Genomic DNA, 48964 nt, shown 5'->3' with positions numbered 1-48964 from the left:
GAGACGCGGCCTTCGAGGCCGACGGTTTCGGCGACGGTGATCTGGACACGTGGGGTGTCTCGACTTCGCTCGACACGAACGGGTAAGGGGAAATTTATGAAACGTCTTGCCGTCTATTGCGGGTCCGCGACCCCAGCCGATCCGATCTATATCGAAACCGCGCGTCACGTCGGGCGCACGCTGGCCCAGCGCGGCATCGGCGTTGTCTATGGCGGCGGGCGTCTCGGGCTGATGGGCGCGGTCGCCGACAGCGCACTCGAAGCTGGGGGTGAGGTGATCGGGGTGATTCCCGATGCGCTGGTCGGGACCGAGGTCGCGCATCGTGGCTGCACCGAATTGCACGTCGTCAGCGGCATGCACGAACGCAAGAAGATGTTTACCGACCTTTCCGACGGTTTCCTCACCATCCCCGGCGGCGTTGGCACCATGGACGAGCTGTGGGAAGCGATCAGCTGGGCGCAGCTCGGCTATCACAGCAAGCCGGTGGGACTGCTCAACGCCGCGGGTTTCTACAACGACCTGATCGCGTTCAACCGGAACATGATCGAGGTTGGCTTCATCCGCCCCGCGCATGCGGGCATCATGATCGTCGATGCCGGGCTCGACGATCTGCTCGACAAGATGGCGACCTACGAACCGCACGCCCCGATCTTCGCAATGAAGGCCGACGATCTGTAATGCAGGGGACGGGCGTCTATGATGCGCACGCCCTCCACGGTTTCGCGCATGACAGCATATTGCGCGGATCGAAGAGCTTTGCGCTCGCCAGCCAGTTGTTCGATCGTGAAACGCGCGAACGCGTCTGGCTGCTCTACGCTTGGTGCCGCGCCGCCGACGACCTGACCGACGGCCAGGATCATGGCGGCGCGATGGCGCCGGGCCATGATGCGCAGGCCGCGCTCGCCCGCATCCGTGCCCTCACTGACGACGCCTTTGCCGGCCAGCCGACAGGCGATCCGGCATTCGACGCGCTTGGCTTTCTGCTCACCGAGGTCGCGATCCCGCGCGGCGTGATCGACGACATCATTGCCGGTTTTGCGCTCGATGCCGACGACTGGCGCCCGCGCAGCGAGGCCGACCTGCTGCGCTATTGCTATCATGTCGCGGGCGCGGTCGGCGTTGCGATGGCTTTGGTGATGGGGATCGACCCCGCCGATGAGGCGACGCTTGATCGCGCCTGCGACCTCGGCATCGCTTTCCAGCTCGCCAATATCGCGCGCGATGTGGCCGAGGATGCCGCCGCGGACCGTTGCTACCTGCCCGTCGAATGGCTGGTCGAACTCGACATTCCGCCGGGCCAGCACATGCACCCCGCCTTTCGGTCGCGCCTGGCGGTGATGGCGAAATGGCTCGCCGAAATGGCCGGGGAATATGAGGCCTCGGCGCGCTGGGGCGCGCGCAAGCTGCCCCCACGCAGCCGCTGGGCGGTGCTTGCCGCCGCGGGCATCTATGGCGATATCGCGCGCGAGGTTCGCGCGCGCGGCGACCATGCGTGGGACCACCGCGCGAGCACGACGCGGCTCGCCAAGCTCGGCTGGATCGCGCGCGCCGGCTGGTCGGTACTGCGCCGCCCGCCGCAGCGGCGGATCAGCCGCGACGGCCTGTGGACGCGGCCGCGTAGCGGGGCGAGCGGATGACCCAGATCGAGTGGCTGGCCGCGGCGCTGGTGCTGATCAATGTCGCGCTCGTCGCGCTGCGCAGCGTGTGGAATTATCCGTTCGCGCTGGTCGCGGTCAGCCTTTACGCCGTCGTTTTCTATGACGCGCGGTTGTACAGCGACATGGTTTTGCAGGGCTTCTTCTTCGCGCTCAATCTCTATGGTTGGGCGAGCTGGCTGCGCGCCCGCAATGAGAGCGGGGTTCCCGTCGGCTGGATGGACCAGCGCGCGCGACAGCAATGGGCGCTGGTCACCATCGCCGCCTGGGCCGCGTGGAGCTTCGCGATGGATCGCTATACCAATGCCGTGGCGCCATGGATCGACGGCGCGATCGCGATACTCAGCATCACCGCGCAATGGCTGCTCGCGCGGCGCCGCGTCGAAAGCTGGTATCTGTGGATCGTCGTCGATCTGATCGCGATCCCGCTGTTCGCATGGCGCGGCCTGTACGCGACCAGCGCGGTCTATGTCGTGTTGCTCGGCCTCTCGATCGACGGGCTGATCCAGTGGCGCCGCGCCGCAGCGTCGGATAGGGTTGCCGCATGACCCGCCACATCTGTTTTCACGGTGCCGAGAGCACCGGCAAATCGACGCTGGCGCCGCGCCTCGCACTGCGGCTCGGCGGGCTCGTCGTCCCCGAATATGGCCGCACCTACGCCGAGGCGAACGGCACCGATCTGGACGAGATTGACCTGCTGGCAATTTTCGACGGACATGTCGCGGCGACCCGCGAAGCCTTGGCGCAAAACCCCGAATGGCTGATTTCGGACACCGATGCGCTGATGACGCAGGCGTGGGCGATCATGCTGCTCGGCCGCCGCCTGCCCGAAATCGACCTGTGGGACGATGTCGCCGACCTCTATCTGGTGCCGGCGATGGACCTCGAATGGCAGGAGGACGGCACGCGCCTGTTCGGCAGCGACTTGGCACGGCGGCAATTCATGGACGTTGCGATCGGCGAGCTTGAGCGGCGCCAGCTGAAATGGGCGTGGGTCGAAGGCGACGGCGATGCGCGGCTGCAAAGCGCGCTGGCGGCGATAGAGGCGGCGGGATTGGGGTAAGCCGAACTTCCACGTAGCAACTGACGGATTCGGGATGGATTCCAGGCCATCCTTTATTCGTCATCCCGGCGCAGGCCGGGATCTCACCCTATCGGTTTACCGCACCGGCGAGATCCCGGCCTTCGCCGGGATGACGATTGAACAAAGGTCCTTCCGTCGAAACCGACCGCACAAGACCTACCCCGCGTAAGCGTCCCTCAATTCGCGCTTCAACACCTTGCCGATCGGGCTGCGCGGTAGTTCTTCGACGACCGTAATCGCGCTCAGCCGCTGCGTTTTCCCGACCTTGGCGTTGCAGTCCGCGCGTACGCCTTCCGCATCGGCGCCATCCTTGAGCACCACGAACGCCACCGGCGTTTCGCCCCATTCCTCGCTTGGCATGCCGACCACCGCGGCCTCGACGACGCGATCGTCGGCGAGCAGGATCGCCTCCAGATCGCTGGGAAAGATATTGAAGCCGCCGGAGATGATCATGTCCTTGGCGCGGTCCATCAGGGTCAGGAACCCGTCCTCGTCGATCCGCCCGATGTCGCCGTGGCGATAGAAGAGATTTCCCTCGGCATCATACCAGTGCATCGCCTTGGTCGCGTCAGGGCGGTTATTGTAACCGGTCATCATCGCAGGACTGCGGCCGACGACTTCGCCGACCGATCCTTGCGGCAGTTCGTTGCCGTCCTCGTCGATCACCTTCGCGATATGTCCCGGCGCGGGCTTGCCGACCGTGTGGAGCTTGTCGGGGAATTGATGTGCCTCGAGGATGAATGCCGCGCCGCCTTCGGTCATCCCATATATTTCGACCAGCCCGCCGGGCCAGCGCGCCAGCACATCGGCCTTGAGCGTCGCCGGAAAGGGCGCCGAGGTGCAATATTTCATCACGAAACTGGAAAGATCGAAACGGTCGAAATCCTCGAGCGCCATGATCCGGCGATATTGCACCGGCACGAGCATCGTGTTGGTCGCGCGCTCGCGCTCGGCGAGCTCGAGGAAACCGCGCGCGTCGAACTTCTTCATCAGTACGACCTGCCCGCCCGACCCGACGGTCGGCATGAAGCTTGCCATCGTGGTGTTCGAATAGAGCGGGGTCGAGAGGATCGTCACCGCATTCGGACCATAAGCAGGCGCGCCGCGGACGATATGCTGCCAGCGCATCGCATGGCTGTGGACGATGCCCTTGGGCGTGCCCGTCGTCCCCGACGAATAGATGATGTTGAACCCGTCCTCGGGAAGGATGTCGACCGGCGCGGGCTGCGCGCTTGCCGACGATAACCACGCGTCGAGCGGTACCCCGGCGTCGCCGCCCTCCATTGCGATCAGGTCGCTCGCGGCGATGACCTGCCCCTGAAGGCTCGCCTTGGCGGCGCTGTCCAGGAACAGGTGCCGCGCGCCGGTGTCGGCGATCATCGCCGCCATCTGTTCACCGGTGGCGCTGTTGGTAACCAGCCCCGCCACGCCGCCCGCGCGTAGCGTACCCAATATGACCGCCATCTGTTCGACGCTGTTGAGGCCCGCAATCGCGGTGCGATCGCCTTTCGCAAATCCGTCCTGCTGCAACCGCGCCGCGATTCGGTCGGTCAATTGGTCCAGTTCGGACCAGCTCAGTCGCCGTTCGGGATCGGCAGCCGCTACGGCATCGGGACGTTCCGCGGCATGGGCACGGACAAGGTCGGGCAGGGTGGCGAAGTCGCCGTCAAGCATTTCGATACTGGTCATGGTTCAGGGTTAGCACAGCCGAAAGGCGGTGCAATGCCGGTGGGGCGGCGGGGCGACAAGACGTTGCGTCGACGACGGGGGATGCGGATGGCATCATCGGATTTGGCCGGGATAGGCGACAGGAAGTTACGGATCGCGATCCATCATCCCCATGCGCATCGGGCTGCGGTGTTGCGCACGGCGGTCGAGGCCGCGGGGTTCGTCGTGCGGATACTGCCCCGTCATATCGACGGCCTGCGCGCTTGGATCGACGCCTGCTTCGACCTGTTGCTGATCAATCCGTTTCTCGACTGGCAGGAGCCGTCCGAATTTGTCCGGCTCGCGCGCTCGATCGCGGGGCGGCGGCCGCTGCTCGTGGTGTCGGACCGCGACAGCCTTGACGATCGGATGACCGCGCTCGAATCGGGCGCCGACGATGCCATCGACTGTACCGGCAATCTCCCCGAATTATTGGCGCGTATCGCCAGCTTGCTCCGCAGGCACCATATTGCCGCGGGTCAGCTTGGCGGGGGCGAACTTCGGATCGACCTGATCGACCGGCGCGTCGAGCGCGCCGGTCGGCTGATTCACTTGCCGCTGCGCGAATTCGACCTGCTCGCCAACCTCGCGCGCGTTCCGGGGCGCCCGCTGTCGCGCGACGCGCTGCTCCGCGCCGTGTGGCGGCTCGACTTCGACCCCGGTACGAACCGCGTCGAGGTGCATATGTCGCGGCTGCGCGCCAAGGTCGATCGCGGCTTCGACTGGCCGATGCTGCACACGGTGAAGGGGCAGGGCTATGCGCTGCGCATGCGTCCCGATTAATCCTCCCTGTCGCGCAGCGATGGGGAGGTGGCAGCGCGAAGCGCTGACGGAGGGGCAGCAACGTCGCGCCTCGCCCCTCCGTCAGCCTCTTCGAGGCTGCCACCTCCACATGCCTCCGGCACAGGGAGGATCGACGATTTGATCGCAGTACCGCACGGACATGCCGTTTCTTGATCGCCATCCTGTCACCAAACCCAGCTTGCTTGACCAAAAGTTTCAGGTTGCTACTCATCTCCGACATAAACAAAGCAACGATTCCCGGAGAAGATACCCGATGCACCCCTCAGTCCACGCCCGTGCCAACCCCGACAAAGCCGCGATCATCGTCGCCGAGACGGGCGAGGAAATCAGCTATGGCGAACTCGACGCCGCCTCGAACCGCGCTGCGCAGCTTTTTCGTGCGCATGGGCTGGGGCATGAGGATGTCGTCGCGTTCATGCTCGACAACACCCCGCATTATTACGGCCTCACCTGGGGCGCGCAGCGGGCCGGGCTGCGTTATGTCTGCATTTCGTCGCGGCTCACGCAGGACGAAACCGATTATATTCTCGAAAATTCGGGGGCGCAGATCCTGGTTGTCTCGGCCAGTCTTGCGGACGCCGCGCAGCGGCTGACGACCGGCGTCAAGCGTTTCGCGATGGGCGGCGACATTGCGGGTTATGAAAGCTGGGAGGATGCCGTCGCTGCGATGCCCGCGACCCCCGTCGCCGACGAGCGCGCCGGGGTCGACATGCTCTATTCGTCGGGCACCACCGGTCGACCCAAGGGTGTGCGCGTGCCGCTGCCCGAGGAGCCCGCGATCGACGCAATGAACAGCCTCGTCATGCTCGCCTCGGCGGTGTTCCAGATCAATGCCGACAGCATCTACCTGTCGCCCGCACCGCTCTATCACGCCGCGCCGCTGCGCTGGTCGATGACGATCCACCGGCTGGGCGGCACCGTCGTGCTGATGAAGAAATTCGATCCTGAAGCGGCGCTGGCGCATATGGAGCGCTATCGGGTGAACAGCAGCCAGTGGGTGCCGACGCATTTCGTGCGGATGCTGAAATTGCCCGAAGAGGTCCGGACCCGTTACGATACTTCGTCGCTCAAAGTCGCGATCCACGCCGCCGCGCCATGCCCGGTGCCGGTGAAGCAGGCGATGATCGACTGGTGGGGGCCGGTGCTGTTCGAATATTATGCCGGATCTGAAGGCAATGGCATGACCTTCATCTCCAGCGCCGACTGGCTGACGCACCGGGGCAGCGTTGGTCGCCCGATCCTCGGCACCGTCCACATCATGGGCGAGGACAATGAGACCGAGCTCGGCCCGAACGAGGAAGGCACGGTGTTCTTCGAGAGCGAGAATGTCTTCGAATATCATGGCGACGACGAAAAAACCGCGTCGAGCCGCAATTCGAAGGGCTGGTCGACCCTGGGCGATGTCGGCAAGCTCGACGAGGAGGGCTTTCTCTACCTCACCGACCGCAAGAGCTTCATGATCATCTCGGGCGGCGTGAACATCTATCCGCAGGAAATCGAAAATCATCTCGTCACCCATCCCAAGGTCGCCGACGTTGCCGTCGTGGGCGGGCCACATGAGGAAATGGGCGAAGAGGTGATCGCGGTCGTCCAGCCCGCCGACATGGCCGACGCGGGCGATGCGCTGCGCGACGAGCTGGTCGCCTATGCGCGCGAAAAATTGTCGGGGGTGAAGGTTCCGCGCCGCATCGACTTCCTCGAAGCCTTGCCGCGCCACGACACGGGCAAGCTCTACAAGCGGCTACTGCGCGACCAATATTGGGAGAAGGCAAAGGCGGAGGCCTGATCCGATGGCCGCGCGCGTCGAATTTTTCTTCGATCTGTCGAGTCCGTGGACCTGCCTCGCGTTCCACAACCTGCCGGGGGTGCTCGAACGCACGGGCGCGGCGGCGGTGTACCGGCCGATCCTCGTCGGCGGGGTATTCAACGCGGTCAATCCCGCCGTCTATGCGGCGCGCGAGCAGGCGGACAACCGGCGGCTCCAGCACAGCTGGAAAGTGCTGCAGGATTGGGCGCGCCTTGCCGGGGTGCCGATGAATTTCCCGTCGCAATGGCACCCGGCGAAAAGCATCGCGGCGATGCGGTTCTGCTGCGCGATCGAAGATGATCAGGCGGCGCTCGTCTGCTTCGCGCGCGGCGCTTTTGCGAGCTATTTCGACCGGCAGGAAAATCTCGACGACCCTGCGGTGCTGGCGGCGGTCGCCGATGCCGAAGGCCTTGATGGCGCAGCGCTCGCGGCGGCCGCGGGCAGCGATGCGGTGAAGGCGCGGCTGCGCGCCAACACCGATGAACTCATCGCGCGCGGCGGCTATGGCTCGCCGACGATCTTCGTCGACAAACAGGATATGTATTTCGGCAACGACCAGCTTCCGCTGGTTGAAGCCGCGCTGAAACGCTGAACAAGGACTCTCCCATGAAAGACCGGATTTCAATCACCATGCTGGAGGGCGGCATCGCCGACGTCCGGCTGATCCGCGCGGACAAGATGAACGCGCTCGACACCGCGATGTGGGAAGCGCTCGCCGAAGCGGTCGATCAGCTGAAGGCGACCACCGGACTTCGCGTCGTTGTTCTGTCGGGCGAGGGCCGTGCGTTCTGCGCCGGGCTCGACCTGTCGAGCCTTGGCGGCGATCGCGATCCCGGTGCGAGCAGCGCGGGCGGCGGACTCGCCGACCGGACCAAGGGGATCGCGAATAACGCGCAATATGCCGCGTGGGGCTGGCGCGAGCTGCCGGTGCCGGTGATCGCGGCGGTCCACGGCGTCGCCTTTGGCGCGGGCAGCCAGATCATGGCCGCCGCCGACATCCGCATCGTCCACCCCGATACGCGCATCGCGATCATGGAAATGCGCTGGGGGCTGGTTCCCGACGTCGCCGGCATGGCGCTGTGGCGCACGCAGGTCGCCGACGATGTGCTGCGCGAGATGATCTATACCAACCGCGAATTCACGGGGTCGGAGGCGAAGCTGCTCGGTTTTGCGACACATGTGTCGGACGACCCGCTGGCGAAGGCGATGGAGCTGGCCGCAGTCATTGCCGACAAGAACCCGCACGCGATCCGTGGCGCCAAGCGGCTGTGCAATATGCTGGGTGATGCGAGCGATGCGGAGATTTTGCAGGCCGAGAGCGACGAGCAGGTCAAGGTCATCCGCACCCCGAACCAGATCGAGGCGGTGATGGCGCATATGCAGAAGCGCAAGCCGAGTTTTGTGGATTAAGCGAGCCGCAAGGCAACCTTCTACTTCTCCGTTCGCATCGAGCGCAGTCGAGATGCGTCTAGGGCTGCGCTAGCGTGTCTCGACTTCGCTCGACACGAACGGGTTGAAGGTCAGGTTCTTTCTATCAGAGCGAGAAACCGCGCCGCATTGTCCCACGCGCGCTGGTTGCCCGCGCGCGCTTTCTGCGCTTCGCTGTCGGCGCCCCAGCGGCGTTCCTGGTAAAGCTCGTCAAGGCTGACCGCCTGCCACAAGGCATCGGTGTCGAAGGCGTTTTCGAGCAGCGCGAGCCCGGCGACGAGCGAGCCGCCGATCGTGACCAGCGGCGTCAGCGCCGTGATCTGCCACGGGTCCTGTGCGAACACGGCATCGCGTAGGGCCGCGATGGTTGCTGCGGGTTGGTCGACCGGCAGCACGCCCTGCGTCGGCGCGAACTCGACGCCATAGCGTCCCTCGGCCCAAGCCAGCAGCGGGTTCCACGCCGCCGCCTGCTCGGCCTGCAACGCTGCGTCGCGCGCGTCGCGATAGCAGAAAAGGTCGCTCTCCGCATAAGCCGCGACCGGCGCGGCAAAGGCCGCGACGTCGGGCGCCGCCAGGTCGATCGCGGCATTGGCCAGCCCGGTCATCGGCATTGCGCCGGGGTCGATTGTTTCGCCCACCGCGCGCCATTCGGCGGCAATCGCTTCGGCCAGCGCCGCGCTCGGCGCCGCCAGCGAAGCGCGCTGCGGCGTGCGCACCGGGCGCCCGTCGAGCGCGATGCCCCAGCCGCCATCGTCATCGATGACGGCGACCTCTTTCCAGAAGCGCTTCACAGGTCTTTGGGAGAGCGCCAGCGGCGCGCGAGCAGCAGGGGCATCACCGCGAAATCGAACGCGCCGACCAGCACGATCGCGGCGCCGATCCAGCGGTCGGTCGGCTGGCCCGCGAGCGTGAAGCCGCCGCTGATCAGGATAAAGCCGATCGCGATGAAGGCGACGCCCATCAGGCGCATGATCGTCATCGCAAAGAAGCGCTTTTTGGCGAGGGTATCGTCGGGCCGGGTCATGCGCTGTCCCTATCGCCGCCGAGGCGGCGCATCAACTGGGCAAGCGCGCCGTGGCCGGTCGCTTCGACCCCCGCGGCGACGCGCTCGCGTTCGTCGGCGGACTTGTTCTGCGACAGTTTGATCGTCGGGCGCCAAGCGGTGATCCGCATTTCAAAGCCGACGATGGCGCCGGTCATCTTGCTGAACAGCGCCGGGTTCATCTTGCCGCGCGTCCATGGCGGGTTTGCCCCGACGCGCGCTTCATGGATCGCCGAGAGCGTGTCGAGCTGCGCGATGAGTGCGGCGTCGTCCAGCTTGCTGACGGTACCCTCCATTTCGACCGCGACATAGTTCCACGTTGGCACCTGATCGGGCGTTTCGTACCAGCTGGCGCTGACATAGGCGTCGGGCCCCTGCACGACGGCGAGCGCCGTTGCGCCGTCGAGATGCCGCGTCAACGCATTGCCGCGCGCGAGGTGGAATTGCAGCGTCGCGGCGTCGTCAGAGAACACCAACGGCGCATGCGCGACGCGCGGCCCGTCGGGCGTGGCGGCGAAGATCGCGGCAAAGCCGATCTCGCGCACGAGCAGTTCGGCCAGATCGTCCTGCTTTGGCCGAAAGGCGCTGTTCGGATGCATCAGCGGGGCCGGGCGGGGCGCGGGGGCGGCTTTTTCGCGCCGGGCTTGCGGCTCGCGGGTTTGCCGGGCTTGGCCTTGGGCTTCGGCTTGCCGACATGGTCGGTCGGCTTGCTCGTCGCGGTCCGTCCGCGGCGCTCGCCGCGCCGCGCCTTGCGGATCTGTTTGCTATGCGCCTTGGCGGCGGCCTTTGCCGCGGCTTTCGGCGGCGGCCCTTTGGCGACATCGTCGGTCCCGATCTCGCCGAGCAGCGGATCGAAGCCGAGCGCGTCGAGGCTGGCGGCGAAATGATCGGGCACCTCGGCGCTAACGTCGATCGCGCCGCCGTCGGGATGGTCGATGCGCAGCCGACGACTATGCAGGTGCATCTTGCGGCTGATCGTCCCGGTCAGGAACGCCCCCTTGCCCCCATATTTGCCGTCGCCGACAATCGGGTGACCGATCGCCGCCATATGGACGCGCAGCTGGTGGGTGCGCCCGGTCAGCGGCTGGAGTTCGACCCACGCCGCGCTGTTGCCCGCGCGCTCAATCACGCGGTAGCGCGTCTTCGACGGCAGGCCATCGTCGTGGACGTGCATTTTTTCGCCGCCCGACCCCGGCTGCTTGGCCAGCGGCAGGTCGATTTCGCCCTGCTGGATGTCGGGAACCCCGACGATGATCGCCCAATAGGTCTTGCGCGCGCTGCGGTTGGAAAAGCTTTTGGCGAAATAGGCCGCGGCGCGCGGAGTGCGCGCGATCAGCAGCGCGCCCGACGTGTCCTTGTCGAGCCGGTGGACGAGCTTGGGACGCGTCGGGCCGTCGAATTTCAACGCGTCGAGCAGGCCATCGACATGTTGCTCGGTCTTGGTGCCGCCCTGCGTCGCGAGGCCGGGCAATTTGTTGATCACGATCGCGCTTGCGTCGCGGTGGATCATCATGCCGGTCGCCAGTTCGACGTCGGCGTCGGTCAGCGGGCGACCCTTGCGCGCCGGGCGCGCCGCGGTTTCGACCGGCGGCGTCGGCATGACCAGCTTTTGCCCTGCGGCGATGCGATCGGACACATCGGCTTTTTTGCCGTCGAGGGTCAGCTGGCCCGAACGCGCCCAGCGCGCGAGCAGCGCGTGCGGCGTGCCTTCGCGGTGGCGCTTGAACCAGCGGTCGAGCCGGATGCCGTCGTCCTCCTCGGCGATCGTCGCGCCGTCGAGCTTGGTCTTCGGCTCGCTCATGCCGGCACCTGCCGCATCAGGAAGAGGCCGAGCCCGCAGGCGAAGATCGCGCCGACCGCCGACGCAAGGACATAGGCAAAGGCCTGCGCGGTCTGGCCGCGTTCGAAGAGCATCCAGAATTCCATGCTGAAAGAGGAAAAGGTGGTGAAGCCGCCGAGTACCCCAACGCCGACGAAGAGTCGTAGCGTATCGTTGACTCCGTCGCCGCGCGCCAGCGCGCCGATGAGCAGGCCCATCAGCAGGCTGCCCGCGATATTGATCGCCAGCGTCCACCAGGGGAAGCCGGGACCAAGCCGCGCAAGCATCGCCTGTCCCACCAGATGGCGGGCACCGGCGCCGATCGCGCCGCCGATCATGACGGGAAACAGGCTGTTCATGCTGCTCGCCCTAGCCGGAAACGGCGGCGAGGCATAGCGGGTGCGTTGCGGCTAGGCGTCGGGCGCCGTCAGCAAAGTTGCAGGGCGCTCGTGCGCGGCGCGCCACGCGGCGGGGCGCACAAAATCGCCCTGCCAAATGCCGCGGCGCTGCGCCTGCGCTTCGGCTTCTTCGGGCAGATAATCATCGCTGGTCGCCACTGCCCAGCCCAGCCGCACCATCTCGGCCCCAAGGTCGATACCGTCGGGGGAGGGACGGGTGCGGCATGTGGCGAGGGTGCGGTCGTAACGGTCCTTCGCGGCGAGCTCGCAATGCAGCGGAGCGCGGCCTGCCAATTTCTCCAGCGCGGTTCGCGCGTCGCGCCCGCACGGCCAGCGGCGCGCGTCGCGGCGCGCGCAATCCTGACGATATTCGGCGGCATCGATCCCGGTCAGGCGGATCGTCACCGGCCCGTCGCCTTGCCGCACGGTCAGGCTGTCGCCGTCGATGACATGGACGAGCGGCACCACATGCACCGGCGATGGCAGCCAGGTCCACGCGATCATCGCCATTGCCGCGATCAGCAGCAGCGCCAGCAGCGAACGAAGGCGCCGCCGCCAGTGTAGCCGGGTAGGGAGAAAGCGGGGACGGACCATTGCACGCGCCTGACCGCGTGGTCACCGCTTGGCAAGGGTGAAATATCGGTTGACGATGAGAACAAACCGTGTCCAAAATGGATCAACTTCCCGGCGCTCGATCCCCGCCGACTCGCGAAGTGGCGATCGGACGGGTCCATATCGGCGGCAAAGAGGAGCGAACAAAAGGTGAATGGCGCCGAAATGACGACATAGTTACGCCAAGGTGGAGCGATGAAATGGGGACTATGAGCATGATCGACCATGAAGCACCGCAGCGATCGGGGCTGTCGACGGTTCCGTTCGGCGGTATCGACACGGCCGCCGCCTGGCCGCCGCAAATTGGCGGGCGAATGCGCAGCGGCGCGGCGTCACCCTTGTTGTTCGTCGGCCCGCCTTCGGCATTGCCCGCGATGGCGGAGCTCGGCGACATACGGCTTGCCAATATGCTGCCCGCGGCGCGCGCGGCAGGCTATATCCGGCACAGCGGGTTGCTCGACATCATATGGCTCGCGGCGGCGGATACGGTGGACGGTGCGACGCTCGCGGACATTTGCGCGGCGGCGGGCGAGCAGGAATGCCGCCTGATTTGCGAAACGTCGCTCACCGCGCTTGACCGCGTCGTGGCGGCCATTCCGGCGGCGCTCAATGCCCAGTTCCTGGTCGATGCCGACCCGACGGACAAGCTGGTCGCGCTGGCAGCGGCGCGGCGGACCCGGCACGGGGTGTTGCACGACATCGCTCGCGACGATGCCATGGAGCGGATCGACCGGTTGCAGGACGAGGTGGCGCGCATCTCGCGATTGCTCGGCGATCTGGCGGGGCAACGCGGCGGCTTGTCCGGTGCGCCGACGGGGTTTGTCCCGCGCGGCGAAGATATGGACGACTATCCGGGGCAACTGCGTTCGCCCTCGCGCGATTTTGCCGCGATGCCGCGCAGCTTTGTTCCCGAAGAACGGACGCTCGACCGGCAACGCGCCAAGGCGGTGCGGCGGATGCTGCGCCAGCGGCGGATGCGCGAACAATATTTTCCCGCTGACCTGTTCGCCGATCCCGCGTGGGACATGCTGCTCGACCTGTACGCGGCGCGGCTGGAGCGCCAGCCGGTGTCGGTGTCGAGCCTGTGCATCGCCGCGGCGGTTCCTGCAACGACCGCGCTGCGCTGGATCAAGACGATGACCGACGCCGGGCTGTTCGTGCGCGATGCTGATCCGCACGACGGGCGCCGCATCTTCATCGCGCTGGCCGAAGGGGCGTACGACGCGCTCGCGCGCTATTTCGAGGCGCTGGAGGAATAAGGGCGCACGCGCTTGCCACCGCGCGCCGCTTGTGGCAGGGGCGCGCTTCCCGGCACATGGCGACATTCCCGGGGGCGCTTAGCTCAGTTGGTAGAGCATCTCGTTTACACCGAGAGGGTCGGCGGTTCGAGCCCGTCAGCGCCCACCAGCCGGTCCCCATTTGACTGCAATCGTTGAAACCGGGATCCCCTAACCCGCTCCGCGGCCTTGCGAAGCCGCTTGTGAAAGCCACCGGTCAATGGTTAGGGGGTGCGCATGCTTGCGTGCACCGATCCTTCGCTATCCATCGCCTCGCGGAACTGCGGATGAGCAGGGACAAGCCCGGCGACGGCGCGCGGCCGACCATGGCGGATGTCGCGCGCGAACTGGGGGTTGCGAAGATCACCGTTTCGCGGGCGCTGTCGAACCATTCGACGGTGAAAGAGAGCACACGCGCTCTGATCCGCGAGACCGCCGAGCGGATGGGGTACCGGCTCAACGTGTCGGCGCGCAATTTGCGGCAACAGCGCACGCGCACGATCGCGGTGGTCATTGAAATGACGCCGTCGCACGAACGGTTGATGAGCGAGCCTTATCCGCTGCTGTTGCTGGGCGGCATCCTGCAACAGCTGACCGCGGCGGGGCAGAATATGGTGCTGACGACGATCGACCTGTTTTCCGAGGCGCCGCCGTCGGCCGACGGGGTGATCCTGCTGGGGCAGGGTGTGCATGACGACGCGGCGGCGGTGATCGCGGCGACGGGCCTGCCCTATGTGGTCTGGGGCGCCGCGCATGGCCCGCCGGAGCGTATCGTCGTTGGCAGCGACAATCGCGAAGGCGGGCGGCTGGCGGCCGAATATCTGGTGGGTCGCGGGCGGCGGCGGCTGTTGTTCCTGGGCGACGCTGAGCATGGCGAGGCCGAGGACCGGCTGAACGGCTTTCGCGACGGACTCGCTGGGACCGATGCCGCGATCGTCGCCAATATTCCCTGCGCCTTCACGGTCGCGGCGGGGCGCGAGGCGGTGGCGCCGTTGCTGGACGGCGCGGCGCCGGGCTTCGACGGCATTTTTGCGAGCAGCGACGCGATTGCGATGGGGGCGATCGAGGCGCTGCGGGCGCGGGGGCATGATGTTCCCGGTGCGGTGTCGGTCGTCGGGTTCGATGATTCGCCGGGGGCGGGACTGTTCTCGCCGCCGCTGACCAGCATCCGCCAGGATTGGGGCGTGGGCGGCGAATTGCTGGCCGAGAAGGTGCTCGATCTGGTGGCTGGAAAAGCCGTGGATTCGCGGGCGATGCCGGTCGAATTGATCGTTCGCGAGAGTTAGCCGGAAGGTTGCGAAAGTGCCGCACAGCGTGACCTGAAAGGCAAAATGGTATCGATACCTTGACATCGATACCATTTTGCGGGACACCCCGTTCCAGAGCAGGGGCCGAGCAGCCCGTGCCGGGATGAGGATGCGGTGGCGATTTCCGAACACAGTCTGGGCGTAGTGGCGTCAGCGCAGTCTGGCGCAGGCGCGATACCGGCGGCGCCGAATGGCGCCGGGGTGACGACGCTCGTCCGCCGCGGCGCCGATGCCACCGGGGCGCAGGCGGCGGCGCTGTTTGCGCTGGCGAACGGGCTGGTCGGCGTCGAAGGGGTGGTCGACGAGCTGGCGACAGCGCCCGCGGCCTATCTGCCCGACGCCTATGTCCGCCGCCCGATCGATTATCACGAAAGCTTCCCCGGCTATGCGAGCGCGACCGATACGCGGATCGCGTGCCCCAGCCCGGTGCTGCTGCGACTGGCGATCGACGGCGCGCCGGTCGATTTTGCCGCCGCCGAAGTTGCCGACACCGAAACCACGCTCAATCTTGCCAAAGGCACATTGAACCGTGTGACGCGGTGGCGGCTGGCCGATGGGCGCCGGATCGAGATTGCCGCCGCGCGGATCGTGCCGCTGGCGGGTGCGGCGTGCGTCGCGTCGCGCATCGATATTCGCCCCCTCGATTTCGGCGGTGCCTTGACCGCGACGCTGACCTTTGGCGCCGACAGCGCCGCCCCGACCGGCGCCGACGCCGATGATCCGCGCATTTCGGCGCGGCTGCGCCCGGCGTGGGCGATGCTTTCCCCCCTGCCGGGCGACCCGTCATCGGTCACCCGGTTCGCGCAGGACGCCGTCGAGCTTGCCTATGCGCAGCATGTCACTTGCCCCGCCGCGCCGGTCGCCGCGGTGGTGGGCGGGCATGTCGTGCAGGGCGAGCTGGTCGCCGGCGGCGTCCTGACGATCGACCGGGTGGTCGTGCTGGCTGCCGCGCGCGGCCACCCGGTCGATCTTGCCGTGCTGGACGATGCACCGACCGATTTCGACACGATTGCCGAGGCGCAGCGCGCGGCGTTGGCGCAGCTGTGGGGCAATGCCGACCTCGCGATCGATGGTGACGACGAACTTGCCGGCGCGCTGCGCTTCAACCTGTTCCAGCTCCACCAGTCGGCGAGCCGCGATCCCAGGCACAGCATCGGCGCCAAGGGGCTGACCGGCGAGGGGTATGAGGGTCATTATTTCTGGGACGCCGAAACCTTCATGCTGCCGGTGCTGGCGTTGCAGGCGCCCGCGAAAGCGCGCACCTTGCTGGCCTATCGCATCGGCAAGCTCGACCGCGCGCGGGCACATGCCAAGGCGCTCGGCCACAGCCGGGGCGCGCTCTATCCGTGGCGGACGATCGGCGGCGACGAATGTTCGTCGCACTATCCGACGGGGTCGGCGCAATATCATATCAATGGCGACATCGCCTATGCGCTGGCGCTGTATGTCGCGGCGACCGGCGATGATGATTTCCTTAGCCAGGCGGCGCCGATGCTGTTCGACACCGCGCGCATCTGGATGGAGATCGGCGCATTCGATCCGCGGCGCGGCGGCGCCTTTTGCATCCACGGCGTGACCGGACCCGACGAATATTCGGCGCTGGTCGACAATGATTTTTACACCAACGCGATCGCGCGTCGCCATCTGGCCTATGCCGCCGACACCGCGGACTGGCTGCGCAGCAGCGGCCGCGGCCAAGCGGGCGCGGTGGATGTGAGCGACGCCGAAGCGACCGAATGGCGCCGCGCGGCGGCGGCGATGTGGCTGCCGGTCGATGCCGAGCTTGGCATCAATCCGCAGGACGATGCGTTTCTGGGCCGCCCCAAACTGCCGGGATGGGCGGCGGGTGATGGCCATGGGCCGCTGTTGATGCGCTATCACCCGATGATCCTGTTCCGCCACCAGGTCGCGAAGCAGGGCAATGTCGTGCAGGCGATGGCGATGGACCTGACCGCGATGCCACTGGCGCGGCAGCGGCGCAATTTCGATTTTTATGCCGGGGTCACCACGCATGATTCGACGCTGTCGTCGGTATCGTTCGCGATCGCGGCGGCGCGGCTGGGCGACGAGGCCGCGGCGCTCGCTTTCCTCGGCGAATGCGCCTTTGTCGATCTGGAGGATCGCCACGGCAACACGTCGCACGGGCTGCATATGGCGGCGCTGGCGGGCAGCTGGCTGGTGCTGGCGCAGGGGTGGGGCGGACTGCGCCTCGACGGCGCGGTGCCGTCGTTTCGCCCGCAGCTGCCCACCGCTTGGACCGGTTATCGCTTTCGCCTGCAATGGCGCGGCAGCACGATCGAGCTGGCGGTCGATGCCGCGGGCTCTACCTATCGCCTGCTGGCGGGGGCGCCGGTCGATATTCTGGACCATGGCCGCCCGCTGGCGGTGGGCAGCGAGCCGGTGACGATGGTCCGCCCGGCGCTGAAGGGCGTGATCTTTGACCTCGACGGGGTGCTGACGGACACCGCCGAGGATCATTACCACGCGTGGCAGGCGCTTGCCGACGCGCACGGGCTGACGTTCGACCGCGACGCCAACCATGCGCTGAAGGGCGTCGATCGCGCCGGATCGCTGCGGCTGATTCTCGACCAGTCGGGCAAGGCGGTCGCGCAGCCGAAGTTCGAGGCGATGCTCGCCGAAAAAAACGCCAGCTATGTTGCGCGGCTCAGGGGCTATTCGCCCGCCAATCTGTTCGATGGCGTGGAAGGGCTGTTCGCCGACCTGCGTGCCGCCGGGCTGAAGATCGGACTTGCCTCGGCCAGCCGCAACGCGCGCGACGTCGTGCGCCTGCTGGGTATCGCCGACGCGTTCGATTTCATTGCCGACGCGGGGGCGGTGGCGAACGCCAAGCCCGCGCCCGACATTTTCCTGGCCTGTGCCGCGGGCATGGGCCTGTCCCCCCGGGACTGCGTGGGCGTCGAGGACGCCCGCGCCGGAATTTCGGCCATCCATGCGGCGGGCATGGTGGCCATTGGCATCGGGTCAGAAGAGGCGCTGCCCGATGCCGACATCAACGTCCCCGCCATCGGCGATCTTTCGCTCGGTCAGATCCTGTCGGCAGAACAGGCCGCGGCGGAGCGAAAAAACCGATCAATCAGAACAGGTAAAGTGGAGGATATGCCATGTTGAAGAAAAGCTATCTGCTGTCGTCGATCGCGCTCGCCGCGCTGCCGACCGCGGCGTTCGCGCAGGAATCGCCTCAGGTCGACGATGCGGCGGCGGCGAATGAGGAAATCATTGTCACCGGCACCGCGGGTGGCGGGGTCAATCGCCAGGACGCGGCGTTCGCGATCACCAGCATCAATTCCGACGCGATCGAGCGCGCGGCGCCGAACAGCACCGCCGACCTGTTCAAGGTCATCCCCGGCGTGTCTGCGGAAAGCTCGGGCGGCCAGAATGGCGCCAACATCTTTGTGCGCGGCTATCCGTCGGGCGGCGACGCCGAATTCGTCACGCTGACCGTGCAGGGCGTCCCCTTTTTCTCGCCGCCGACGCTGTCGTTCCTCGAGAACACCCAGTTGATCCGCATCGACGAGACGATCGAGCGGGTCGAGGCGGTGCGCGGCGGCACCGGCGCGCTGTTCGGCAACGGCCAGCCGGGCCTGACCGTCAACTTCGTCCAGAAGGAAGGCGGGCGCGATTTCGAAGGGTTGGTGAAGGCCAGCGTCACCGATTATGGCGACCTGCGCGGCGACCTGCTGCTGTCGGGGCCGCTGGGCGAGAACACCAGCTTCATGGTCGGCGGCTATTATGCCAGCGGCAACGGCATCCGCGACCCGCGCTTCACCGCCGAAAAGGGCGGCCAGATCACCGGCAATATCCGCCACGACCTGGACAAGGGTTCGATCCTCGTCTTTGCCCGCTACCTCAACGATCGCGGCCAGTGGCTGCTGCCGATCCCGGTGATCCGCGACGGCGACAAGGTGCGCCAGTTCGGCAATATCGACCTGGGTTCGGGGGCGCTGGCCGGGCCTGAAACGCGGCTGAGCACGCTGCCCGACGGCACCCGCGCCAATCTGGCCGACGGCCGCGGCGCCAAGCTGGTCAACCTTGGCACCAATTTCGACTATGAGGTCGGCGACGGGGTGCAGCTGCGCTACCGCGCGAGCTACCTGAAGGGCGACGCCGACACGACGGGGCTCGTCCCCGCGAGCACCGCGACGACCGCCAACGCCTATGCCGCCTCGCTGGGCAGCACGGTGGGCAGCCTGACCTATGTCGACGGCGGGCAGGCCGTGGCGGGGACGCAGCAGGTGATCCGCGCCGGGACGTGGATCGTCCGCAAGCAGATCGAAAATTTCGCCAACGACCTGGCGGTCGAATGGGAAAGCGGCAGCAACAAGCTGACCGTCGGTGCCTATTTCGCCGATTTTTCATCGAACGATCAGTGGAACCTGGGCAATGTCCATCTGCTGACCGCCGAAAATAATGCGCGGCTGCTCAATTTGACGCTGGCGAACGGCCAGGTCGCGACCGACCGCGGCTTTACCCAGGGTTCGTTCTTCAACGTCAACGCCGCCTATGACGGCCGCGAATATGCCTTTTACGCGACCGACGAGTTTCAGATCACGCCCGAATTGCGCTTCGACGCCGGGGTGCGGTACCAGAATTACAAGGCGAGCGGGACGCTGGAGAATAATGATTTCGGGGTCGACACCGACGGCAACCCGAACACGCTCTATAACAATGGCACGGCGGTGCTGAACGGCACCTTCCGCACCATTGCGTATAAAAAGGGCGCCTGGTCGTGGACCGCGGGGCTGAATTACGACTTCTCGTCGTCGATCGGCGCCTATGTCCGCTACAACCGCGGCAACACCAATCCCTTTTTCGACAATTTGCGCGACGGGGTTTTCGTGTCGCCGCGGGTCGACAATTTCGAGGGTGGGCTCAAGGTCCGCACCGATCCGGTCTCGCTCTATGCCACCTTGTTCCACACCAAGTTCACCGGGCTGGTGACGACGGTGATCCAGAATGGCGCGCCGGTCGCCGACATCGGCGGCGCGCGCAGCACCGGGATCGAGCTGGAAGGGCAATTGCGCCCGGTCGACAATTTCAGCATCGCCTTTTCGGGAACCTGGCTGAACGCCAAATATCGCGATTTCTTTGCGGGCGGCGGGACGATCGACCTCAGCGGCAATCGGGTGCAGCGCCAGCCGAAATGGCAATGGCGGGTGACCCCGTCCTATGACATCGAATTCGGCGGCGGCAGCAAGGTCTCGCTCTATTCGACCTTCAGCTATGTCGGCGACCGTTTCTCCGACACCGCCAACACCCAGTCGCTGCCGAATTATTTCAAGATCGATGCCGGGGTGCGGGTCGATGTGAACGACGCGCTGGAATTTGCGGTGACCGCCGACAATCTGACCGACAAGGCCGGGCTGACCGAGGGCGATCCGCGCACGCTGGGGCAGACCGGCGGACAGGTGGTCAATGCGCGCCCGATCCTGGGCCGGTCGTTCCGGTTCAGCGCGGCGTACCGGTTCTGAGTTCATCCCTCCCTGGGTGGTCGCGGCCTCTTCGCGGCCACCCCTTCTTTTTTTGGGGCTTCGATATTTCTCCACCCTGGACCCTTCGACAAGGTCAGGACAGGCTAAATCCGGGGGCCATGACGTCAGCGCAGCGGTGGATCCCGGATCAAGTCCGGGATGACGGGAAGTGAGGTAGAAAATGGCCTCCATCACTGCCGTACCCGATACATCCGTCCCCCTTTCGCCTAAGGACGCATCATGGCCCGCACCCGACTGATCGCCGCGCTGATCCTGACCTATGTCGCCTTTGCGATGCTGCTCAACAGCGTCGGGACGGTGATCCTGCAGTCGATTTCGAGCTTTGGCGTGACCAAGCCCGAGGCGAGCACGCTGGAGGGGTTCAAGGACATCACGATCGCGGTCGTATCGTTCGCGACCGCCAGTTACCTGCCGCGCTTCGGGCTGCGCAACGCGCTGATCGCATCGCTGGTGCTGGCGATCGCCGCGTGCATTGTCATGCCCTTGCTCGGCAGTTTCGGGGCGGCGCAGCTGCATTTCGCGCTGGTCGGTGCGGCGTTCGCGGTGGCCAAGGTTGTCGTCTATTCGATGATCGGGCTGGTGACCGCCGACGCGCGGCACCATGCGAGCCTGACCAGCCTGATCGAGGGTATGTTCATGGTCGGGGTGCTGTCGTCCTATTGGGTGTTCAGCGCCTTTATCGACCCTGCCGGACTGCGCTGGCTGAACGCCTATTGGGTGCTGGCGGGGGTGACCGCGCTGGCGCTCGCGATCTTGCTCTCGGCCCCGGTCAATGAGCGGGGCGCGCCCGGTGCCGACGATCCGGAGCCGGCCGAGCGTGCGCCGATGCTGGCGATGCTGCGGCTGGCGGCGCTGCCGCTGGTGCTGATCTTTGTCGTCTGCGCCTTTGTCTTTGTCCTGATCGAGCAGGGCATCGGCACCTGGCTGCCGACCTTCAACAACGAGGTGTTGCACCTGCCGGCGCAGATGAGCGTGCAGGCGGCCAGCCTGTTCGCGGCGTGCATCGCGCTCGGGCGGTTCGGCGCAGGGGCGGTGATGGCGCGCTTTGACTGGTATCCGGTGCTCAACATCTGCCTGGCGCTGCTGGCGGCGCTGATCATCCTGGTCCTGCCGCTCGCCGACGGACTGGCGCCGGGACCGATTGCCGGCTGGGGCGACGCGCCGGTCGCGGCTTTCCTGTTCCCGCTGATCGGCTTCGCGCTCGCGCCGATCTATCCGACGATCATTTCGGTGATGCTGAGCGCGATGCCGGGGCGCAGCCACCCGCCGCTGATGGGGCTGGTCGTCGTTTTCTCGGCGCTGGGCGGGACGACGGGGTCGGTCATCACCGGCGCGCTGTTCGCGCATCTCGACGGGCGCACCGCCTTCACGCTGATGCTCGTCCCGACCGCAGTGCTGGCGGGCGGGCTATACTTGCTTCGCCGCCGGATCCGGGCGATTGCGGCCTGATCGCGGCGCAAGGGGAGCGAACAGGATGAGCGAGGCGGTCGTTGTCGTCGATATCGGCGGCACCCATGCGCGCTTTGCGATCGCCGAAGTGGCCGGCGGGCGCGTCGTGGCGCTGGGCGAAGCGACGACGCTGCAAACCGCGCAGCACGCCAGTTTCCAGTCGGCGTGGGAAGCGTTCGCGCGCCGCGAAGGCGGGGTACCGCGCAGCGCCGCGATCGCGGTGGCGGGGCCGGTGCGCGGCGAGGTCATCCGCTTCACCAACAATCCCTGGCTCATCCGCCCCGCGTTGATCGGCGAAAAGCTGGACGTCGATCGCCATGTGCTGGTCAATGATTTCGAGGCGGTCGGGCATGCGGTCGCGCAGGCCGACGAGGGCTATTTCGAGCGGCTGTGCGGCCCCGACGTACCGCTTCCCGAAAGCGGCACGATCAGCGTCATCGGCCCCGGCACCGGACTGGGCGTCGCGCATGTTTGGCGCGGCGGCGGCGATTACCGGGTGCAGGCGACCGAAGGCGGCCATATCGACTTTGCGCCGCTCGACCGGATCGAGGACGCGATCCTGGCGCGGCTGCGCGACCGGTACCGGCGCGTGTCGATCGAACGCATCGTGGCGGGGCCCGGCATCGTCGACATATACGAAACGCTGGCGGGGCTGGAGGGCCGAGCCGTCGCGGCGCTCGACGACCGGACGATCTGGACGCTGGCGATGCGCGGCGACGACAGCCTTGCGGCTGCTGCTGCTGACCGCTTCTGCCTGTCGCTGGGCAGCGTCGCGGGCGATCTGGCGCTGGCGCAGGGGGCAAGCGGGGTGGTCATCGCGGGCGGGCTGGGGCTGCGCATCCGCGACAGCCTCGTCCGCTCGGGCTTTCCCGAACGCTTTGTCGCAAAGGGGCGGTTCGAAAATCTGATGGCGGCGATGCCGGTGAAGCTGATCACCCATCCGCAACCCGGCCTTTTCGGCGCCGCCGCGGCATTTGCACGGCGATATGCCTAGGCGGCGGTGGAGCCGCGCCGAGCCGCGATAGTGCAATTCATGGGTTCTGATCCTAAGGCGCTCTTCTGTTCGGAAGGATTCCTTGTCATGAAACGCCTGCTCGCTGCCATCGCCTTCGCCCTCTTCGCCGCGTCGCCCCCGGTATCGGCAGCGCCGCAGCAGGCCGATGTCATTATCCGCCAAGTGACGATCGTCGATGTCGAGGGTGCCAGGACGGTGCCGGGGCAGGCGGTGGTGCTGCGCGGCGACGATATTGTCGCGGTTGGCGCGGACGCGGCGATTGCGCGCCAATGGCGGGCTAAGCGGCGGGTCGCGGGAGAAGGCAAGTTCCTGATCCCCGGCCTGTGGGACATGCATGTCCATTTCGGCGGCGGCCCGGAGTTGATCGAAGAGAATAGGGCGCTGCTGCCGCTGTATGTCGCCAACGGGATCACGACGATCCGCGACGCGTCGGGCGACCTGCCCGATCAGGTGCTTGGCTGGCGCGGCGAGATTGCGGACGGCCACCTGTTCGGGCCGCGCCTGCTGACCTCGGGCGCCAAGATCGAGGGGATCAAGCCCTTGTGGAAAGGGACGATCGAGGTCGGCAGCACCGCCGATATCGATGCGGCGCTTGCCCGGCTGAAAGGCCGCGACAAGGTCGATTTCGTCAAGATCACCGACAGCACGTTGAAACCCGAACTCTTCCTCTATGCGCTGACCCGCGCGAAGGCGCTGGGGCTGCGCACCTCGGGCCATATCCCGATGGCGCTGACGGTGCAGCAGGCGGTCGACGCCGGGATCAGTTCGATCGAGCATCTCGACTATGCGTATAATGCCGGGGCGAGGGACGAGGCGGCGATTGCCGCCGATTTCGCCGCAGGCCGGATCGACCGCGCCGAGGCGAATCGCCGCCTGGACGCGGGGTTCGACCGCGCGACCGCAATGGCCGCCTATCGCCGCTTTGCTGCGCAGGGGGTGTCGGTCACCCCGACGCTGAACGGCAGCCGGATCATCGCCTATCTCGATCGCGACGATCATAAGAAGGACGCGGGGCTGGCCTATATCGGACCGAAGCTGCGCAAGACCTATGATTGGCGGGTCGAGCGCGCGGCCAAGGCCGACGCCGCCGCGATCGCGGCGCGGCACGAGCAGATCGAAGCTGTCGCAACGATCCTGCCGATGCTGGCCGAGGCAGGGGTGCCGATCATCGCGGGGACCGACGCGGGGTTCCTCAACAGCTTCAACTATCCCGGTTTCGGCCTGCATGACGAGATCGGGCTTTTCGTCGAAAAGGGGCTGACCCCGGCGCAGGCGCTCGTGTCGGCGACGCGCGCAGGGCCGGCGTGGTTCGGCTGGCTGGATCGTTATGGAGCGATCAAGCCCGGGATGGCGGCCGATCTGGTGCTGCTGACGCGCAACCCGCTGGACGATATTGCCGCGACGCGGGCGATCGACAGCGTGATCCTGCGCGGATCGGTGCATGATCGCGCGGCGCTCGATGCGATGCTGGCCGATACGAAGGCCAGGGTCGCGGCGTGGGATACGGCGGTGGTCCGGTAGGCTGAGATGACATCAGATCGCTTCGTCATTGCGAGGAGCCGAAGGCGACGCGGCAATCCAGAGTAGGCGTAAACCGCTCTGGATTGCTTCGCTTCGCTCGCAATGACGAGGGTTATAAGCCGGAAATCATCACGCGCTAGTGGAGCGTCGCCGCAGCTGCCCTGCGCGCGCGCCACACGCTCCACAGGGTGAAGACCCCCATCAACGCCCACACCACGTTCAGCCCCGCCGAGGGTAGCGCGCCATTATAGCCCGAATTGAGGACGAACCCGCTCGCCCCGATGACGTTCATCCATTGATAGAGATAGCCGCGCGGTTCGATTTTGCCGAGCGAGAGCAGGACGTAACTCGCGAGGATCAGCGCGGCGGCGAGCCAGCCGATAACCTCGATCGCGATCTGTAAAACGCTCATAGGCTGTCCCTTTGGGTGGCCTGCACCCCGCGGGGGGACAGGCGATTCAGCGCATCGTCCGCTCGAGCGCCTCGATCGCGTCCTTGGCATCGGCAAGGCCGAGGCCGGTGCGTTCGCGGACCAGCTTGATCGCCTCGATCTTGCGGTCCGCGCGGATCAGGGCGCGGATTTCCTCATTGTCGATCCGCTCGTCGCCGACGCGCACCATCGGTCGCGGCGGCGCGGAAAGGTCGCGGCCTGCCCGCTGCCCGCGCAGATAGCGGGCGAGGAGCAGGCCGAGCGCCAGGCCGAGGATCAGGAACAGCAGTTTGCCCATGGCCCGATCCCCGCCCGTTCGCGCTTACGCCGCCAGCTTGCGCAGGACATAGTGCAGGATGCCGCCGTTCATATAATATTCGACCTCGTTCGCGGTATCGATGCGGCAGAGCGTGTCGAAGGCGAAGGTCGAGCCGTCGGGGCGGGTGACGTTGACCGTCACCGTCTGGCGCGGTTTGAGGTCCGCGACGCCGGTGATGGTAAAGGTGTCGTCGCCGGTCAGCCCCAGCGTCTCGCGGCTCTGGCCGTCGAGGAACTGCAGCGGCAGCACGCCCATGCCGACGAGGTTCGAGCGGTGGATACGCTCGAAGCTCTCGACGATCACCGCGCGCACGCCGAGCAGGTTCGTGCCCTTCGCCGCCCAGTCGCGCGACGAGCCGGTGCCATATTCCTTGCCCGCGATCACCACCAGCGGCGTGCCGTCGGCCTTGTGGCGCATCGCGGCGTCGTAGATCGGCATGACTTCGCTGCCGTAGCGCGACATGCCGCCCTCGATGCCGGGGACCATTTCATTCTTGATGCGGATGTTGGCGAAGGTGCCGCGCATCATGACGTCGTGGTGGCCGCGGCGCGCGCCATAGCTGTTGAAGTCGGCCTTGCTGACCTGATGTTCCATCAGCCATTTTCCGGCCGGCGAGTCCGCCTTGATGCTGCCGGCGGGGCTGATGTGGTCGGTCGTGATGCTGTCGCCAAGAATCGCGAGCGGCTTGGCGTTCACGATGTCGCTGACCGGCGCGGGGGTCATCGTCATGCCCTCAAAATAGGGCGGGTTGGCGACATAGGTCGATCCGGCGCGCCACTGATAGGTGTCCGAACCCTCGACATTGATTTTCTGCCAATGCTCGTCGCCCTTATAGACATTGGCGTAGCGCGCCTCGAACATGCCGCGATCAAGCGCGCCGGCCATCGTGTCGGCAACCTCCTGATTGGTCGGCCAGATGTCCTTCAGATACACGTCGCTGCCGTCCTCGGCCTGACCGATCGGCGTGGTGGTGAAATCCTCGATCACCGTGCCTTTCAGCGCATAGGCGACGACCAGCGGCGGCGAGGCGAGGAAGTTCGCGCGCACGTCGGGCGACACGCGGCCTTCGAAGTTGCGGTTGCCCGAGATCACCGCTGCGGCGACGAGGCCGTTTTCGTTGATCGCCTTGCTGATCGGCTCGGCGAGCGGCCCGGAATTGCCGATACAGGTCGTGCAGCCATAGCCGACGAGGTTGAAGCCGACATTGTCGAGATGCTTTTGCAGCCCGGCCTTTTCGAGATAGTCGGTGACGACCTGCGACCCCGGGGCGAGGCTGGTCTTGACCCACGGCTTGGGCTTCAGGCCATAGGCGTCGGCCTTTTTCGCGACGAGCCCCGCGGCGACGAGCACCCCGGGGTTCGAGGTGTTGGTGCAGCTGGTGATCGCGGCGATGGTGACGTCGCCGTCGCCGATGTCGAAATCCTTGCCCTCGACCGGCACGCGCGCCTGCGCCTTTTTATAGGTGTTCGCCATGTCGGCGTTGAACACATCGTCGACGTCGGGAAGCGAGACGCGGTCCTGTGGCCGCTTCGGCCCCGCGAGCGACGCGACGACGGTCGACAGGTCGAGTTCGAGCGTGTCGGTGAAGATCGGGTCGGCGGCGCCCTCGACGATCCACAGCCCTTGGCGCTTGGCATAGGCCTCGACCAGCGCGATATTCTCTTCGCTGCGGCCGGTCAGGCGCATGTAGTCGAGCGTCTTGTCGTCGACGCCGAAGAAGCCGCAGGTCGCGCCATATTCGGGCGCCATATTGGCGAGCGTCGCGCGGTCGGCGAGGCTGAGCGTCGCGAGGCCGGGGCCGAAATATTCGACAAAGCGGCCAACGACGCCGCGCTCGCGCAGCATCTGGGTGCAGGTGAGCACAAGGTCGGTCGCGGTGACGCCCTCGTTGAGCTTGCCGGTGAATTTGAAGCCGACGACTTCGGGGATGAGCATCGACACGGGCTGGCCGAGCATCGCGGCCTCGGCCTCGATCCCGCCGACGCCCCAGCCGAGCACGCCGAGCCCGTTGATCATCGTCGTGTGGCTGTCGGTGCCGACGCAGGTGTCGGGATAAGCGACCGTCGCGCCCGACGCATCCTCGCTCGACCACACCGCCTGCGCGATATGTTCGAGGTTCACCTGGTGGCAGATGCCGGTGCCCGGGGGCACCGCCTTGAAATTCGACAGCGATTTCGACCCCCATTTCAGGAAGTCATAGCGTTCGCCGTTGCGATAATATTCGATCTCGACATTCTGTTCGAACGCCTTGGGGTGGCCGAATTCGTCGACCATGACCGAGTGGTCGATGACGAGGTGGACGGGGACGAGCGGGTTGATCTTGGTCGTGTCGCCGCCGAGCTTGGCGATCGCATCGCGCATCGCGGCGAGGTCGACGACGCACGGCACGCCGGTGAAATCCTGCAGCAGCACGCGCGCCGGACGATACTGGATCTCGCGGTTCGAATGGGGGTCCTTCTGCCAGTCGACCAGCGCCTGGACGTCGTCGGTCGACACGGTAAAGCCGCCATCCTCGAAGCGCAGCAGGTTTTCGAGCAGCACCTTCATGCTGAACGGCAGGCGCGACACGTCGCCCAGCTTTGCCGCGGCCTTGTCGAGCGAATAATACGCATAATCCTTGCCGCCGACGCTCAGCGTCGAACGGGTGCCCAGCGTGTCATGTCCGGTGGTCGTCATCTTGCAGCAGTCCCCTGTTGGCGCGGCGGGGAATGACCGTCCGCTGGCGTGGCGGGAGAGCGGGCCAGCAGGAGTCGCGCGCGCGGTTTTTGTTGGGGACGCCTTACGCGGGGGGTGGGGAAATGCAAGGGGGTGGGGGGCTTGCGGGGGCGACTGGTCGATGGATTATGGTGCGTCAGGCGATGATGCCCGCGCTCCGGGCCTTTTCCGCGAGTTCGCTGCGCGTTGCGGCGCCCATCGTGCGCAGCAGGTGCGAGACATGGTTGCGGATGGTGAAATGCGACAGGTCGAGGCGGCGCGCGATCTGCTTGTTCGATTGTTTCTGGGCGATCAGGGTCAGCACTTCGACCTGCCGCTCGGTCAGCGCGGCGGGGGGCGGCGGCATCGCGCGCATCGACGGACGGTCGGGCTTCAGCACGACGAATTCGCCCTGTTGCAGCGCGCGGAGCCCGGCGACCATATGGTCCGGATGAACCGATTTGGCAATAAACGCATCGGCTCCATAACCCATAACGCGATCGATCGTCGCGTCGTCGTCGAGCATCGAGACGACCGCGATCGACGAGCGCGGAAAGCGGTCGCGTAGCATCGGCAGCGTCTGCGCGGGGTCCATGCCGGGGAACAACAGGTCGATGGTGAACAGCTGCGGCGCGCCTTCGCGTTCGGCGACGCACAGCATCTCTTCGACGGTTCCGGCCTGATGGATCGCGAGGTGCGGAAAGGCGTTGCCGACCAGCTGGCCAAGCCCAGCGCGGAACATCGGATGATCGTCGGCAATGATGATATTGTCGATCATGGCGTGCGGCTTAGCTGCGCGGTTCAGAATGTCCGATGAATGGATATGGGCGTTCATGGGCTTGCTCAATAATCCGGAGTGGCGGGCCACAGCACGCGTTCGCAGCCCGCTTTGGGATCGGGGGTCTTGGCGGCGAGAGCGGAGCGCAGCGCCGGGAGCGCCGCGACCGCCTGGCGCAGTGCCGTGACGTCGAGGGTGCCGCGCGCAAGCTCGCGGTCGCCGCCGAGCCGTTCGGACGGGCGGATCAGCGCCCAGTCGAGCCGGTCGTAACCCTGCGCATAGGCGAGCAGGTCGCCGAGCGGCAGCTCGCCATGGCCGTTGGTCATGTCGTGCGCGCCATAGGGAAAGATCTGGGTCGACAGCGCGGTGCTGCCGATGATGCCGTGCGGCTGGACCGGGAAGGGGCGCTTGATGTGGAGGAGCGCGACTTCGGGCAGGTCGGCGTCGATGCCGACGCGCAGCTTGAGCTCGATCGCGCGGTCGTCGATCGCGGGCTGGCGCGCGGGATCCCAGATGTACGACAGTTCGACCTCGAGCGGGCGCTGCGTTTTCTGCGGATCGTGGCCCGCCGCGGTCCAGCGCATGAAATCGCCGCCGTCGAGTTGGCCATCGTCGGTGAACAGGCGGGTGAGGGTGACGGTGCCGCCCGCAAGCCGCTGTTCGACGTCGCAGGTGTAGCGCCAGCTTTCGCGATAGGGCGGACTGGCGACCGGCGGCTGGCCCGCGAGCGGGGGCAGCCGGGCTTCGGCGGCCCCGGGGGCGAGCAGGAGCAGCGGCAGGAGGATGAGGGCGGGGCTGAGACGCATCGATGCTCCCTCCGTTCAGCGCAGGTCGCCGGTAAGGTACCAGCAATCCTTTTGATGTTCGAAAATATAGGCGCCCGCGGTCGCGTCGCGATCGGCACCCGCGACCCCGGCGAAGGGCAGGCCGCCCTGCCAGTCGACGCGATATTGCGTGTCGCCGAGGCGCGTCAGCGTGACGCGGCGATAGTCGGCTGGCAGCGGTGCCGCGCCAGCGTCGCGGCTGGCGCTATAGTCGCGTGACGTAATCCGGAACTGCCCCAGATATTGCTGGCGTTCGATGCCATAGCCGGGCGCGGCGGGATCGGCGAGCTTGCCGACCTGGACCATATAGCCGGTGAAAACGACCTGTTCGAGCCAGCCGCCGCCGGTCGTCGCGCTGCTGTACCAGGCGAGGAATTCTTCAAAATCGTCGACGCCGCAGCCCGCCTGGCGCACCCGGTCGATCTCGTCGAGCGGGGTGAAGACGGGCGTGGTGGCGCGCGCAGGGACCGACGCGGGGGCCAGCGCGGCGATGAGGATGGCGAGCGACGCCATGAACAGTTTTTGCACGACCATATTTTCCGTTCTTGCCCGGCCGCGATCGGCCGACGGGATCATCCTATGGCGACGGACCGGGTGACGCGGTGATCGCGATCACAGCGGCGCGGCTGGATCAGGGGGCGGCGGGTGCCGGGGGGCGCGTCCAGCCCTGGCGATATTTGGCGAACCAGGCGAGGATTGCAGCGGCCTTGGCCGCCGATTGCGACGGGCGCGCCGCGATGCCGCCGTGGCTGGCGCCGGGGATCTTGACCAGCGCGGTCGGGACGCCGCGCAGGCGGAGCGCGGTATAATATTGTTCGGATTCGCTGACCGGGGTGCGGTAATCCTCGGCGCCGACGACGACGAGGGTCGGGGTTTCGACATCGCCGACGAGCGACAGCGGCGACAGCGACCAGTAAAGTTCGGGCTTTTCCCACGGCTGCGCCCCCAGCCAGTAGCGGCCAAAGAAAGCGGGACCGTCGGCGGTCAGCGCCTGCGTCGTCCAGTTGATCACCGGTTTTTGGGTCACCGCCGCCTTGAAGCGGTTGGTCTTTCCGACGATCCAGCTGGTCAGCACGCCGCCGCCCGAGCCGCCGGTGACGAACAGCGCGTCGGGATCGGCGATGCCGAGCGCGATCGCGCGATCGACGATGCTGATAAGGTCGAAATAGTCGTTGCCCGGATAGGCCTTGTCGATTTCCTGCGCGAACGCCTCGCCATAGCTGGTCGATCCGCGCGGGTTGGCGGAAAGGACGGCGTAGCCGCCCGCGGCATAGAGCTGGTTATCGGTCGAGAAATGCGGACCATAGGCCTGAAACGGCCCGCCGTGGATTTCGAGGATCAGCGGCACCTTTGTCCCCTCGACATAACCGGGGGGGAGGGTCAGCCAGCCTTCGATCGTCTTGCCGTCATGGCTGGAGGGGGTGGTGATCTTGCGCACCTCGCCGAGCGATTTGACTTCGCGCAAGCTGCGGTTGAGGTCGGTGAGGATGCGCGCCGATCCGCCGCGCGCGAGCTGCACCTCGGCGGGGCGGGTCGCGGTGCCGCCGGTGAAGGCGATCGCGCCGCCGTCGGACACGGTGAAGCTGCCGCCGACATAGGGGCGGTCCATGCCGCCACCCGACAGCCCCTTGGCGACGTCGCGCACCGATCCGTCGAGGCCGATGCGCGCGACCTTGGTTTCGCCGCGATCGTCATATTGCGCATAGATGGCGCGGCCGCCGTCGCCCCACTGGATCGCATCGACGCTGTAATCCCAGTCGCCGGTCAGGTTGCGGCGCCCCGAACCGTCGGCGTTCATCACGTAGAGATGGGTATTTTCATAGGCGCGGCCGGCATCGTCGAAGCCAAGATAAGCGATCTTGCCGCCATCGGGCGAGACGAGCGGATTGGCGTCGGGGCCGTTGCGATCGGTGAGTGCGGTGACGCGGCCGCTGGCAATGTCGAGCGCGTGCACCTCGCTTTCGAGCGGATCGGTTTCCCAGTCGGGCTTGCGATTGGCGGCGAAATACAGCGTGCGGCCGTCGCGCGACCAGCTCAACGGGCCATTGTCATGATAGGGACCGAAGGTGAGCTGGCGCGGTGCGCCGCCGGTGGCGGGGACGAGGAAGATTTTTTCGAACCCCGGTTCGATATAGCCCTGTCCATCGGCGCGATAGGCGAGGAGGTCGCGGATTTCGAGCGGCTCGGCCCATTTTGCGCCCTCGGGCTTGTTGGCGGGAGCGCTGCCGAGCTTGAGCCCCTGATCCTTGACCAGCATCGTATAGGCGAGCGAGCGGCCGTCGGGCGCCCAGGCGAGCGACGATGGCGCGGTCGGCAGCCCGGTCAGGCGCACCGCCTCGCCGCCCGCCATCCAGCGCACCCATAGCTGCGCGCTGCCGCCCTCGGTCGAGGCGAAGGCCAGGCGCTTGCCATCGGGCGACCAGCGCGGGGCGAAGGCGCCGCCTTGGCGTCCTGCGAGCGGGGTTTCCTCGCCCGTTGCCGTGTCGATCAGCCAGATCGAGCTGACTGCGCGGTCGGTCATGATGTCGTTCTGGCGCCGGACATAGGCGATGTGGCGGCCGTCGGGACTGATCTGCGGATCGGCGGCGATCGCGAGGTCGAACAGGTCGGCGCCGGTCAGGCGGCGTTCGGGCGCGGTGCGCGCGCTGCCCACCGCCGATCCGGGCGTCGCGGCGGGGGCGGGCGTGGCGGTCGCATCGGTTGGCGTAGTCGGCGCATCCTGCGCGAAGCTTGGCTGAACCGAAAGCACGAGCAGGCTTGCGCCCAAAATTGCCAGTTTGCGCATGAAAAGCCGTCCTTTTTTTATCCGATGGCGCGGGTTTGTACCTTTCGCGGCGAGCCGTCAACCGGGCGATCGCGGCGGTCTGTGCGCCGCACCGGGTCGGAAAATCGCTTCATGATCAAGCGGCGCGGGGGCTATGCGCGATGGCGAAGAGGTACGACAAGGTGCGGATCGACAGTCAATTTCGGGTCCGGGTCATGGCGGTGGTCCTGCTGAGCTTTTCCGGCGCCGTCGGCCCTGCCGCGCGTGCGCAAGAAGCGCCGTCGCCGCGGGTCGGGCATGAAGCCGCCCGCGAACTGGTCGGCAACACGCTGGTCTATGCCAAGCCCGAGCAGCCGAAGGTCGAGACGGGCGTGTACCTGCGGCTGGACGGTACCGGACTGGCGGCGACGCGCGGCGGCGGCGAGGCGCCAGCGCCGCGGGCGGTGCGATGGGCCAATTTGTCGGATGGGCGATTCTGCATCACCGATGCGGACCGGCAGCCGTGGGACGGCGATTGCGGCAAACTGTCGGTCGATGGCGCGCGCGCGACGCTGACCCCGAAAAGCGGACCGGCGTGGCCGGGGCGGGTGCTGGCGGGCGATGCCTGGCAGCTCGACCCGGCGACCGCCTTTACCCGGCGAAGCGACGGCAAAGCGGCGATCGCGGCGCTGGTCGGTCATACGATGATCTTTGTTCCGGAGGGCGGCAAGCGCGAATATCGTGCCCATTATCTGATGCCCGACGGGACCGCGCGGCGGGCGCATAACGACGAGCCCGATTTCGATCATTGGGTGCTGCAGGGCGACGAGCGCTGGTCGATCGGCGACGGGGACCGGCTGTGTTTCAGCGGCGGGGTTTGGAAAGAGGAATTTTGCGCGGCGGTGTCGATCGCCGGGGATCTGGTGACGCTGCGCCACCCGCGTGTCGGTTCGCTCCACGCCCGGCTGGTGGAGGGCGATGCCCGCAAGCTGTCGCCCGCGATCGATGCGGCGAACCGCAAGCGCGCCGCGGCGCTTGTCGGCAGGACGTTGCTGCTGACCGCGACCGACCGGCAGGCGGCGACCGACAGCCGGCTGTATTTTCAGCGCGATGGCGCCGGTCTGGCGAAACAGGGCGATCGCCCGCCCGAGCCGATACAATGGCTGTTGCAGCGCGACGGCAGGCTGTGCGTCGCCGCGCGGAAGCGGGCATGGCGCGATGGTGATTGCGTTGCATGGTCGCTCGACGGCGACCGGGTGACGCTGACGGCACCCGATCGCCCTGCCATCCCGGGCCGCCTGCTCCCGGGCAAGGCGCTGGACCGATGAAGCGGCGTTATCCCGCAGCGATCTCGGCGGCGGGATAATCCTCCGCCGCCGACGGGCAGCCGCCCTGTTTCATGATTTCGGGCTCGTCGGGGGTGAACCAGGACGATGCCTGATAATCGCCGTCATAATCATCGGCGTTGTAGATGCACACTTCGGGCTTGGTGCCGTCGGGGGCGATGACCACCGCCCAATTGTAGCGATCTTCGGCGCGCCATGCCCCGCCCCAGATCAGGATGCGGCCACCGGCGACGCGGACGATGGGAAGGCTGAGGCTGCGGTCGGCAAAGGCGATCCCCGCGCGGGTCTTGGCATCCGGGACCGCGGCGGCAATTGCCGACTTGACGGCGGGGTGGTCGAGGAAGCGGTGGCCGTTCACGACGTCGAACGGATATTTGCCGATATAGGGTGTCAGGTCGACGGGGCCACGGCGCGCTTCCTTGACGCTGATCGGGATCGAGGGCGCGATCTTGGGTTCGCTGGCGGCGGTTTTGGTCGGTTCTGTTTTTGGCGTCTCTGCCTCGGCGCAGGCGGACAGGGGGAGCAGGGCGGCGAGAGCGGCGGCGGCGAGTTTCATGGAGTCTCCTGTCTTTTGTGTGGGGTGGCTGGGAGCAGTGGTGGCGGCGCGCCATGGTAATCCGCTAACGCGCCGATGCCATGGCGGCGGTGACCCGGATCACATTGGCGCATCAGCCGCCTGCGGCGAGACGCACCGACGCGGGGGTGAAGGTGCGAACGCGATTGCGGCCAGTGCGCTTCGCTTCATACAGCGCCTGATCGGCCTCGTGCATCAGCGCCGACAGGTTGCGGCCGGGGACGGCGATGGTCAGGCCAATACTGGCGGTGGGGACGAGCGCGGCGGGGATGCGGTCGGCAGCGGCGGCGGCAAGGCCGGTACGGACGGCCTCGGCAAACTGGCGCGCGGTCTCGATGCCCGCGCCGGGCAAGAGCAGCGCAAATTCTTCGCCGCCAATGCGGCCGGCAATCAATTCGGCGGGGGCGATGGCGCGAACATGCGCCCCGAACGCCGCGATGATCGCGTCGCCAACGGCGTGGCCATAGGTATCGTTGACGCGCTTGAAATGATCGAGGTCGGCGATCATCAGCGCCACCGGGCGATCGTCGTCGAGGCAGCGGCGGAGCGCCGATCCGGCGCGCGCTTCGAACCCGCGGCGGTTCAGCAGGCCCGACAGATTGTCGTCATCGACCTGACGGCGCAGCTCGTTGATCTGGTCGATCGCGACCGCGACCATCAGCCCGATCGCGGCAAGCACCGACACCATCGCCTGGGTGAATTGGACCGTGGTCCAATAGACCGACTGTTGGAAACCGTCATAGCTGTCGAAGCCGCCGCCGAGTGCGAGCAGGACGATCGGCCGCGCGGTCAGGTTGATGACCGACAGCGCCGCGACCCAGAACAGCACGCGGTCGATGACATGGGGCTTGTGGAGCGGCCAGAGCGCGCGGACGATCATCATCGCGATGATCGCGGCGCCGATGCTGATCGACAGGATGCGCCCGCCGATACTCGGCTGGCCGAGGAGGAACCACAGAAACACTGCCATCGACGCCGCGGCGGCGAGCGCCATCGATCGCCACGGGATCGGCAGCCCATAGCGGCCGATGATCGCCGCGGCGAACAGTGCGCCGGTCGCGAGGAAGCCGATATTGGCGGGGATGCGGTGCAGCTCATAGGGCAGCGCGGGGCCGACATCGAGGATCAGAAAGGCGACGGCGGAGGCGGTGTAGGCGCCCGCGGCATAGGCGACATAAATGTCGCGGCGGTTCAGCCAGAGCAGGAAAAAGGCAGCCGCAAACAGCAGGCCGATGCCTGGATTGAGCAACTGGATGAAGAACTGCCCCGACAAATTTCTGCCTCTCTGCCCCCGGAAGGTAGCAGCGATATGGATAACGATGTCTTACTTTTCTGTGCCTTAGGTCACAGTGAGGTAAAAGCCCCGAACGATCAGGCGGTTCCGCGCACGACAAGATGAACCGGGATGCGGGTGCCGCTGCGGGTGCGTTCGTCATCTTCGAGCGCCATCGCGACAAGCGCCTCGCCCGCGGCGTCGAGATCGGGTTCGAGCGTGGTGAGCGCGGGGTCGGCGAGCGTTCCGGCGCGGATGCCGTCGAAGCCGATCAGCGCGACATCTTCGGGAACGCGGCGCCCGGCGTCCTTGAGGCCTTGCAGGACGCCGAGTGCGAGCATGTCCGACGCCGCAAAGATGGCATCGGTATCGGGGTGCGCTTCGAGCAACGCCTGGACCGCGGCGACGCCCTGCGCGTGACGGTCGGCGGCGGCGGGCGGCTCGGCGAGGATCGGGGTCAGCCCGTGCGCGGCCAGCGTTGCGGCAAAGCCGTCGCGGCGTTCGTCGAACTGGCGCTGCGGCGATTGCTGCGGCCCGACGAAGGCGATGCGCCGCCGCCCCGTCTGTACGAAATGGGCGGCGGCGATCTGGCCGCCGACATCATTGTCGCTGCGCATCCAGTGAAACGGGCTGCCGGGACTGCCCCAGCAGACGAAGTCGAGGCCCGACGATTGCGCGTCGGCAAAATATTTCCACGCCTCGCGGTTGCTGGTGGTGCCGATGACGATCATCGCGTCGGCGAGCCCCGAGGCGACAAAATCGGCGCGGAAATTGGCCTCGCTCTCCTGGAACGACACCAGCAGGTTGAACCCGCGCGCCGAGGTGGCGGCAGCGATGCTGCCGAGCAGCGCGAAATAGAAGGGGTTGATCGCGCTGCGATCTTCGCCGGGTCGGCAGATGGTGACGAGCGCTATCGTCTCGCTGCTTTTGAGGCGCAGCGACGAGGCATGGCGGTCGACGACATAGCCAAGTTCTCGCGCCGCGGCGGCGACCCGCGCGCGGGTTTCGGCGTTGACTCCGGGACTGTTGCGGAGTGCGCGCGAGACGGTCGATTGCGACACGCCGGCGCGCTCGGCGACGTCGAACGATGTCGGGCGCAGCATCTTTGCGGTCACCTAGGCTTCTCCCCTCTGAAGGCGTCTGTCGCCGTGGGCGTGGAGGTTGTCAATGTAGGTAGACGGTGATTGCGCCCCTCCCGTCATCCCGGCGAAGGCCGGGATCTCACCGGCGCGGAAATTCGAGAGGGCGAGATCCCGGCCTTCGCCGGGATGACGGGATAAGGGGGAGGCGCTTTGTCCTTAAAGACCATCCAAAGCCAGCAGCGCAAAGCTTGCGAGCCAATGTTCGCCCATATAGTCGCCGGTGACGTGCGGCAGCGCGGCGGCGAGGTGGCGTTCGGCTGCGTCCGCCGCGACGGGGGTGACGGGATGCGCGGGGCCGAGCGCGGCCGCGATGCTATGCCAGTTCCACGCGCGGCTGAGGTTCAGCCCGTCGAGATGCGCGATCTTGCCGTCGCTGCGGTCGGAGACGGTGGCGGGGGTGAAGAGGGTGGCGGGCTGCCGGGCGGCGGCGCGGGGGAGGAAGGCGTCGAACCAGGCGGGGAAATCGGCGCCGAGGACGACGGTCATCAGCTGCGCTTCGCTGAGCGCCGAGGAGAGAAATTCGTCGCCGCCAGGCTCCCACGCCTGGCAATCGCGGTCGTCGGCGAACCAGCGGCGCGCGCTGGCGTCGATGAGGGCGACGAGGGCTGGGTCGCGGGCCTCGGCCCAATGACGCGCGAGTGTCAGCGCGAAGGCGATGTTGAAATGGGTGCCGACGCGGAGCGGATAGGTGAGCTTGGGCAGGAAGGCGTGGAAGCGCTGCGCGAACGCTGCGGCAAGCGGTTGGAGCGCGGCGGCCCAAGGGGCGCCGTGTCGCTCGGCCTCGGCATGGAGCGCGAGGAGCCAGGCCCAGCCATAGGGGCGTTCGAACCCGGCGGCATAGGGGCGACCGAGAAACGCAAGTTCGCCCGCGACCTTTTCGGGGATGAGCATGGCGTCGGCGCGCGCGCGGATGTCGGCGGCGACGGGCAGGTCGGGGAAACGGCGCGCGAGGCGGAGGATTTGCCACCAGCCGTGGACGCAGCTGTGCCAGTCGAAGCTGCCGTGGAAGATCGGGTGATGCTCGCGCGGGGGCTTGGCGTCCTCGGGGCCGTTCAGGACGAGGTCCATCTTGTAGGGATATTCGCGGCCGAGGTGCGACAGGGTGGCGGTGGCGAAGCGGGTCGCGTGGTCGGGGGTGAGGGTCATGGAGCTGTCCTAGCCAAGATGATCCTCCCTGTCGCGCAGCGATGGGGAGGTGGCAGCGCGAAGCGCTGACGGAGGGGCTTTGGCGCAGGCGTTGTCGCCCCTCCACCACGCCCTTCGGGCGCGGTCCCCCTCCCCATCGCTTTGCGACAGGGAGGATTTAGAATGCAAAAATCCAGATGAAGACGATATTCACCGCGAGCAGCGGCAGCGCGGTGCCGATTTGCGCCTTGATCACGCCATAGGGATTTTTGAGTTCGAGCAGCGCGGCAGGGACGAGGTTGAAGTTCGCCGCCATCGGAGTCATCAGCGTGCCGCAGAATCCCGCGAGCATGCCGATCGCGGCGACGACCGCGGGGTCGCCGCCATATTGCTTGATCAGGAGCGGCATGCCGACCGCGGCGAGCATCACCGGGAAAGCGGCGAAGGCGTTGCCCATCACCATCGTGAACAGCGCCATGCCGAGCCCGAAGGCGAGCACCGCGCCGAACAGGCTGCCCTGCGGGATCGCGGTACCGATGAGATCGCCGACGACCTCGCCGACCCCGGCGAGCGCGAACACCGCGCCAAGGCTGGCGAGCATCTGCGGCAGGATCGCGGCCCAACCGACCGAATCGAGCAGGCGGCGCCCCTGCTGGGCGGGGAGCAGGAGCGGGGGCTTGAGGCGCGCCATGCCGACGGCGAGCGCGATGAGCACGCCAAGCGCGAGCGAGATGAGCGTTGCCTGTTTGGGGTCGGCGAGGCCGGGGAGCCATTTGAACAAAAAGGTACCCGCGAGCGCGGCGGCGGGGATGATCAGCGCGACGAACAAGAGGAAGGGACCATGCTTTGCGGCGCGCTCCGCCTGTACATCGGCGGGGATGTCGCCGCTGGGGGCGCGGCCTATCTGGCCGGTGCCCGCGATCGCGACGAGCGCGAGGACGAGGAGGCCGTTGCCGAAATCGCCGAGATAATCGCCGCCAAGCATCGACAGTGCCAGCAATCCCCAAAAGGCGGCGTTGCCGAAGCGTTTGGGATTGCTGCGGTCCATCGCGCCGAGCAGCGCAAACAGCGCGAAGGTCAGGCCGGCGAGGACATAGACGAAGCCGAGCGTGATCATGCCGCGGCCCCCTTGTTGGCCGCCATGCGCCGGTCGAGGCGGCGGAGGCGCAGGCCGTGGATCAGGAAGGCGGCGATCGCGGTCGGGATCGCCCAGAGCGAGAAATGCAATGGCTCGATCTGATAGCCATAGCCTTCGAGGACGCCCTTCATCAGCAGGATCGAGCCGATCGCAAGGAAGATGTCTTCGCCGAAGAACAGCCCGATATTGTCGGTGGCGGCGGATTGCGCCTTGATTTCTTCGCGCTGCTCGTCGGTGAGCGCGGGGTTGACGGCTTCGGCGGCGGCTTCCGCCATCGGGGCGACGAGCGGGCGGACGGTCTGGGCATGGCCCGCGACCGAGGTGAGCCCGACCGCGGCCATCGCCTGACGGAGCAAGAGATAGCCGGTGAGCAGGCGCCCGAGCGTCGCGCCCTTCATGCGGCCGATCAGGGTGCGGGCGTGCTGCTGGAGGCCATAAGCCTCGAGCAGCCCGATGACCGGGAGCACGATCCAGATGATGCTGACATAGCGCGTGTCGTTGAACGCCTTCCCGAAAGCGGCGACGATCGCGGCGATGTCGAGCCCCGCGGCGAGGCCGGTCGCGAGCGCCGAGGCCATGATGACGAGCAGCGGATTGAAGCGCAGCACAAAGCCCGCGATGATGATGAGGATGCCGATCAGGACGAGCATGGCTATTTTCCTCCCCCTTGATGGGGGAGGCAGCGAGACTTGCCAGCTTGCTGGCTAGTCGCAGCGGTGGGGGTGGGCGCTCGATCAGAGGCGACGGGGGCGGGGCGCACCCGCACCCCCATCCAACTCCGCCTAATCGCTTCGCGATAAGGCTTCGTATCCTTCCCCCATCGAGGGGGAAGGGGGGCGGTGGGCATTCCGTCATCCCCGCGTGGGGTAGACTGCGCTGTCGTCAACTTAACTCTCCCCGGTTTTTCCGTACCCACCGCCACCAGGCGTTTCGATCACGAACGCATCGCCTGCCGCGAGGTCGGCGCTGCCTGTTGCACCCAGCATCTCGACCGTACCGTCCCCGCGTTCGACCCAGTTGCGCCCCGGCGCGGCGTCGCTGCCGCCTGCCAGCCCGCGCGGCGCGACCGCGCGGCGGTTGGCGAGGATGTTGGCGGCCATCGGTTCGCGGAAGCGGATGCGGCGGGTGGCGCCGTCGCCGCCGCGCCACTGGCCTTCGCCGCCCGAGCCCCGGCGGATCGAAAATTCCTCGACGATCACCGGGAAGCGCATTTCCATGACTTCGGGGTCGGTCATGCGGCTGTTGGTCATATGCGTCTGGATGACGCTGGTGCCATTAAAGCCCGGCCCGGCGCCCGAGCCGCCCGCGATCGTCTCATAATATTGGTGCGCTTCGTTGCCGAAGGTGAAATTGTTCATCGTCCCCTGCGCGGGCGCCATCGCGCCGAAGGCGGCGAACAGCGCGTCGGTGATCACCTGGCTGGTTTCGACATTGCCCGCGACGACCGCGGCGGGATAGCGGGGCGAGAGCATCGAATTTTCGGGGACGATCAGGGTGACGGGGGCGAGGCAGCCCTCGTTCATCGGGATCGGGTCGTCGAGCATCGTCCGCAGGACGTAAAGAACGGCGGCGCGCACGACGGGGAGCGGCGCGTTGAAATTGTCGGGCAGGGTGGCGCTGGAGCCGGTGAAGTCGATGGTGACGTGGCGCGCGGCGCGATCGACCGTCACCGCGACGACGACCTCGGCGCCATTGTCCATCGCATAGCGGAACCGACCGTCGGCGAGGCGCGCGAGCAGCTGGCGCACCGCGGCTTCGGCTTGCGCTTGGCCGTGGGCCATATAGGCGGCGACCGTTTGGACGCCGTGCGCGGCGGAGAGGTCGGCGAGCGCGCTGGCGCCGCGCTGGCACGCGGCGACCTGCGCCTTCAGATCGGCGATATTGAGCGCCGGGTTGCGCGCCGGGAACGGGCTGTCCATCAGATGCGCCGCGACCGCGGCGTCGCGGAAATGGCCGTCGTCGACGAGCAGCATATTGTCGAAGATGATGCCCTCATCGTCGATGCTGCGGCTGTTCGGCGGCATCGATCCGGGGGCGATGCCGCCAAGATCGGCGTGATGCCCGCGCGCGGCGACAAAGAAGGCGGGGGTGTCCTGTCCAGCGACGAACACCGGCATGATGACGGTGATGTCGGGCAGGTGGGTGCCGCCGTCATAAGGGGCGTTGAGGGCGTAGGCGTCGCCTGGGCGCAGGCCGCGCCCATCGCGAGGCTGGCCGTCGGGGCCGGGGCCGCGTTGGCGCAGGATGGTGCGCACGCTTTCGCCCATCGATCCCAAATGGACGGGCATGTGCGGCGCGTTGGCGACGAGGCGGCCGTCGCCGTCGAAAATCGCGCAGGAGAAATCCAGCCGTTCGCGGATGTTGATCGACGAGGCGCTGTGCTGGAGTGCGCCGCCCATTTCCTCGGCGATCGCCATGAACAGGCTGTTGAAGATTTCGAGGCGGATGGGGTCGGGTTCTGTGTCTCCCCTCCCCTTCAGGGGAGGGGCCGGGGGTGGGGTCGCGCGGCCATGCGCAAGGTCGATGGACCCCACCCCTTCCCCCTCCCCTGAAGGGGAGGGGCTTATCTGGTTTTTCGAGAGCCGGAGCGTCCCTTCCTGTTCGACCGTCGCAGTCCAGCCCGGCTCGACGATCGTGGTCGACAGCGCGTCGATGATGATAGCAGGGCCGACCACGGTGTGCCCGGGGGCGAGGGCGCCGCGCTGGTGGAGCGGAACGTCGTGCGCCGCGCCAGCAAGCCAGGCGGTGACGGTTTCGGGTTCAGTCGCAGTTGTCGCCGATGGCGGGGGAAGAACCGCGGGTGCATCGCCCGCTTCGGTCAGTTCGACGCGGATGCGGTCGACGACGAGATTGTTGTGCGGGGCGTAACCGAAGCGCTGGCGGAAGGCGGCGGCGAAGGCGGCGGCGACCTCGGCGGGCGGCGCGAGGGGGAGTTCGATCGCATTGTCGCTGTCGGCGAGGCGGACGAAGAGCAGGGTTTCGCGGCTGGTTTGGGCGGTAGCGGACAGGTCGGCGCGCGCCTGCACCGAAAGTTCGGCTTCGACCGCGGCGAGGGCGGCGGCGCAATCATTGTCGAGCGTGAGCGCCAGCGTGCGCTCGCGGATCGCCGACGGGCGCGCGAGCCCCATGCCATAGGCCGAGAGCACCCCGGCGAGCGGGTGGAGCAGGATCTCGTCGACCCCGAGCGCGTCGGCAACCAGGCAGACATGCTGGCCCGCGGCGCCGCCGAAACCGACGAGGCTGTAACCCTGCGACACATCGTGGCCGCGCGCGATGGTGATGCGCTTGATCGCGTTCGCCATCTGCTGGACGCCGATCGCGAGCAAGCCTTCGGCGAGCGCCTCGGGGGTGATGTTGCCGACTTCGGCGGCCATCGCGGCGAATTTTTGCACGACGACTTCGCGGTCGAGCGGCTGGTCGCCCTTGGGACCGAAAAGCTTGGGGAAGTGACCCGGCTGGATCTTGCCGAGCAGCACGTTGCAATCGGTGACCGTCAATGGCCCGCCGCGGCCATAAGCGGCGGGGCCGGGGTTGGCACCGGCGCTTTCGGGGCCGACCGACAGGCGCGCGCCGTCCCAGCGGCAGATCGAGCCGCCGCCCGCCGCGACGGTGTGGATGCGCAGCATCGGGGCGCGGATGCGCGTGCCCGCGACGATGGTCTCGTTATCGCGCTCGAGGCGGCCGGCATAATGGCTGACGTCGGTCGAGGTGCCGCCCATATCGAAGCCGATGAGGCGGTCCTTGCCGAGCGGCGCGGCGCTGCCGACCATGCCGACGATGCCGCCCGCGGGGCCGGAGAGGATCGCGTCGCGGCCGTGGAAGGCGGCCGCGGCGGCGAGGCCGCCCGAGCTTTTCATGAATTGCGGGTCGACGCCCCCCTCTGATCCGGCGCCGAGCTGGCCGATGAATTGCCGCACATAATGGTGAAGAACGGGCGACAGATAGGCGTCGGCGAGCGTCGTGTCGCCGCGGCCGATGAGCTTGATCAGCGCGCTGACGTCGTGGCTGGCCGAAATTTGCGCGAAGCCGAGCTCGGCGGCGATGGTGGCGAGGTGTCGTTCGTGCGCGGGGTAGCGATAGCCGTGCATCAGCACGATCGCGATACTGGTGAGCCCCTGGTCGCGGGCCGCCTGCAGCGATGCGCGGGCGGCGGCTTCGTCGAGCGGGGTCAGGACGTCGCCCTCGGGACCCACGCGCTCGATGATTTCGGCCACCATGGCGTGCGGCGGCTGCGTGCGGTCGAGTTTGCGCCCAAAAAGCTCGGGGCGGTCCTGATAGCCGATGGCCAGCGCGTCGCCGAAACCGCGGGTGATCGCGAGCAAGGTCGGCTCGCCCTTGCGTTCGAGCAGCGCGTTCGTGGCCACCGTGCTGCCCATGCGGATCGCGAGCGGCGGCAGCGCGCCATCGCCTGCACCGGTCAGGTCGCGGATCGCGCCGACCGCGGCGTCGCCGGGGCGCGCGGGATCGTCGCTCAGATATTTGGTGGTGACGACCGTCCCGTCCGGAGACCGCGCGACGACGTCGGTGAAGGTGCCGCCGCGGTCGATCCAGATCTGCCAGCGATTGTCAGCGCGCAGGTTCACGGTCGGGCCAGCGGATGGTGATCGAAAGGCCGTGGTCGGCGGCGCTGCGCTGCCAATGGCCCTTCAGCTGCCGCTCGATCAGCGAACGGATGAAGTGAGTGCCGAAACTTTCGCTGTCGATCTGCGGGGTTTCAGGCAGGCCCGTTTCGATCCAGCTGAATTCGACGTCGCCGCCGTCGCGGCGCCAGGCGACGGCAAGGTCGCCCTGCCCGGACAGGGCGCCATATTTGATGCTGTTGGTGACGAATTCGTGGATCGCGAGCGACAGCGCCTGCGCGCCTTCGTCGTCGAGACGGACGTCGGGTCCGGTGGTCGCGGCCAGCCGGTCGGATGGCCAGCCGGCGAGTTCGAGTTCCCGGCGGACGATCTTGCCCAGTTCGACATTGTCGACGGCGCCGGTGACCAGCATCTGCTTCGCATCGGAGAGCGCGCGCATCCGCCCGTCAAATTTGGTTTCAAACTCGTCGAGGCTGGCCGATTCGCGCAAGGTGATGCGCGCGAGCGCGCCGATCCGCGCAAAGGCGTTTTTCATCCGGTGCGCCATCTCGCCGATCATCAGCTCGCGGTCTTCGGCATGGCGCGCCTTTTCGGCGGCGAGCGCCTGAAACGCGTCGATGCGTCGCCGCTGGACGCGGTGGAGCTGGGTCGCAAGCAGCGCGAGCGCGATACCGAAGATCAGGATGGCGATCGGGCGCCCGAGCCGTTCGAGCAGGCGGCCATAGGAGATTCGCATCGTCCATTGCCGATCGGCGACGTGCAATATCTGTTCCTGCGCGTCCCAGCCCATCGTTCCCTTGCGAAAAACGAGCGGCGCCCACGGGCCTTCCCCGGCAAAGATTTCGATGCCGTCGATGGTGTCGAGCTGCGTTCCGAGCACCGCCTGCATCATGTCGCTGGTGCGGAACGGCGCATAGACGAAGGCCTCGATCGGGCGACTGTCGCCCGAGGTCGCGATGGTTTCGGGGTTCGTCCCTGCCGGAGCGCGCGCATAAACGGGCACATAAATCAGAAATCCCGGCTGTTTGATCTTCACGCCCTTTTCCTGCGCGAGCTGAACGATGCCGCTCGCCGCGGGCTGTCCGGTCTGCCAGGCGCGGCGCATCGCGGCGCGGCGCGTCGGTTCGCTGTACATGTCGAACCCCAGCGCGGCGTCGCGGCGCGGGGTATAGGGTTCGACGAGGACGACGACAAAGCCGACGGGCTGGTCGGTCGTTGGCCATACCTTGATGTCGCGGCCGTAATTTTCGCGCAGCTTCGCCTCGACCGCGGCGGGGGTGTCGGCGCGCATCGCAGCGGCGATGCCCACGCCCTCCATCCCCGGCGCCTGCACCTGCGGCTGGAGCGCGGCGAGATAGGCGCGGATGCCGGGGCCGCTGGCGGCGGCGTCGGATTGATAGAGCGCGCGGACGCCCTTCAGCACCGCGACATGATCGTGCAGGCGCATGTTGACGTGCGCCGCCACCCGCTCGGCGCGATCGGCCTCTTCGGACTGGTTGTAGAGGAAACTTGCAGTCGCGGCGGCGAGCGTTGCCAAAAGGATGACCAGCCCGACGAACCGGACCAGCAGCGCCAACAGCCGATCTGCCCAAGAATTAGGGCGCATTCAATATTCCTGCCTGCTGGCTGCCGCGGCAGCGCCCCCCTCGCAATCGTCGATGTTCCACGCGGCGCGGTCGTTGGCAAGAATATTTCGCGAGGCGGTGAAATTCGGTTGAATGGGTTGCGGACAGCAACCTTTTCTCTATGCTGCCAGCAACAAAAAAAGGGAGCGTGGCGCGATGATTATCTACGGGTCTTTGGTGTCGCCGTTCGTGCGCAAATTGCTGGCGTATCTGGGCGAAAAGGGGATCGATTTCGAGCTGAAGGGCGTCGGCATCGGCGATCCCGACCCGGGGTTCCGCGCCGCGTCGCCGCTGGGCAAGATGCCGGCGATGGAGGATGATGGCTTCACGCTCGCCGATTCGAGCGCGATCATCCACTATCTGGAGGCGAAATATCCCGAACCCGCGCTGATCCCTGCCGATCCGCAGGAACGCGGGCGGGTGATCTGGTGGGACGAATTTGGCGACACGGTGCTGGCCGCATGTGGCGGCAAGATGTTCTTCAACCGCATCGTCGCGCCGAAATTCCTGGGGCGCGAGGGCGATCTGGCGGCGGCGGCGCTGGCCGAGAGCGAGGAACTGCCCAAGCTGCTTGCCTATCTGGAAAGCGCGATCCCGGCGTCAGGCTTTCTGGTCGGCGACCGGCTGACCCTTGCCGACCTGGCGGTCGCGTCGCCGCTGATGAACCTGCGCCACTGCGGCTGCGGGGTCGATGCCGCGGCCTATCCGAAGGCGGCGGCGTGGAGCGAGGCGATCCTGTCGCGCCCGAGCATCGCGCCGTGGATCGCCAAGGAAGAACGGATGATGGCGCGGGTGCTGGCCCCCGCGTCATAACGCGAGCAGCCACCCCGCGAGCGCCGCGGCGGCGATGATCGCCGGGGTCACCCACGCGCCCTTGATCCGCCAGACGGCGATGAGCGCGAGCGCGAACAGCAGGATCGCGGGCAGCGGCGCAGTAACGCGCGCGGCGGTGACTTCGCCGAGCTGGACGAAGGTCGCGGCGATGACACCGACCACGGCGGCGGCGACCCCGGCGAGCAGGCGGTGGAGCGCGGGGTTTTCGACCACCGCCTCCAGCCGTTCGAAGAAGATCAGCGAGAAGGCGAAGGCGGGCAGGAACATCCCCGCGGTGATCGCGAGCGCGCCGCCGGGGCCGCCGACGACATAACCGACGAAGGTCGCGAAGATGACGAGCGGCGCGGGCAGTATCCCGGCGAGCGCGACGCCGTCGAGGAAGGTCGCATCGTCAATCCAGCCGCGCCCGACGGTGTCGGCGCGGACGTAGGGGATCGCCGTATAGGCGCCGCCGAAGGTCAGGAGGCCGCCCTTCAGTCCGGCGACGAACAAGGCGAGCAGGGTGATCGGGGCGTTCGCGGCCCCGGCAACAAGCGCCGCGCCGGGGTCGGGCATCGCCAGCTGTCGCGCCGCCACGGCGGCGCCGATCGCGGCAATGCCGACGGCGAGCGCGACGAGCGGGCGCTGCGCCGCGGCATAGACAAGCCCGCCCGCGATGAGCGGGATCCAGAAGGGCACCGCAGCGAGGGTCGTGAGCAGGCTGGCGATGGCGATGACGGCGAGCAGGCGATCCTCGATGATATGCTGGCCGATGCGGACCATGGCGCGCAGGATGATCGCCAGCACCGCAATCTGTACCGCGAGCAGGACGCCGGTCAGCCCGGGGGCGCCTGCGATCCAGGTGACATAGAGCCAGCCCGCAAGCAGCATCAGCAAGAGGCCGGGGAGCATGAAGCCGAGCCCGGCGAGCAGGCCGCCGATCCGCCCGCGCGCGATCATCCCGAGGTGGACGCACAGTTCATGCGCTTCGGGGCCGGGCAGGACCTGCAGCACCGCGAGCAGGCGGTTGAAGCGCGCCGAATCGATCCAGCGTTCCTGATCGACGAGCGCGTGGCGGATCATCGCGATCTGCGCGACCGGGCCACCGAAGGCGAGCGCGCCGAAACGCAGGAATTTGAGGAACAGCGCGGGCAGGCTGAGCTGCGACGGGTCAGTCGGGGTGGGGAGAAGGCTCATATCAACGCTCCGGGCGCCGCGGTTGCGGCGGGTGGAGCGGACTTGGACGGCGCCGAACTGTTCTTGGCCGTCTGAACGGGCGTCCGCGTCGGCCCGTTGGCCCGTTGGCCCGCCTATCATCGAAGGCGCGCTGCGCTGTCAAGCCGGGTTGCTACAGCCAGCCGATGCTTTTGAAGCGCCAGAATACCAGCCCCGAGCCGCCGAAAATCAGGGCCAGCGCAAAGGGGTAGCCGAAGGCCCAGTCGAGTTCGGGCATGAACTCGAAATTCATGCCGTAAATCCCCGCAATTGCGGTCGGCACCGCAAGGATCGCGGCCCAGGCGGCGAGCTGGCGGGTGATGACGCCCTGGCGTTGCTGTTCGAGCATCCCGTTGGTTTCGATGACCGACGCGGCGACATCGCGGAGGCCAGTGAGGCGGAACTCAGCACGCTGGACATGATCCCAGATGTCGCGAAAGAAGGGCCGCACCGCCGGGTCGATGCATGGCAGGTCGTCCTCGCCCGCGAGGCGCCCGGCGACGTCTTTCATCAATCCGGCCAGCCGCTGAAACCGGATGACTTCGTGGCGCTGGGCATAAAGCTGGCGGATCTCGGCGGCGTCGAGCGGGGTGTCCATCACGCTGTCCTCGACCAGCAGCATCCGGTCCTCGATCGCGTCGATCAGCGGGAAATAGCCGTCGACGATGAAATCGAGGATGGCATAGAGGACGTAATCGGGGCCGTGCGCGAGCTTGGCGGGCAGGGTTTCGAGCCGCGCGCGCACTTCGCTGTGGGTGCGCGCCGAGCCGTGGCGGACGGTGACGATGAAGTGGCGCCCGACAAAGATCGCGGTTTCGCCCGACTGGATCGTGCCGCCGCCAAGGTTGCCGGTGCTGGCGATGATGAACAGCTGGTCGCCATAGACTTCGACCTTGGGCAGTTGCTTGGCCTTGGTCGCATCCTCGACCGCGAGCGGGTGGAGGCCGAAGCGTTTGGCGATGCCTTCGAGTTCGCCCGGTGTCGGCTCGTAGAGGCCAAGCCAGAAGAAATCGCCCTCGGCGCAATCGTCGGGAAGTTCCTCGTCGGGACCGATGTCGCGGACGAGCTTGCCGTCATGATAGACGCGGGCGGCCATGATCGGCATCGGCGGGCTACTCCCTTGTACTGCCGCTCCTATAATCGGCGCGGCGGCGAAGGGGAAAGGGTTCGTTGTGCGACGGCATGTCGATCGGGAAATAATCGCCCGCGCCCCTGCGAAGGCAGGGGCCCATCACCCGGCGCCACGATGTTAAGCGACGATGGCTGGCCAACGATGGCGTAGGCGATGGGCCCCTGCCTTCGCAGGGGCGCGGGGGTGGGTGGCCGAAAGGCTCAATCGTCGCGGTTGGCGATGTTGGTGAAGGCGGCCCAGGCGGCGGGGTGCGCCCATTCGGTTTTCCAGCCCGCGATTGCGCTGCCGTCGGCGCGCTTGCCGCTGCGCACCGCGGCCATGCCCTGTTGCAGCGCTTGCGCGCGCGACAGGTTCGGGTTGCTGCGCCGTGCGAGCAAAGTTTCGACGGTGAGTACCGCCGTGGCATCGTCCGACACGCGCCAGTGGCTGGCGAGCAGCGCGTCGGCCCCGGCGTAGAGGAAACCGCGCGCGAGCGCCGACAGGCTGTCGCCGCCGCCCGAATTTTCCGCCGACGCGGTGTTGCAAGCCGACAGGATCACCCAGTCGGCCGACAGCGTGAGCCGCGCCGCCTCGGTCGCGGTGAGCAGCCCGTCGTCGATGTCGCTGGCCGTGGTTGGCGGGGTCAGCACCAGCCCCGGCTCGCTGAAGCCGATCGACGGGTCGGGGAGCAGCCCATGCGTAGCGATCGCGACGATTTCGCTGGTCGCGAGCGCGGGGTCCTGGCGCAGCGCCGTCTCGGTCGCCTTGCCGTCGATCGTCAGGCTGCCCGGCGCGACGC

The 48964-nt window shown here is 67.1% G+C and carries 42 protein-coding genes and 1 tRNA gene (1 of these 43 running past the window's edge); 18 read left to right on the top strand and 25 right to left on the bottom strand.

The genetic code is table 11. The features are described 5' to 3' along the window. Positions 1 to 96: 96 nt before the first annotated feature. From G9408_RS09905 to G9408_RS09890, 4 genes are read left to right on the top strand one after another with little or no spacing between them, the layout of a single operon-like run. Entirely contained in the window at positions 97 to 678 is a 582-nt protein-coding gene (locus G9408_RS09905) for an LOG family protein (protein ID WP_137871569.1), read from the top strand. Continuing rightward, the gene (locus tag G9408_RS09900; protein WP_168453840.1) at positions 678 to 1637 is read left to right on the top strand and encodes a phytoene/squalene synthase family protein; all 960 of its coding nucleotides are present in this window, start codon (positions 678 to 680) and stop codon (positions 1635 to 1637) included. The genes G9408_RS09905 and G9408_RS09900 overlap by 1 nt, the downstream gene beginning before the upstream one ends. Continuing rightward, positions 1634 to 2203 carry a nicotinamide riboside transporter PnuC gene (pnuC, locus tag G9408_RS09895; protein WP_168453839.1) on the top strand — a complete coding sequence of 190 codons (570 nt, stop codon included), beginning with the start codon at positions 1634 to 1636 and terminating at the stop codon, positions 2201 to 2203. Before G9408_RS09900 ends, pnuC begins: the two co-directional genes overlap by 4 nt. After that, positions 2200 to 2718: an AAA family ATPase gene (locus tag G9408_RS09890; protein ID WP_168453838.1), complete on the top strand. Its 519-nt coding sequence runs from the start codon at positions 2200 to 2202 to the stop codon at positions 2716 to 2718. The genes pnuC and G9408_RS09890 overlap by 4 nt, the downstream gene beginning before the upstream one ends. 177 nt (positions 2719 to 2895) lie before the next feature. On the opposite strand, the gene G9408_RS09885 is transcribed toward G9408_RS09890, so the two are convergent. Then, positions 2896 to 4428: a class I adenylate-forming enzyme family protein gene (locus G9408_RS09885; RefSeq protein WP_168453837.1), complete on the bottom strand. Its 1533-nt coding sequence runs from the start codon at positions 4426 to 4428 to the stop codon at positions 2896 to 2898. A gap of 168 nt (positions 4429 to 4596) precedes the next feature. Between G9408_RS09885 and G9408_RS09880 the strand changes: the two genes are divergently transcribed. From G9408_RS09880 to G9408_RS09865, 4 genes are all read left to right on the top strand, one after another. Then, positions 4597 to 5229 carry a response regulator transcription factor gene (locus tag G9408_RS09880; protein ID WP_328804435.1) on the top strand — a complete coding sequence of 211 codons (633 nt, stop codon included), beginning with the start codon at positions 4597 to 4599 and terminating at the stop codon, positions 5227 to 5229. 274 nt (positions 5230 to 5503) lie between these two features. Beyond that, positions 5504 to 7036, top strand: a complete 1533-nt coding sequence (locus G9408_RS09875) for an acyl-CoA synthetase (protein ID WP_168453836.1) — start codon at positions 5504 to 5506, stop codon at positions 7034 to 7036. Between the two features lie 4 nt (positions 7037 to 7040). Next, entirely contained in the window at positions 7041 to 7649 is a 609-nt protein-coding gene (locus G9408_RS09870; protein ID WP_168453835.1) for a 2-hydroxychromene-2-carboxylate isomerase, read from the top strand. 14 nt (positions 7650 to 7663) lie between these two features. Further along, positions 7664 to 8467 (top strand): crotonase/enoyl-CoA hydratase family protein, encoded by an 804-nt coding sequence (locus G9408_RS09865; protein WP_168453834.1) that lies wholly within the window; start codon positions 7664 to 7666, stop codon positions 8465 to 8467. A gap of 110 nt (positions 8468 to 8577) precedes the next feature. Here the strand turns inward: G9408_RS09865 and G9408_RS09860 are convergent, their stop codons facing one another. Genes G9408_RS09860 through G9408_RS09835 form a run of 6 tightly spaced genes read right to left on the bottom strand, consistent with a single transcriptional unit; the run spans position 8578 to position 12338 of the window. Continuing rightward, complete coding sequence (locus G9408_RS09860; RefSeq protein WP_168453833.1) at positions 8578 to 9276, bottom strand: ATP12 family protein; 699 nt, start codon at positions 9274 to 9276, stop codon at positions 8578 to 8580. Then, positions 9273 to 9509, bottom strand: coding sequence for a hypothetical protein (locus G9408_RS09855; RefSeq protein ID WP_168453832.1), 237 nt, complete (start codon positions 9507 to 9509; stop codon positions 9273 to 9275). The genes G9408_RS09860 and G9408_RS09855 overlap by 4 nt, the downstream gene beginning before the upstream one ends. Then, entirely contained in the window at positions 9506 to 10126 is a 621-nt protein-coding gene (locus G9408_RS09850) for an FMN-binding negative transcriptional regulator (protein WP_168453831.1), read from the bottom strand. The genes G9408_RS09855 and G9408_RS09850 overlap by 4 nt, the downstream gene beginning before the upstream one ends. Then, complete coding sequence (locus G9408_RS09845) at positions 10126 to 11328, bottom strand: RluA family pseudouridine synthase (RefSeq protein ID WP_168453830.1); 1203 nt, start codon at positions 11326 to 11328, stop codon at positions 10126 to 10128. Before G9408_RS09845 ends, G9408_RS09850 begins: the two co-directional genes overlap by 1 nt. Next, positions 11325 to 11705 carry a fluoride efflux transporter CrcB gene (gene crcB / locus G9408_RS09840; RefSeq protein ID WP_168453829.1) on the bottom strand — a complete coding sequence of 127 codons (381 nt, stop codon included), beginning with the start codon at positions 11703 to 11705 and terminating at the stop codon, positions 11325 to 11327. The genes G9408_RS09845 and crcB overlap by 4 nt, the downstream gene beginning before the upstream one ends. Positions 11706 to 11756: 51 nt before the next feature. Further along, a complete protein-coding gene (locus G9408_RS09835; protein ID WP_210423308.1) occupies positions 11757 to 12338 on the bottom strand; it encodes a thermonuclease family protein in 582 nt (193 codons plus the stop codon). Positions 12339 to 12571: 233 nt separating this feature from the next. Here G9408_RS09835 and G9408_RS09830 point away from each other — a divergent pair, with 233 nt between their 5' ends. The 8 genes from G9408_RS09830 to G9408_RS09795 all read left to right on the top strand — a co-directional run bounded on the left by G9408_RS09830 (position 12572) and on the right by G9408_RS09795 (position 24435). After that, positions 12572 to 13615 (top strand): winged helix DNA-binding protein, encoded by a 1044-nt coding sequence (locus tag G9408_RS09830; protein ID WP_210423307.1) that lies wholly within the window; start codon positions 12572 to 12574, stop codon positions 13613 to 13615. Positions 13616 to 13687: 72 nt separating this feature from the next. Beyond that, positions 13688 to 13763 (top strand) — tRNA-Val (locus tag G9408_RS09825). A 157-nt stretch (positions 13764 to 13920) separates the two neighbouring features. Continuing rightward, positions 13921 to 14919 (top strand): substrate-binding domain-containing protein, encoded by a 999-nt coding sequence (locus G9408_RS09820; RefSeq protein WP_168453828.1) that lies wholly within the window; start codon positions 13921 to 13923, stop codon positions 14917 to 14919. Between the two features lie 135 nt (positions 14920 to 15054). After that, complete coding sequence (gene pgmB / locus G9408_RS09815) at positions 15055 to 18069, top strand: beta-phosphoglucomutase (protein WP_328804434.1); 3015 nt, start codon at positions 15055 to 15057, stop codon at positions 18067 to 18069. After that, on the top strand, positions 18063 to 20429 hold the full coding sequence (locus G9408_RS09810; protein ID WP_168453827.1) for a TonB-dependent siderophore receptor: 2367 nt from the start codon (positions 18063 to 18065) through the stop codon (positions 20427 to 20429). Before pgmB ends, G9408_RS09810 begins: the two co-directional genes overlap by 7 nt. 240 nt (positions 20430 to 20669) lie before the next feature. Continuing rightward, complete coding sequence (locus G9408_RS09805) at positions 20670 to 21899, top strand: MFS transporter (RefSeq protein ID WP_168453826.1); 1230 nt, start codon at positions 20670 to 20672, stop codon at positions 21897 to 21899. A 25-nt stretch (positions 21900 to 21924) separates the two neighbouring features. After that, positions 21925 to 22893 (top strand): glucokinase, encoded by a 969-nt coding sequence (locus tag G9408_RS09800; protein WP_168453825.1) that lies wholly within the window; start codon positions 21925 to 21927, stop codon positions 22891 to 22893. A gap of 87 nt (positions 22894 to 22980) precedes the next feature. After that, the gene (locus G9408_RS09795) at positions 22981 to 24435 is read left to right on the top strand and encodes an amidohydrolase family protein (protein WP_168453824.1); all 1455 of its coding nucleotides are present in this window, start codon (positions 22981 to 22983) and stop codon (positions 24433 to 24435) included. Between the two features lie 136 nt (positions 24436 to 24571). Here the strand turns inward: G9408_RS09795 and G9408_RS09790 are convergent, their stop codons facing one another. The 7 genes from G9408_RS09790 to G9408_RS09760 form a co-directional block, all read right to left on the bottom strand. Further along, positions 24572 to 24847, bottom strand: coding sequence for a CBU_0592 family membrane protein (locus G9408_RS09790; RefSeq protein ID WP_168453823.1), 276 nt, complete (start codon positions 24845 to 24847; stop codon positions 24572 to 24574). Between the two features lie 46 nt (positions 24848 to 24893). After that, a complete protein-coding gene (locus G9408_RS16475) occupies positions 24894 to 25163 on the bottom strand; it encodes a ribosomal protein L7/L12 (RefSeq protein WP_210423306.1) in 270 nt (89 codons plus the stop codon). Positions 25164 to 25187: 24 nt separating this feature from the next. Next, positions 25188 to 27860: an aconitate hydratase AcnA gene (acnA, locus tag G9408_RS09780; protein ID WP_168453822.1), complete on the bottom strand. Its 2673-nt coding sequence runs from the start codon at positions 27858 to 27860 to the stop codon at positions 25188 to 25190. Positions 27861 to 28035: 175 nt separating this feature from the next. Beyond that, positions 28036 to 28656, bottom strand: coding sequence for a LuxR C-terminal-related transcriptional regulator (locus G9408_RS09775; RefSeq protein WP_168453821.1), 621 nt, complete (start codon positions 28654 to 28656; stop codon positions 28036 to 28038). Positions 28657 to 28721: 65 nt separating this feature from the next. Continuing rightward, positions 28722 to 29462, bottom strand: coding sequence for a hypothetical protein (locus tag G9408_RS09770; protein WP_168453820.1), 741 nt, complete (start codon positions 29460 to 29462; stop codon positions 28722 to 28724). Between the two features lie 15 nt (positions 29463 to 29477). Continuing rightward, a complete protein-coding gene (locus G9408_RS09765) occupies positions 29478 to 30014 on the bottom strand; it encodes a hypothetical protein (protein ID WP_168453819.1) in 537 nt (178 codons plus the stop codon). A 97-nt stretch (positions 30015 to 30111) separates the two neighbouring features. Continuing rightward, positions 30112 to 32265 (bottom strand): S9 family peptidase, encoded by a 2154-nt coding sequence (locus G9408_RS09760; RefSeq protein WP_168453818.1) that lies wholly within the window; start codon positions 32263 to 32265, stop codon positions 30112 to 30114. 140 nt (positions 32266 to 32405) lie between these two features. On the opposite strand from G9408_RS09760, the gene G9408_RS09755 reads away from it, so the two are divergent. Continuing rightward, entirely contained in the window at positions 32406 to 33551 is a 1146-nt protein-coding gene (locus G9408_RS09755) for a hypothetical protein (protein ID WP_168453817.1), read from the top strand. Positions 33552 to 33558: 7 nt separating this feature from the next. Here G9408_RS09755 and G9408_RS09750 read toward each other — a convergent pair whose 3' ends face one another. The 8 genes from G9408_RS09750 to G9408_RS09715 form a co-directional block, all read right to left on the bottom strand. Next, a complete protein-coding gene (locus G9408_RS09750) occupies positions 33559 to 34125 on the bottom strand; it encodes a hypothetical protein (protein ID WP_168453816.1) in 567 nt (188 codons plus the stop codon). Between the two features lie 112 nt (positions 34126 to 34237). Further along, positions 34238 to 35416, bottom strand: coding sequence for a GGDEF domain-containing protein (locus G9408_RS09745; RefSeq protein WP_168453815.1), 1179 nt, complete (start codon positions 35414 to 35416; stop codon positions 34238 to 34240). A 98-nt stretch (positions 35417 to 35514) separates the two neighbouring features. Next, a complete protein-coding gene (locus G9408_RS09740) occupies positions 35515 to 36531 on the bottom strand; it encodes a LacI family DNA-binding transcriptional regulator (protein ID WP_168453814.1) in 1017 nt (338 codons plus the stop codon). 183 nt (positions 36532 to 36714) lie between these two features. Beyond that, positions 36715 to 37704 (bottom strand): DUF2891 domain-containing protein, encoded by a 990-nt coding sequence (locus tag G9408_RS09735; protein WP_168453813.1) that lies wholly within the window; start codon positions 37702 to 37704, stop codon positions 36715 to 36717. A 157-nt stretch (positions 37705 to 37861) separates the two neighbouring features. Continuing rightward, the gene (locus G9408_RS09730; RefSeq protein ID WP_168453812.1) at positions 37862 to 38800 is read right to left on the bottom strand and encodes a DUF979 domain-containing protein; all 939 of its coding nucleotides are present in this window, start codon (positions 38798 to 38800) and stop codon (positions 37862 to 37864) included. Continuing rightward, on the bottom strand, positions 38797 to 39471 hold the full coding sequence (locus tag G9408_RS09725; RefSeq protein WP_168453811.1) for a DUF969 domain-containing protein: 675 nt from the start codon (positions 39469 to 39471) through the stop codon (positions 38797 to 38799). Before G9408_RS09725 ends, G9408_RS09730 begins: the two co-directional genes overlap by 4 nt. Before the next feature lie 237 nt (positions 39472 to 39708). Further along, positions 39709 to 43404: a hydantoinase B/oxoprolinase family protein gene (locus G9408_RS09720; protein ID WP_328804431.1), complete on the bottom strand. Its 3696-nt coding sequence runs from the start codon at positions 43402 to 43404 to the stop codon at positions 39709 to 39711. After that, the gene (locus G9408_RS09715) at positions 43388 to 45007 is read right to left on the bottom strand and encodes a CHASE domain-containing protein (protein ID WP_168453810.1); all 1620 of its coding nucleotides are present in this window, start codon (positions 45005 to 45007) and stop codon (positions 43388 to 43390) included. The genes G9408_RS09720 and G9408_RS09715 overlap by 17 nt, the downstream gene beginning before the upstream one ends. A 175-nt stretch (positions 45008 to 45182) precedes the next feature. Between G9408_RS09715 and G9408_RS09710 the strand changes: the two genes are divergently transcribed. Next, on the top strand, positions 45183 to 45839 hold the full coding sequence (locus tag G9408_RS09710; RefSeq protein WP_168453809.1) for a glutathione S-transferase family protein: 657 nt from the start codon (positions 45183 to 45185) through the stop codon (positions 45837 to 45839). Here the strand turns inward: G9408_RS09710 and chrA are convergent. The 3 genes from chrA to G9408_RS09695 all read right to left on the bottom strand — a co-directional run. Beyond that, complete coding sequence (gene chrA / locus G9408_RS09705) at positions 45834 to 47036, bottom strand: chromate efflux transporter (RefSeq protein ID WP_168453808.1); 1203 nt, start codon at positions 47034 to 47036, stop codon at positions 45834 to 45836. The two genes, G9408_RS09710 and chrA, sit on opposite strands and share 6 nt — an antisense overlap. A 151-nt stretch (positions 47037 to 47187) precedes the next feature. Next, the gene (locus tag G9408_RS09700) at positions 47188 to 48159 is read right to left on the bottom strand and encodes a magnesium and cobalt transport protein CorA (protein WP_120215265.1); all 972 of its coding nucleotides are present in this window, start codon (positions 48157 to 48159) and stop codon (positions 47188 to 47190) included. Between the two features lie 227 nt (positions 48160 to 48386). Beyond that, positions 48387 to 48964, bottom strand: the final stretch of a protein-coding gene (locus G9408_RS09695; protein ID WP_168453807.1) for a CHAT domain-containing protein. Its footprint extends 2965 nt past the window's final position; the window shows 578 of its 3543 coding nt (coding positions 2966-3543); the start codon falls outside the window, past its right edge; its stop codon occupies positions 48387 to 48389.

The organism is Sphingopyxis microcysteis, assembly GCF_012274265.1.
In the GTDB taxonomy this organism is placed as follows: domain Bacteria; phylum Pseudomonadota; class Alphaproteobacteria; order Sphingomonadales; family Sphingomonadaceae; genus Sphingopyxis; species Sphingopyxis microcysteis.
Note: the sequence above shows the minus strand (reverse complement) of the source record. Positions and strands in the feature narration are given on the sequence as shown.

Bases quoted from the DNA above. Each gene is read 5' to 3' on its own strand.
- G9408_RS09905 (WP_137871569.1), top strand. From the start codon at position 97: ATGAAACGTCTTGCCGTCTATTGCGGGTCCGCGACCCCAGCCGATCCG.
- G9408_RS09900 (WP_168453840.1), top strand. From the start codon at position 678: ATGCAGGGGACGGGCGTCTATGATGCGCACGCCCTCCACGGTTTCGCG.
- pnuC (WP_168453839.1), top strand. From the start codon at position 1,634: ATGACCCAGATCGAGTGGCTGGCCGCGGCGCTGGTGCTGATCAATGTC.
- G9408_RS09890 (WP_168453838.1), top strand. From the start codon at position 2,200: ATGACCCGCCACATCTGTTTTCACGGTGCCGAGAGCACCGGCAAATCG.
- G9408_RS09885 (WP_168453837.1), bottom strand. From the start codon at position 4,428: ATGACCAGTATCGAAATGCTTGACGGCGACTTCGCCACCCTGCCCGAC.
- G9408_RS09875 (WP_168453836.1), top strand. From the start codon at position 5,504: ATGCACCCCTCAGTCCACGCCCGTGCCAACCCCGACAAAGCCGCGATC.
- G9408_RS09870 (WP_168453835.1), top strand. From the start codon at position 7,041: ATGGCCGCGCGCGTCGAATTTTTCTTCGATCTGTCGAGTCCGTGGACC.
- G9408_RS09865 (WP_168453834.1), top strand. From the start codon at position 7,664: ATGAAAGACCGGATTTCAATCACCATGCTGGAGGGCGGCATCGCCGAC.
- G9408_RS09855 (WP_168453832.1), bottom strand. From the start codon at position 9,509: ATGACCCGGCCCGACGATACCCTCGCCAAAAAGCGCTTCTTTGCGATG.
- G9408_RS09850 (WP_168453831.1), bottom strand. From the start codon at position 10,126: ATGCATCCGAACAGCGCCTTTCGGCCAAAGCAGGACGATCTGGCCGAA.
- G9408_RS09845 (WP_168453830.1), bottom strand. From the start codon at position 11,328: ATGAGCGAGCCGAAGACCAAGCTCGACGGCGCGACGATCGCCGAGGAG.
- crcB (WP_168453829.1), bottom strand. From the start codon at position 11,705: ATGAACAGCCTGTTTCCCGTCATGATCGGCGGCGCGATCGGCGCCGGT.
- G9408_RS09835 (WP_210423308.1), bottom strand. From the start codon at position 12,338: ATGGTCCGTCCCCGCTTTCTCCCTACCCGGCTACACTGGCGGCGGCGC.
- G9408_RS09830 (WP_210423307.1), top strand. From the start codon at position 12,572: ATGATCGACCATGAAGCACCGCAGCGATCGGGGCTGTCGACGGTTCCG.
- G9408_RS09820 (WP_168453828.1), top strand. From the start codon at position 13,921: ATGAGCAGGGACAAGCCCGGCGACGGCGCGCGGCCGACCATGGCGGAT.
- G9408_RS09810 (WP_168453827.1), top strand. From the start codon at position 18,063: ATGTTGAAGAAAAGCTATCTGCTGTCGTCGATCGCGCTCGCCGCGCTG.
- G9408_RS09805 (WP_168453826.1), top strand. From the start codon at position 20,670: ATGGCCCGCACCCGACTGATCGCCGCGCTGATCCTGACCTATGTCGCC.
- G9408_RS09800 (WP_168453825.1), top strand. From the start codon at position 21,925: ATGAGCGAGGCGGTCGTTGTCGTCGATATCGGCGGCACCCATGCGCGC.
- G9408_RS09795 (WP_168453824.1), top strand. From the start codon at position 22,981: ATGAAACGCCTGCTCGCTGCCATCGCCTTCGCCCTCTTCGCCGCGTCG.
- G9408_RS09790 (WP_168453823.1), bottom strand. From the start codon at position 24,847: ATGAGCGTTTTACAGATCGCGATCGAGGTTATCGGCTGGCTCGCCGCC.
- G9408_RS16475 (WP_210423306.1), bottom strand. From the start codon at position 25,163: ATGGGCAAACTGCTGTTCCTGATCCTCGGCCTGGCGCTCGGCCTGCTC.
- acnA (WP_168453822.1), bottom strand. From the start codon at position 27,860: ATGACGACCACCGGACATGACACGCTGGGCACCCGTTCGACGCTGAGC.
- G9408_RS09775 (WP_168453821.1), bottom strand. From the start codon at position 28,656: ATGATCGACAATATCATCATTGCCGACGATCATCCGATGTTCCGCGCT.
- G9408_RS09770 (WP_168453820.1), bottom strand. From the start codon at position 29,462: ATGCGTCTCAGCCCCGCCCTCATCCTCCTGCCGCTGCTCCTGCTCGCC.
- G9408_RS09765 (WP_168453819.1), bottom strand. From the start codon at position 30,014: ATGGTCGTGCAAAAACTGTTCATGGCGTCGCTCGCCATCCTCATCGCC.
- G9408_RS09760 (WP_168453818.1), bottom strand. From the start codon at position 32,265: ATGCGCAAACTGGCAATTTTGGGCGCAAGCCTGCTCGTGCTTTCGGTT.
- G9408_RS09755 (WP_168453817.1), top strand. From the start codon at position 32,406: ATGGCGAAGAGGTACGACAAGGTGCGGATCGACAGTCAATTTCGGGTC.
- G9408_RS09750 (WP_168453816.1), bottom strand. From the start codon at position 34,125: ATGAAACTCGCCGCCGCCGCTCTCGCCGCCCTGCTCCCCCTGTCCGCC.
- G9408_RS09735 (WP_168453813.1), bottom strand. From the start codon at position 37,704: ATGACCCTCACCCCCGACCACGCGACCCGCTTCGCCACCGCCACCCTG.
- G9408_RS09730 (WP_168453812.1), bottom strand. From the start codon at position 38,800: ATGATCACGCTCGGCTTCGTCTATGTCCTCGCCGGCCTGACCTTCGCG.
- G9408_RS09725 (WP_168453811.1), bottom strand. From the start codon at position 39,471: ATGCTCGTCCTGATCGGCATCCTCATCATCATCGCGGGCTTTGTGCTG.
- G9408_RS09715 (WP_168453810.1), bottom strand. From the start codon at position 45,007: ATGCGCCCTAATTCTTGGGCAGATCGGCTGTTGGCGCTGCTGGTCCGG.
- G9408_RS09710 (WP_168453809.1), top strand. From the start codon at position 45,183: ATGATTATCTACGGGTCTTTGGTGTCGCCGTTCGTGCGCAAATTGCTG.
- chrA (WP_168453808.1), bottom strand. From the start codon at position 47,036: ATGAGCCTTCTCCCCACCCCGACTGACCCGTCGCAGCTCAGCCTGCCC.
- G9408_RS09700 (WP_120215265.1), bottom strand. From the start codon at position 48,159: ATGCCGATCATGGCCGCCCGCGTCTATCATGACGGCAAGCTCGTCCGC.